Source organism: Falsiroseomonas tokyonensis, assembly GCF_019024325.1.
Classification (GTDB): Bacteria; Pseudomonadota; Alphaproteobacteria; order Acetobacterales; family Acetobacteraceae; genus Falsiroseomonas; species Falsiroseomonas tokyonensis.
Genome location: NZ_JAFNJS010000005.1, coordinates 382,239 through 438,020 on the forward strand (window position 1 = coordinate 382,239; position 55,782 = coordinate 438,020).

The window sequence follows — 55,782 nt, forward strand, 5'->3', positions numbered from 1 at the left end:
CGACCATCCAGGACCCGATGTATGGCTATCAGGCCATCAATGTCGAAACCCAGTCCCGCGACGCGCATAGCCTGCTGAACTGGACGCGGCGCGTGCTGGCGGTGCGCCGCCGGTCCCGCGCCTTCGGCCGCGGCGCCATGCGGCTGCTCTACCCCGGCAATCGGAAGGTGCTGGCCTATCTGCGCGAGCATGAGGGCGATGTGGTGCTCTGCGTCTTCAACCTGTCACGGGCGGCCCAGGCCGTGGAGCTGGACCTGTCTTCCATGGCCGGGCGCGTGCCGGTGGAGATGCTGGGCGGCACCACCTTCCCGCCGATCGGCGGCACAACCTATCCGCTGACCCTGCCGCCCTATGGCTTCTTCTGGTTCCTGCTGGCCGAGGGCGCCCAGCTGCCGCCCTGGCACAGCCCGGCGCCGGAACCGCTGCCGGAACTGCGCACGCTGGTGGCGCCATCCGATATGAAGGCCGGCGGCGCGCAATCCCTGATCGAGGAGGCGCGGCGGGTGCTGGAACGGGAGGTGCTGCCCGAATGGCTGCGCCGCCGCCGCTGGTTCGGCGCCAAGGACCAGGTGATGACGGTCCCGCCGAAATTTGCCTATGCGGTGCCCTTCCACACCGCGCCGCTGATGATCCTGGCGGAAATCGAGTCCGAGGACGGCAGCCGCTGGTCCCTGCCGCTGGCGCGCATCGGCGTGGAGGAGGAGAGCCTGCCCGCCGGCCAGCTCGCCTTGGCGCGGCTGCGCCAGGGGCCGCGCGTTGGCCTGCTGACCGATGCCATGGCGGTGGACGGTTTCGTGCGCGCCATGCTGGCCGCCTGCCGGGCGGGCACCACCCTGCAGACGCCGCAAGGCACGCTGCGCTTCACGGCGACGGAGGCGCTGCGCGAGATGGCGCTGCCGGAGGTGCCGGAGGTGCGGCGCCTCGGCGTGGAGCAGTCCAACTCCACCGTCATCATCGGCGAGGCGGTGGTGCTGAAGCTGTTCCGCCGCGTGCTGCCGGGCCGGCATCCGGAGGCCGAGATGGCGCGCCATCTCACCGCCTCCGGCTATCCCGGCACGCCGGCGCTGCTGGGGGAGGTGGTGCGCATCGGGCCGGACGGCCAGCCGCATACGCTGATGGTGCTGCAGGCCTTCAGCCGCAACCAGGGCGATGCCTGGGGCTGGACGCTGGATTGGCTCGCCCGGACGGTGGATGACGCCGCCCTGACCGAGGCCGAGCCCGAGGAGCCTTTGGCCGGCTACCTGCCCCTGGCGGAGGCCATCGGGCGGCGGCTGGCGCAGCTGCACCTGGTGCTCGCCCGGCCCTCGGAGGATCCCGACTTCGCGCCGGAGCCCGCCGATGCGGCGATGACGGCGGCCTGGGTGGCGCAGACGGAGGAGATGCTCACCCGCAGCCTGGACCAGCTCGGCCGCACCGCGGTGGAGGGTGAGGCGGCTCCGCTGGCCGCCTGGCTCCTGCAGCGCAGGGACGCGCTGCTGGCGCAGATCCGCAGGAGTCCGCCGGCGGCGGAGGCGCTGTCCGCCACCCGGATCCATGGCGATTTCCACCTCGGCCAGGTGCTGGTGGCGCCGGGCGATGCCGTGATCCTGGACTTCGAGGGCGAGCCGGCGCGGCCGCTGGATGCCAGGCGCGCGAAATCCAGCGCGCTGCGCGACGTGGCCGGCCTGCTGCGCAGCCTGGACTATGCCGCCGCGGTGGCCGCCGCGACGGAGGAATCCGGCACCGCGACCGCCGCCCCCACGCCGCGCCGCGCCGCGCTGATCACGCGCTGGCGGCAGGCGGCGGAGGCGGCCTTCCTGGCCTCCTACAACGCGACCTGGGAAGCCGAGGCTGGGCCGGTGGCGCCGGGCGCGGCGGCGGCGCTCGACCTCTTCCTGGTGGAGAAGGCCGCCTATGAGGTGGGTTATGAGCTGGCCAATCGCCCCGCCTGGCTGCCGGTGCCGCTGCGCGGGCTGGTGACCATCGCCGCGCGGCTGCTGGAGGAGGCGCCGCCCGAGTAGGCGGGAGGCCCGGCTTTTGCTTATCCTCGGCGCATGAGCGCCATCGCCTTTGTCCTGAACGGGCGGCAGGTCAGCCTGCCGCCCGGCACCTCTCCGACCCTGACCCTGCTCGACTGGCTGCGCGGCCCGGCGGTGCTGCCCGGCACCAAGGAAGGCTGCGCGGAGGGCGATTGCGGCGCCTGCACCGTGGTGCTGGAGGGTACGGAGGGCGCCCGCACGCCGATCAATGCCTGCCTGGCGCTGCTTGGCCAGATGCACGGCCAGGCGATCCGCACGGTGGAGGGGCTGCGCGGCGCCGATGGCGGACCGCACCCGATCCAGCGCGCCATGGCCGAAAGCGACGGCACCCAATGCGGCTTCTGCACGCCCGGCATCGTCATGACCGCCTGGGCGCATGCGCGGGAGGGCGGGGAGGTGCATGAGGCACTCGCCGGCAACCTGTGCCGCTGCACCGGCTACCGCCCCATCCTCGAGGTCTTTGCCGGGCTTGCGGATGACTGCGGAGCCGCGCCCGACCTGCCCGCGCCGGAGGCCGTGCGTTTCGAGGCGCCGGGCCAGGTCTTCCACCGGCCGGTGACGCTGGAGGCGCTGCTGGCGCTGCGCGCGGCGCATCCCGAGGCCTGGCTGCTGGCCGGCGGCACCGATCTCGGCCTGCGCGTCTCCGACCATCGGGAACGGCCGGCGGAGGTGATCTGCCTGCTGGGCGTGCCGGAGCTGCACGCGCTGCGGGCGACTCCGGATGCCATCGAGACCGGCGCCGCCGTCTCCTATGCCCGCCTGCTGGCGCTGTTCCGGCAGGAGCCTGGCTTCGCGCCCTTCGCCACGCTGCTGGCCCGGCTGGGGTCGCGGCAGATCCGGGGCCTCGGCACGCTGGGGGGCAATCTGGGCACGGCCTCGCCGATCGGTGATGCGCTGCCGCCGCTGCTGGCGCTGGGGGCGCAGGTGACGCTGGCCTCTGTCCGGGGCAGGCGCGTGCTGGCGGTGGAGGATTTCCTTAAGGGCTACCGGGTGAACGACCTGGCGGCGGATGAGGTGGTGGTCTCCGTCACCCTGCCGCGCCCGGCACCGGGCGAGTTGTTTGTCTGCGAGAAGGTCAGCAAGCGGCACGACCAGGATATCGCAACCGTCGGTGCCGCCTTCAGGCTGCGGCTGGAGGGGGAAAGGGTGGCCGAGGCCGTCCTCGCCTTCGGCGGCGTCGGTCCGATGGCGGCGCGCGCCAGGCGGGCGGAGGCGGCGCTGCGCGGGCGCCGGCTGGATGCGGCGGCCCTGGCGGCGGCGGCCGAGGCGCTGGCCGAGGACATCGCGCCGCAATCCGACTGGCGCGGCAGCGCGGCCTACCGGCTGATGGTCGCGCAAGGGCTCTTGCGGCGGCTGCAGCTGCGGGCCGCGCAGCCGGATCTCGCCCTCGACGTCGCGGACTACGCGCCATGAAGGGCATGGGCGCGGCACTGCGGCATGACAGCGCGCTGAAGCACACCACGGGCGAGGCGCGCTTCGCCGATGACGCGGCGGAGGCCGCCGGCACGCTGCATGCCGCGCTGGTGCTGTCGGCCGTTGCGCATGGCACGGTGGTTTCGCTCGACACCGCCGCCGCCCTGGCGATGCCCGGCGTCGTCGCCGTGCTCGGCCCGCGCGACATTTCCGGCGAGAACGACATCGCCGCCTCCGGCCATGGCGAGCCGCTCTTTGCCGACCCCCTCGTGGAATTCGCTGGCCAGCCGCTGGCCATGGTGGTGGCCACCACGCGCGACGTGGCACTGCGCGCGGCCGCGGCGGTGCGCGCCGAGATCGCGCCGCTGGAGCCAGTACTGAGCATCGAGGCTGCGCTGGAGCGCGAAAACTATGTGGTGCCGCCGCAACTGCTGGCGCGCGGCGATGCGGCCCGCGCCATCGCCGCGGCGCCGCGCCGGATGGAAGCGGAATTCCGAGCCGGCGGGCAGGAGCATTTCTACCTCGAAGGCCAGATCGCCATCGCCACACCTGGTGAGGATGGCGAGATCGCCGTGCTCTCCTCCACCCAGCATCCCTCCGAAGTGCAGCATGTGGTGGCGCGCGTGCTCGGCGGCGCCTGCAACGGCGTCACCGTCACCTGCCGCCGCATGGGCGGCGGTTTTGGTGGCAAGGAGAGCAATGCGAGCTGGGTCGCCGCCGCCGCCGCGCTGGCCGCGCGGCATACCGGCCGGCCCGTGAAGCTGCGGCTGTCGCGGCGGGCCGACATGCTCGCCACCGGCAAGCGCCACCCCTTCCTCTATCGCTGGACCGCGGGTTTTGATGACCAGGGCCGCGTGCTGGGGCTGGAGGCGCTGCTGGCGGCGGATGGCGGCTGGTCCGTCGACATGTCGCCCGGCGTCGTCTTCCGCGCCGTCACCCATGCGCTGAACTGCTGCGACGTGGCCGACGTGGCGCTGACCGCCTGCGCAGTGAAGACCAATACCGTCTCCCACACCGCCTTCCGCGGCTTCGGCGGGCCGCAGGGCGCGCTGCTGATGGAGGATGTGGTGCACCGCATCGCCGCCGCCTGCGGCCTGCCGCCGGAGGAGGTGCGCGCGCGCAATTTCCTCGGCGCGCCGGGCAAGGGGGAGGAGACGCCCTATGGCCAGGCGGTGGAGGGCGACCTCATCGCCCGCGTTTGGGCGGAGGCAAAGCGCGACAGCGACTGGGACCGCCGGCGCGGGGAGATCGCGGCCTTCAACGCCACGCATCCCACGCTGCGGCGCGGGCTGGGCTCCATGGTGCTGGCCTTCGGCATCTCCTTCGGCGTGATGCATCTGAACCAGGCGGGCGCGCTGGTGCATGTCTACTCCGATGGCTCGATCCGGCTGAACCATGGCGGCACGGAGATGGGGCAGGGGCTCTTCGTGAAGGTGGCGCAGGTGGTCTGCGACGTCTTCGGCACCGACCTCGACCGCATCGCCATCACCGCGACCAGCACCGCGGAGGTGCCGAATACCGCCCCCACCGCCGCCAGCACCGGCAGCGACCTGAATGGCTGGGCCGCGCACAATGCCGCGCAGACGATCAAGGGCCGCATGGCGGAGGTGGCGGCCAGGCGCTTCGGCATTCCGGTGGAGGCGGTGATCTTCGCCGACAACCGCGTCTGGGCCGAGCAGGTCGGCGGCAACCGCTTCCTGGAATTCGGCGAGCTCGCAAAGCTCTGCTTCCTGGAAAGGGTCTCGCTATCCTCCACCGGCTTCTACCGCACACCGGACATCCACTGGGACCGCGCGACCATGCGCGGCAAGCCCTTCTTCTACTTCTCCTACGGTGCCGCGGTCTCCGAGGTCATCGTCGATACGCTGACCGGCGAGCACCGCTGCCTGCGCACCGACATCGTCCAGGATTGCGGCCGCAGCCTGAATCCGGCCGTGGATCGCGGCCAGATCGAGGGCGCCTTCGTGCAGGGCCTGGGCTGGCTGACCTGCGAGGAGCTGTGGTGGGACCAGGCCGGCCGGCTGCGCACAGTGGGCCCATCCACCTACAAGATCCCCGGCTCCCGCGACGTGCCGCCGGTGTTCAACGTGCGGCTGCTGGAAGGCGCGCCGGCGCGCAGCGAGACCATCTTCCGCTCCAAGGCGGTGGGCGAGCCGCCCCTGCTGCTGGCGATCAGCGTGGCCAACGCGCTGAAGGATGCGATCGGCGTGGAGGGGCTGGACCTGCCGGCGACGCCGGAGCGGCTGCTGATGGCGCTGGCGGCGCGGCGTTGATCAGGGGCGGGTGATCGGCGGGGTATCGCCCTGCTGCTGCTGCTGGATGTCCTGCAGCTTGTCCATCAGCTCCTGCACCGTCTCGAGGTACTCCTCGATGAAATCCTGCTGCTGGTCCGTGGCGCCACCGGACGAGCCGGCCGCACCGACGCCCTGATCCTCGGGCTTGGACCCTCCGCCACCCTGGAAGCCCGAAATGCCGAAGCCGCCTTGCACCTGGGCAAGCGCCTGGTCATCCAGCGTCGCCGGCCCCTGGCCGGAGTCGGAAGCCTCGCCTTCGGGCTGGCTGGGCATTGGCGGTCTCCTTCTCATGCGGTTGGTTTATTGCCTACAGCCCGCAGGCGGGCCGAGGCAATTCACGATGCGGCCGCAGGTGACGCATGGGGGCCGCCGGGAGTATGCTGGACCTCCGCAAGCAGGAGGATGCCCATGGCACCCCATGGCAGGCAGGCGGCCATTCGCGCCTTCTTCGACGAGCCGACCAACACCGTCTCCTACCTGGTCTGGGACCCCGCCACGCATCGCGGCGCGGTGGTGGACCCGGTGCTGGACTGGGACAATCGCAGCGGGGAGGCCGATACAAGCTCTGCCCAGGCGCTGCTCGACGCCGCCAAGGCCGAGGGCGTGACGCTGGACTGGGTGCTGGAAACCCATGTCCATGCAGACCACCTGACCGCCGCCCCCTGGATCAAGCAGCACAGCGGCGCGCGCATCGGCATCGGCGCCGGGGTGAAGCGCGTGCAGACCATCTTCCGGCCGGTCTTCGGGCTGGAGGACATGGCGCCCGAGGGCGGCGACTTCGACCACCTGTTCGAGGATGGCGAGCGTTTTCGCATTGGCGAGCTTGAGGTCGAGGTGCTGCACGTGCCGGGGCACACGCCGGCCTGTGCGGCCTACAAGATCGGTGACGACGTCTTCGTCGGCGACACGCTGTTCATGCATGACTACGGCACGGCGCGCGCCGATTTCCCGGGCGGCGATGCCCGCACGCTGTATCACTCCATCAAGCGCCTGCTGGCCCTGCCGCCGGAGACGCGGCTTTGGATGTGCCACGACTACAAGGCGCCGGGGCGGGACCGCTTCGCCTGGCAGTCCACCGTGGCGGAGCAGCGCGCCCACAACCCGCATGTGAAGGACGGCCAGACGGAGGAGGATTTCGTCGCCTTCCGCACCGCGCGTGACGCCAAGCTGGCCGCGCCGACGCTGCTGCTGCCCTCCATCCAGGTGAATATCCGCGCCGGCCGCTTCCCGGCAGCGGAGGCGAATGGGGTGCGTTACCTCAAGATCCCGGTGAAGCCGAAGACCGCGGAGGCCGCCGCCGGCTTGTCCTGACGGCGGCCGGCCCGCATCCTGCCGCGGAAACGGGGAGGGTTTGGGATGCAACTCGGCATGGTCGGGCTGGGCCGCATGGGCGGCAACCTGGTGCGTCGCCTGATGCGCGCCGGCATTTCCTGCACCGTCTGGGACCGCGACCCGGCCGTGGTGGCGACCCTCGCCGCCGAAGGGGCGGAGGGGGCCGACAGCCTGGCCGACCTGGTGCGCCGCCTGCCGGCGCCGCGCGCCGTCTGGGTGATGCTGCCCGCCGGCGCGGCGACGGAGGAGGCGCTGGCCCAGCTCGCCCAGCTGCTGTCGCCAGGCGATGTCGCCATCGATGGCGGCAACGGCATGTGGAAGGACGCCATCCGCCGCGCGGCGCTGCTGCGGGAGCGGGGGATCGAGATGCTGGATATCGGCACCTCCGGCGGCGTCTGGGGTCTGGCACGGGGCTATTGCCTGATGATCGGCGGCCCGGCCGGGCCGGTCGAACGGCTGGACCCGATTTTTCGGGCCCTCGCCCCCGGCGAGGCCGCCGCATCGCCCACGCCGGGCCGCAGCGCAGCGGCCGATCCCCGCCCCCCCCAGGGCTATGTCCATTGCGGCGCCAATGGCGCCGGGCATTTCACAAAGATGGTCCACAACGCCGTCGAATACGGGATGATGCAGGCGATGGCGGAGGGGCTGGAACTGCTCCGCCAGCAGGGCAGCGATTCCGTGGCGCCGGAGCTGCGCCTCGACCTCGATGTGCCCGATATCACCGAGGCCTGGCGCCGCGGCTCCGTCGTCGCCTCCTGGCTGCTGGACCTCACGGCGCAGGCGCTGGCGGCGGATGGGGAGCTTTCGACCTATTCCGGCAGGGTCGGCGATAGCGGGGAGGGGCGCTGGGCGGTGCAGGCGGCGATCGAAAGCGCGGTGCCGGCGCCGGTGCTCTCCGCCGCGCTCTATTCGCGCTTCCGGTCGCGGCAGGAGGCGCCCTTCGCGGACCGCTCGCTCTCCGCCATGCGCAACGCCTTCGGCGGGCATCTGGAGCCGAAATGACGGCGCTGGTCCTGGTGATGGGCGTCTCGGGCGCCGGGAAATCCACCGTCGGGCCGCTGATCGCCGCCGGGCTGGGCCTGCGCTTCGACGATGCGGACAGTTTCCATCCAGCCGCGAACGTCGCGAAGATGAGCCGCGGCGAGGCGCTGGATGATGCCGACCGGGCGCCCTGGCTGGATGCCATCGGCGCGCATCTGGCGGCGCATCGCGGCATCGGCTGCGTCGTCACCTGCTCCGCCCTGAAGCGCGCCTATCGCGACCGGCTGCGCGCGGCGGCGCCGGATCTGCGGCTGGTCTATCTGCAGGGCGACATGGCGCTGGTCGCGGCGCGGCAGGCGGCGCGGGAAGGGCACTTCATGCCGGCCAGCCTGGTGGCCAGCCAATTCGCCACGCTGGAACCGCCGGCGCCGGAGGAAGGCGCCATCCTCCTGGATGTGGCGGCGACGCCGGAGGCGCTGGCGGAGGCTGCCATTGCCGGCGTCCGGCGATAGGCCCGGCGCATCGCCGCCAGCCGGATGCGTCGCAGTCTTCGGGAAAACCGAACTTCCGGTAGGCGTGCGGGCGGGCTAACCTGGGATTAAGTGCAGATTCTGCCTGTCCAGGCGCCTGGGCGGCTTTGCCATGTCATGTTTGACCGGTAAGGGCGCAGCAGGGCAGCATGAAGGTCGGCGATCCATGTCGAATGCGAAGCGAGATCATGTTGCTCTGGGTGACTCATGCAGCAACGGGTCGACCGGGCGGCAAGCAGAGGATGCGGCCGCTCGACATGGTTCCGTGGGCCGCTTGCCTCTCCGCCACGGTACGCGGGACGAAGACGGGTTGAACCGACGAGGCCACGTCCTGCAAATGGTGCCGATAACATCTTGAATTCCACATTCTTTGCGGTGCCGTGTGGCGCAATACTGCAGCGAGGGACCATGCAGAAGATCATTGTCATTAACCTCGATTCGGATCGTGCGCGTTTTGAACGAATTTCCGACTCGCTTGCCGAACAAGGTATGACGCCCCACCGCCTTCCGGCTTTGCGTGGAACTTCCCTGCCGAAACTGATCCGCGGTTTCATTCCCGGCGCCGCGAATGCGGAGCACGGGACCCTGGGCTGCTTCCTGAGCCATGTTCGCAGTTGGGAAACCATTGTCGAGAATGGCTGGGATGGCGCCATCATCCTGGAAGACGATGCACGTATCGCACGACCGCTGGAGGATGTCGGCAAGGTGCTCTCGGAGGCCGGGGCGGACCTTGTTTTCCTGAATGATCGCATGTCGGTCCTGCGGCGCGCGGATGCGAACAGCGACGAAATGAACCAGGTGATATCGATCGAGGACTCCATCCTGGAGCGCGGTCCTTCCCAGTCAACGGGATGCGGAGGCGATGGCTATTGGCTCAGCCGGGCCGGAGCCGAAAGCCTGCTGGCCATTGTCGCGCAGCATGGCGTTCAGGGCGATGTGGATTGGCTGATACTATTTGCCGCGGTGGGTAAGGAAGGCCTTGCACGGCTGAAGCGCAATTATTTCTTCTTCCGGAAACTTACGGGAATTTCAAACTACTATGATCTGGCGGTTCCGGTCCTGAAGGGAGCGGTCCTGAAGGTCGCAGCCATTCTGCATCCTGGCGGGTCCAGTTCTCGGAAGGAGGAGAACGCGCTCAACAAGGTCGTGGGAGAATGAGGCAGGTCCGGCGCTGCATCGCGCCGTTCAATACGGAGCCCGCCTTCGGCCGCAACCGGCATGGTCGGATTGGCACGGCGCACAAGACACGACCTCCAGATCATTCGCAAGCATCAAGGAAGCATCACTGACATGGCGGCTAGACCAATCTCGATCTATTGGTGGAAATCTCCGGATTTCGTCAATATCGGCGACGAAATAAACCTGCAGGTTTGCGCCTACGTTTCGGGCCGCACGGTCGAGCATGCTGAGCTGGCAGAATGCGACCTGCTTTCGATTGGCAGCGTTGTACACTTCCCTGTCAATCTCAAGACATTTACAACGCGCCAGACACCGATCCACGTCTGGGGCTCCGGATCGCTTGAGCCAAAGCCGGTTCCCCCTGGCACGCCGTTGGTGTACCACGCGCTTCGTGGGCCACTTACGCGATGCCTAACCAGCGCGTCGAACGACCTGCCGCTAGGCGACCCAGGTCTGCTTGCCCCGCGCATCTGGAAAGGCGCGTCGCAGAAAGCGCATCGCTGGGGTGTCATCCCGCATCATTCGCAGCGCAGCGCCGCCTGGGTGAAGCATGTGCTGGCGAACACGCCCCGCTCGGTCATGATCGATGTCTGCAACCCGGATTTCGCCGCCACTTTCAAACTTCTGTCGAGTTGTGATTTTATCGTTTCGACGAGCCTTCATGGACTGATTTTTGCGGATGCCTGGGGTATCCCGAGCATCTGGCCGGAATCCGCTGAGGTGCATCGTGGTAAATCCTGGAAGTATTTTGACTACTTCGCATCCGTGGGGCGGTCGCAATTCCGTGCGGTAACACTTCCGCCGTCAGGAAATCTTGCGGACCTTCCGCAGGGGCTGTTGCGCACCGAACATCTGGCCGGAATTCCCATGATCGGCGACAGGCTGGAGGCATCCTTCCCCCGCGACGTCTTCTGACGGCCAGGCAGCAGGCCGGCGAGGTGCGGCCCTTGCCTATGTCAGCAACGCGGCGAAGGTCTCAGGTGACTGATTGCGGCGACCGGTCTCAAGGTCCTCGATAAGTGCACACAGCCTTCGCATCATCGGCACGGGCACGCCCTTTTCCGCGGCCAAGCCAGGCACCAGGCCGATCTGCGCATCCGCCTCCGTCTTGCGCTTGCGGACCGCCAGGTCGCGCCAGATGCCGGAATGGGTTTTTGCGCCCACCGCATTGAAGTCGCGCAGCCAATCGACCACCGCCGCGCCTTCCGCATCCGGCACGCCGGGCGCGAAGGCCATGGGCCGGAACTCGCCGAAGCCGCGGGGGGTGACGCCATGGGCGAGGGCGGTGGCGACCACCTCCCGTCCCAGCGCCAGCCAGACGGGCAGGCGGGCGGGGTCGGCGAAATTGGCGCTCATGCTGTCGTTGTTCAGCGCCGTGGCAAACAGCATCGCGCCATAGGCCATCTTGCCCCAGAGGTAAGACCAGATGTCGTCGGTGAGGATCGCATCCGGCTCGAATTTCTGGGCCAGCGCGAACATGGCCTCCGTGCGCGGCCGCGTGATGCCGTCGAGCTCGCCGATCACCACCGCGCTGCGATTGCCGAACAGGATCTCGCCGGGGCCGTGCCAGTCGGCGCCGAAATTGACGAAGCAGCCCATCACACGATCGGCGCCGAGGGCGCGGGAGAGGGCGATCTCGTTCAGCCCGTTCTGGGCGGAGAAGACAAAGCCATCGGGCGCCAGATGCGGCGCCAGCATCGGGATCGCCGCCGCGGTGGCCTGTGCCTTCACGGCGAGGACAATTCGGGAATAGGTGCCGGTGAGCTCCGCCGGTGTCACCGCGGGAATCACCTGGGTGAACTCGGCGACGGGGCCGGTGATGCGGAGGCCTGTCGTGCGGCAAGCCTCGACATGCTCGGCGACGGTATCGACCAGCAGCACCTCATGCCCCGCTTGCGCCCAGAAGGCGCCGAGCGTGCCGCCGATGGCGCCGGCGCCCCAGATGACTATCGGGTCTGCCATGGTCCCTCCAGCGCCTCGCGGGTCTCGGCCACGCCGATGTCCCAAATGGATTGCATTGTCGCGTCGTCGATCTGCCAGGGGCCGCCAAAGGCGCCATCGCCCAGTATTTCGCGTGTTTGCGCGGGTCCGCTGGCCTTCATCCGCGCCAGGTCCGGCACGGGCTTGCGGCCCTCCGGCGCCGGCGCGTGGGGCAGGCGGGTCCAGGGATAATTCTCGAACCAGTTGCCGTGACTGGCGGAGGCATCCGCCGCCATGGCCGCGGCCCAGACGCGCGGCGTGTTGTACCAGTTGTGGAATTTCAGGCTGAGGCCGGGGGTTTCCGCCATCATCTCCTGCAGCAGCGCGGCGACGGGCGCATTGCCGCCATGGCCGTTCACCACCATCACGCGGCGGAATCCAACGCGCGTGACGCTGGCAACGAGGTCGCGCATCACCGCCAGCAGCGTCTCGACGCGCAGAGAGATGCTGCCGGGAAATGCGGCGAAGTAGGGGGCAAGGCCGAAGGGCATCACCGGAAAGACCGGCACGCCGAGCGGCCCCGCCGCTTCCCGCGCTACGCGTTCGGCCAGGATGGCATCGGTGGCGAGGGACAGCTGCGCATGCTGTTCGGTGCTGCCCAATGGCAACACGCAGCGGTCATCGAGGCGCAGCCGCGCCTCGATATCCCGCCAGTTGTGGTCTGCGACGATCATCAGCGCGTCGGCACGATGTCCATCGCCAGCGTGTCCTCGTCGGTGCGGGCGCGCACCAGGTTTACCCTGTCCCGCCGCATCGCCCAGGCGGAGCCTACCGAGGCCAGCGGCATGCCGACGCGGTCCTGCGTGAAGAGCGTGGCGATCTGCTGCAGCAGTTCCTCCCGCTTCTTGTCGTCCAGCTCGATGGAGGCGGCCTGGATCAGCCGGTCCATCTCCGGGTTGGAATAGCCGTGCCAGTTGAAGGCGCCGAGGCGCAGCGCCGGGTTGTTGGTGTGAGCATTGGACGAATAGTAGTAGTTCGCCTCGCCCGTCAGCGTGCCCCAGCCGGCCATGATGTTCGACAGCTCGCCGCGCGCACGTGCCGGGAAGATGACCGCCGCAGGCTGGCCGGCCGCCTGCACCTCGATGCCGATGCGGGCGAACATTTGTGCGAGGGCGGTGCCGACGCCATTGTCGCCCGGCAGGCGGTTGTTGGTGAAATTCAGCACCATCCGGAAACCGTTGGGATAGCCGGCCTCGGCCAGCAGCGTGCGGGCGCGGGCCAGGTTCGGCGTCGGGATGGGGATATTCGGGTTGAAGCCGAAGATGCCGGGCGTGACCATCTGCCCCTGCGGGCTGCCCAGCCCTTCCATCGCGATCTCGGCCAGCGCGCGGCGATCGATGGCCAGGTCCATCGCCTCCCGCACCCGGATGTCGCGATAGGGATTGGCCGCGAGACGGGAGCCATCCTTGGCCGTCACCTGCGGCGTAGTCTCGCGAAAATCGAGCTGCAGGTTGAAGACATAGACGGTATCCGCCTTCACCACGCGCAGCGCGCGGTCGCGCTCCAGCGTCGAGACATCGGCCGCCGGCACGCGGACGATCATATCCACCTGTCCCGTGCGCAGCTGGGCCACGCGGGCGGCGTCGTTCGGAATCTCGCGGCGCACATGCCGCGCCCAGGGCTGGCGGCCGCCCCAGTAGCTGTCGTTGCGCTCCACCACGAATTGCTCGCGCGGAGTCCAGGAGACGAAGCGATAGGGGCCGGTGCCGATGGCGGCGCGGCCGCTGTTGAAGGCCTCGTTGCTCGTCTCCGGCGTCAGGCTGGCGGTGGCGCGGGCGCTGGTGATGAAGACGCGGATGAAGTCATTGGGCAGCGTCGGCGCCGGGCCATCCGTGATTACGTGCAGCGTATGCGCATCGACGATCCGCAGGTCCTTCACGCTGCGGACGTAGATGCGCGTGGGGTTGGGGCCGGACAGCACCTGCATGCGGCGGATGGACGCGACCACATCCTCCGCCGTCATCGGGCTGCCGTCATGGAAGGTGACGCCCTGGCGCAGCTTGAATTCCCAGGTGGTGGCATCGATCGGCCGCCAGCTTTCGGCGATGCCGGGTTCCAGCTGCAGGTTTTCGCCGGAGACGACCAGCGTGTCGAAGACATGCTTCAGCGCCTCGGCATGGGTGCCGGTGGCGGTGTAATGGGGGTCCACCCCCTCCGGCCCCGCCCTCACCCCGAGGTTCAGGGTCTGCGCGCCGGCGGCGCCCGTCATCAGCAGGCCGGTGGTGGCCGCCAGGGCCAGGCGGCGGAAGGTCTGGGTCATTCTTTTCGTCCCCGAAGAAGCGTCCTGTGGGGCCGATGGTAGGAACGGCTTGCCTCCGCTGTCCATGGCCCGATACTGGGGCGGAATGCTCGGCTTCATCATCCAGCGACTCCTGCAATCCGTCGGCGTCATGCTGGCGATGTCGGCGCTCGTCTTCATCGGCGTATACGCCATCGGCAATCCGATCGACGTGCTGATCGCCCCGGACGCCACCCAGGACATTAGGGCGGAGGTGATCCGCCGCTACGGCTTGGACCTGCCGCTGTGGCAACAGTACTTCGCCTTCCTCGGCCGGCTGCTGACGGGGGATTTCGGGCGGTCGCTGGTCTTCGACATTCCGGTGCTGGAACTGGTGATGCAGCGGCTTCCGGCGACGCTGGAACTCGCCTTGGCCGCCGTGCTGATCGGCGCCTTCATCGGCATTCCGCTGGGCATCTATGCCGGGTATCGGCCGCATGCAGTCTCCTCCCGCGCCATCATGGCGGTCTCCGTGCTCGGATTTTCCGTGCCCACCTTCTGGGTCGGGCTGCTGCTGATCCTGACTTTTGCCGTGAATCTCGGCTGGCTGCCGGCGGGGGATCGCGGGCCCACGGTAGAGGTCTTCGGCATCGGCTGGTCCTTCCTGACGCTGGAGGGGCTGAGCTACCTGGCGCTGCCGGCGCTGAACCTGTCGCTGTTCAAGCTGGCCATGATGATCCGCCTGGCCCGCGCCGGGACGCGGGAGATCATGCTGACCGACACGGTGAAATTCGCCCGCGCCGCCGGGCTCTCGGAACTCACCATCCTGCGGCGGCACGTGCTGCGGCTGATCTCGATTCCGCTGGTGACGGTCTTCGGGCTGGAATTCGCCTCCACCCTCGCCTTCGCGGTGGTGACGGAGACGATCTTCTCCTGGCCCGGCGTGGGCAAGCTGATCATTGATTCCATCACCTCGCTCGACCGGCCGGTGATGGTCGCCTACCTGGTCCTGGTCGCCTTCTTCTTCGTGGTGATCAACCTGATCGTGGACCTGTCCTACGCGCTGCTCGATCCACGGCTGCGGCGAGGGCGCGCGGCATGAAGGCCTTTTGGCGCGAGTATCGCGAGAACTGGGTGGCGGTCGTCGCGCTCGTCGTCGTCGTGCTGGTGGTGCTGGCCGCGCTGACGGCGCCGATCTTTGCGCCGCAGGATCCCTATGACTTGGCCGGGCTCGACCTGATGGATGCACGGCGGCCGCCGGGCTTCGTCGGGTCTGGTGAATACGTCCACTGGCTCGGCACGGATGCGCAGGGGCGGGACCTGCTCTCCGCTATCCTCTACGGGCTGCGCATCTCGCTGCAGATGGGGCTTGTGGCCGGCGCTGTGGCGATGACGCTCGGCGCGGCGCTCGGCATCCTCTCCGCGCATCTCGGCGGCTGGGTGGAGGCGCTGGTGATGCGGGTGGTGGACCTGCAGCTCTCCTTCCCCGCTATCCTGCTGGCGCTGGTGCTGGTGGCGGTGCTGGGGCAGGGGAAGTCGCAGCTGATCATCGCGCTGGTGGCCGCGCAATATGCCTACTTCGCCCGCACCGCCTATGGCGCCGCGACGGCCGAGCGGCAGAAGGACTATGTCGAGGCCGCCTCCGCCACGCCGCTGCCGAGCTGGCGCGTGGTGCTGCGCCATATCCTGCCGAATTGCTTGCCGCCGCTGATCGTCGTCGGCACCGTGCAGGTGGCGAATGCCATCGCGCTGGAGGCGACGCTGTCCTTCCTCGGCCTCGGCCTGCCGCCCACCGAGCCCTCGCTCGGCATGCTGATCGCCAATGGCTTTCCCTATATGATGAATGGGCGGGCCTGGATTTCGGTCTATCCGGGCATCGCGCTGATCCTGCTGATCGTCGCCATCAACATTGTCGGCGACCAGATCCGCGACCAATTCAACCCGAGGCTAAGAAGATGAGCCCTCAGGCGCCGGGCGGCCGCTCCGCGGCCTCGGCTGCGCGCCTGCGCGCTGTTGCGCACATGGCAAGGCAGGTTTGTGCGCGCCGGCCGCCTCGCGGCCGGAAGGCAGTTCTTTCCGCATGAGCGATGCGACTCTTCTGCAGGTCCGCGACCTGCGCACGCATTTCTTCACCCGCGCCGGCGTGGTGCGCGCGGTGGAGGGCGTGTCCTTCAGCCTGCAGCGCGGCGAGATCCTGGGGCTGGTTGGCGAAAGCGGCTCGGGCAAATCCGTCACGGGCTTTTCGCTGATTGGCCTGGTCGATCCGCCCGGCCGCATCGTCTCCGGCTCCATCCGCTTCGATGGGCAGGAGCTGGTCGGGCTGAAGCAGCCGGAGATGCGCCGGCTGCGCGGCAAGCGCATCGCCATGGTCTTCCAGGACCCGGCGGCGACGTTGAACCCGGTGCTGACCATCGGCCAGCAGATGGCGCTTGCCGTGCGCGCGCATGGCACCACCAGCGAGGCGGCGGCGCGGGACCTTGCGGTGCGCACGCTGACGCGCGTCGGCATCCCGGATGCGGCGGCGCGGCTGGATGCCTATCCGCATGAATTCTCCGGCGGCATGCGCCAGCGCGTGGCGATCGCGACCGCGCTGCTGCATGGGCCGGACCTCATCATCGCGGATGAGCCGACCACGGCGCTGGATGTCTCGATCCAGGCGCAGATCCTGGCGGAAATGCAGAAGCTGGCGAAGGAAACGGGCACGGCGCTGGTCTGGATTTCGCACGACCTGGCCACGGTCTCCTCCCTCGCCGACCGGCTGCTGGTCATGTACGCCGGCCGCATCGTGGAATCGGGGCGTGTGGGGCAGGTGCTGCGCGACCCGCGCCACCACTACACCCGCGGCCTGCTGGACAGCCTGCCGGCCACCGCGCTGCCGGGCGAGAAGCTGAACCAGATCCCGGGCACCACACCCTCGCTGCTGTCCCTGCCACCCGGCTGCCCCTTCGCGCCGCGCTGTCCGCGCGCCGATGCGGTGTGTGCGACGGACCCGCCGGATGTGGTCGTGGCCGACCGGCTGTTCCGCTGCCACCATCCGCTGGGTTTGGCGGCATGAACCAGATTCTAGTCGCCGAGGGCGTGACGAAACGCTTCGACCCGCGGCTGTCACTGGGGGACCGCATCGCCGGCGCGCTGGGTGCGCAGGTGGAGCGGCGCGCGGTGCAGGCCGTGTCGGACGTGTCGCTCTCGGTCACCGCCGGCGAGACGCTCGGCCTGGTTGGCGAAAGCGGCTGCGGCAAGTCCACACTCGGAAGAATGCTCGCCGGAATCCTGGCGCCGAGCGAGGGCCGCGTTCTCGTCTCGGGCGCCGCGCCCATGGCCGGCCGGCACAAATCCACCACGCGCATCCAGACCGTCTTCCAGGACCCCTTCGCCTCGTTGAACCCGCGCATGCGCATCGGCGATACCATCGCGGAGGGCCCTGTCACCCATGGCCTGACGACGCGGGCGGAGGCGCCGCGGATGGTGGCACAGTGGCTTGCCCGCGTCGGCCTCGACCCCGCCTTCGCCACGCGCTTTCCGCATCAGTTCTCCGGCGGCCAGCGGCAACGCGTCGCCATCGCGCGGGCGCTGGCGATGCAGCCCGAGGTGCTGGTCTGTGACGAGCCGGTGGCCTCGTTGGATGTCTCGATCCAGGCGCAGATCCTGAACCTGTTCCTGGACCTGCGGCGGGACCTCGGCCTGACCTGCATCTTCATCTCGCACGACCTTTCGGTGGTGCGGCATGTCAGCGACCGCGTCGCCATCATGTATCTCGGCCGCATCGTCGAGAGCGGGCTTTCGCGAAGCGTCTACGCCGCGCCGCGGCACCCCTATACGCAGGGGCTGCTGGACAGCGTGCCCAAGCTGCGGCTGGACGGCGAGGCGCCGGCGCAGTTCCGGCCGATCGCGGGCGAACTGCCATCGCCGCTGTCACCGCCCCCCGGCTGCGCCTTCCATCCGCGCTGCCCAAAGGCGACTGCGATCTGCCGCGCCGAGCGCCCGCTGCTGACGCCGCGGGAGGATGGCGCGCTGGTCGCCTGCCATCACGCGTGACATCGGCGCCGCGTAACCTCCTCCACCGTCGCGGCGAAGCAACCTAGCCAACCCCTGCCGCACGGCGCCTCCACATGACCATCCGACCTCTCGCTGCCAGCGACCTGGCGCCGCTGCGCGCCGTCATCGACGCCACTGGGCTTTTTCCCGGCGATCTCCTGGACGAGATGGCGGCGCCGCATCTGCGTAGTGAGGGTCCGCCCGAACTCTGGCTCACAACCGCCGAGGTCACGGCCATCGCCTATGCGGCCGCTGAGCGCATGACGGAGGGCACCTGGAACCTGCTGCTGATCGCGGTGCATCCCGACCGCCAGCGCCAGGGAACAGGTGCTGGCCTCGTCTCGGCCGTCGAGGCGCGGCTGCGGGAGGCAGGTGCCCGCCTGCTGCTGGTCGAGACCTCGGGCCTCGACGAGTTCGAGCCGACGCGCGCCTTCTACCGCGCGCTGGGCTTCATGGAGGAAGGCCGGATCCGCGACTACTACAAGGCGGGCGAGGACAAGATCATCTTCGCCAAGCCGCTGTTGCAGGCTGCGGGCTGAACAGCGGCAGCGCCAGAACGCGAAGGCGCGCGCGGATATGGCCGCCCATCGCCCGCGCGTGTTTCGGGCGCCGCAAATGATGACGAGGCGGCGCAACCCCGGGCAGTGAAGCGCCGCCCCCACGCCACCGATCTGCAACGCGACGCTGCGACAAACGGCCCGTCGCCACGGCAACCGGAGGATAACGACATGATCCGCAAGCTCACCCTCGCCTTCGCCGCCCCGCTGCTCGGCCTGTCCCTGGCCGCCCCGGCGCATGCCGTGCTCAGCGCCAATGGCATCAGCCACCAGGGCGTCACGCTGAACGGCCTCAGCTACAATGGGCAGCTCAGCATTGGCCTCACCTTCAACGGCCTCACCTTCAACGGCCGCACATTCAATCGCGGGGCTTTCAACGGCCAGGTCAGCAACGGCGCGGAAGCCGAGGCGCCGACGCAGGCCATCCAGGGGATCATCCTGCCCTCCGGCACCGTCCTGCGGCTTCGCTGAGGGGCTGACGCCATGCGCCGCCTGCTCCTGCTCATGCTGCTGCTGGCAGGCTCGGCGGCGGCGCAACAGCCCCCGCGGCTGATCGGCCTGCGGGCGGAGGGCGGTGATTTCCGCGCCGACCTCTCCGACCGCACGGCGCTGCGCGGCGCTGACCTTGTTGGCGCCGTGCTGCAATTCGATGGCCTGGAGCTGCGCCTCGACGCCGCCCGCCGCGACGAGGCGGTGCCGATGGCCGGTGGGGGAACGGCCGGCGATGTCTGGCTGTTCCAGGCCTCCGCCCGCAGCGCCGCCGCCGCGGAGTGGCAGGCGTTTTGCGACGCCGATCCGCAGGGCGAGCGCCTGCTGATGCCCTATTCCGGGCCGGACGCAGCGCTGCGCCTGACCTGCTCCTCCGGCGCCATCGGCAAGTGCATCCGCTTCGGCTACCGCCCCTGGGCCAGCCTGCCGGACGGGCGCAGCCTGGCGCCCTTCCACGCCGCCTGCGTCCATATGATGCGCGGTGCCTATGGCGATGCCGAGCATGCCTGGACGCGGGACGGCATGCGCATCGACCTTTATGACCGCGTCGGCATCCAGTCCCCGACCAACGAGGAGGATCAGGACTTCGAGGCCGGCTGGACGCCACAGGGCGCCGTCTGCGTCGCGCATATGCGCGTGCCGGAGCATGGCGATCTCGCCTCCCTCCTCGCCGCCGCGCCGCGCCTGGCCGGCCGGACCAGCCCGGAGGCCTGCACCGAGGCGCGCGCCGAGGCCGAGGGCGCGCTGCTGTTCAACCGGTCGCGGCGCGCGGGCCCCGACTGAACGGGCCGGGGCGCCGCGTCAGAAATTCACCCGATCCCCGCCCTTCAGCGACAGGATCTCCCGCGCCTCATCCGGCGTCGCGACGGACAGCCCCAACCCCTCGATGATCTGCCGCGCGCTGCGCACCTGTTCTGCATTGCTCGCCGCGAGCCGCCCCGGCCCGCCCCAGAGACTGTCCTCCAGCCCCACGCGGATATTGCCGCCCATCGCCGCCGCCATGGCCGCGATCGGCAGCTGGTTCCGTCCCGCGCCGAGGACTGACCATTTGTAGCTGTCGCCGAACAGCCGGTCCGCCGTGCGCTTCATATGCATGACGTCCTCGGGATGCGCGCCGATGCCGCCCTGCAGGCCGAAGACTGTCTGGATGAACAGCGGCGCGCGCACGAGCCCGGCGTCCAGAAAGTACTTCAGGTTGTAGAGGTGTGAGGTGTCGTAGCACTCGAATTCGAAGCGCGTGTTGTTCTCGGAACAGGTGCGGAGGATGTATTCGATGTCCCCGAATGTGTTGCGGAAGAGGATGTCCTTGTTCTCGAGGTAGGGCTTTTCCCAGTCGTGTTGGAACGTCTTGAAGCGGTTCAGCATGCCGAACAGGCCGAAGTTCATCGAGCCCATGTTGAGCGAGGCCACCTCCGGCGCGAAGCTCGCCGCCGGCTTCACCCGCTGCTCGATGGTCATGGTCGGCGCGCCGCCGGTGGTGATGTTCACCACGCAGTCGCTGCGCTGCTTGATGACGCGCAGGAAGGGGGCGAAGGCCTCCGGCGACTGGTCCGGGCGGCCGTCCTGCGGATTGCGGGCATGCAGGTGGACGATGGCGGCGCCGGCCTCCGCCGCGCCGATCGCCGCATCGGCGATCTGCTCCGCCGTGATCGGCAGGTGCGGGGACATGCTGGGCGTGTGGATCGCGCCCGTCACCGCGCAGGTGATGATGACTTTCCGGCTCATGCCTTCTCGGCCTCCTTCTTGTGGGCGGCCAGTGCGGCCAGCCTTGCGTCGCGCCGGGCGCTGCGCTTCGCGATCTCCGCCCGGTCGGGCGTTTCGCCCCATTGCGCCATGATCGCGCCGATGCCCGCCGCGCCAAAGACCTCGGGCGAGGGCGGCGCGGCGGCGATGCGGCCGTAGAAGGGGCCGTAGCGCGCGCAGTAGTCGGGGATGCCGCCCGGCGCATTCAGCTCGATGGTCGCGAAGGGGCCGAGGAAGGACCAGCGCAGGCCGAGGCCCTCGGCCACCGTGGTGTCGAGGTCCTGCGGCGAGACATAGCCCTCCTGCACCAGCCGGAAGGCCTCGGCCAGCAGGGCGCCCTGCAGGCGGTTCAGGATGAAACCCTCCACCTCCCGCTTCACCGTGACCGGCGCCTGGCCGATGCCGGCAAAGATCTCCCGCGCGCGCGCAAGGGTCTCGGGCGCGGTCCAGGGCGCGCCGCACAGCTCCACCACCGGCACCAGGTGCGGCGGGTTGACGGGATGCGCCACCAGGCAGCGGGCGCGGCCGGCCAGGCCCTCGGTGAAGACCGAGGCCGGGATGGCGCTGGTGGAGGAGGCGAGGAGGCAGCCGGGTGCGGCCAGCGCATCCAGCTCCGCAAAGATGGCGCGCTTGGTGGCGGCATCCTCCGGCCCGTTCTCCTGCACGAATTCCGCGCCGGCCAGCGCCGCCGCCAGGCTCGGCGCCAGGCTGATGCGCGCGGCGGCAGCGGCCGGATCGGCGCAGAGCCCGTGCCGCGCCAGCTCCGCCAGCCCCTGCGCGCAGAGGCCGGGCGCGGCCTGCAAGGCCGCGGGGGAGGGGTCGTGCAGCGCGGCCTGCCAGCCGGCCCGGGCGAAGATCATGGCCCAGGCCCGGCCGATCAGCCCCGCCCCCACGATCGCAACCTTGCGCGCTTCCGCCATCTCGTTCCCCCCCCAGGGGCCGGTCCCTTGGGGGCACGATAGAAGCCGTGCGACGGCGCGCAATCCCGATCCGGCGCGGGGCCGACTACTTCGCGCGGTCGAGCGCCTGCCAGAGCCCGACGATCAGCTGGCGGGCATTGGCCTCGTCGGTCGGCAGCCGCAGGAGGCGGCCTTCGCGGTCCATCAGGTGGATCTCGGCCCCCTCCTCGGAGGTGAGCAGGGTCGCAGCCACGAAATCGGGGGCGCGGGGGGATCGGGCAGCGGTATGCGTCATCATCGGTTTGGCCCTCTTGCCTCGGTGCCGCAATTCTTGCGGCCTTGGGGTCCGATACGGGGGGCGTGCCGGACGCAGGGGCAGGATGGCATGGCCCGATTGCCCAGTTGTGAATCCGGGCAGGGGCGATTTCGCGCGGCGTCGCCCGGCCTCAGCCGGGCTGGCGCGGGCGCTTCGGCGGCGCCAGCAGGCCGCGCAGCCGGTTCAGCATGGCCAAGGCGGGCTCGCCCAGCTCCTCCTCCGGCCCCGCCACATCCGCCACCGAGGCCAGGGCGCGGCGACGGTCGGCGGGGTCGGGCAGCAGGGAGACCAGCGTCTCGAAGGCCTGCTGCGGCGCCATCTCCACCACCACCGTCTGCTCCCGGATCAGCGCCTGGCGGGCGGAGGCGGTGAGCTGCGCGAAGGGTTCCTCCGTCGTCAGCAGCGCATTGGAGCGTGCCAGCCGGCTACGACGGACGCCACCGCGGGCCTTGGCCATCAGGATCATCATCCGCACCACGGCCTCGGCATAGCCACCCTCGGCGATGCGATCGAGCGCCGCGCGCACATCGGGCGTTTCGGCCGCCAGTTCCGGCGCGGCATCCACCGTCGGCACCTCGGAGGCCACGTTGAGCGCGGAGAGCGTGCCATAGACGGCGTGGAAGGCGGTTTCCTGCAGCGAATCGCGCCAGTCGCGCCAGGCATCGATGCTGCGCTCCACACTGTCGGCCCAGGCGCGTTCCATGGCGACGAAGGGATTATCCGGCGCCACCGGCTGGCGGTTGGCGCGCACCATATCGGCCATGGCGCCCAGCGGGCGCATCAGCGGGTTGGCGTCGCTGACGAGGTAGCGGCGCGCCCGCATCGGGTTCATCTGGCGGCGCAGCTCGGCCGATTCCTCGGTGGCGAACTGCCGCACGATGGGGCTGGCGAACAGGTCGTAGATCATCTGGTTCAGCGCGGAGATGCGCGCCACCGCGGGGAAGGCCTCGTTCTCCGCATCGCCGGAGACGGCGCGGATATCGGCCACCGTCTTCTCCACCAGCTCCACCTGGTAGCCGGTGTTCAGCCCGCTGCCGGCGGTGCCGGTGATGCGGAGTTCATACAGGCCGGGCGCCACGCTCTCGATCAGCTCGAGCGTATTGGCGATTTCCGTGTGTTCCTTGTTGGCCACCTTGCCGGAGACGAAGATGCCCAGATGGCCGATCTCGTCATGCACCAGGTAGATGATGGTCTGGCCGAGGGTCTTGATCTCCTGTTCGTCGCGATAGACGTCGGCGATCCAGCGCAGCGCCTGGCCGGGCGGGGTGATGTTGTCGCCGGCCGAGGCGAAGACCACGATCGGCGACTTCACCGAGCGCATGTTGAAGGATGCGCCCTTGCCGGCGCTGATTTCGCCGCGGGCGAATTTGTCGCCGATGAACAGGTTCTCGACGATCCAGCGGATCTCGTCCCGCGTCATCAGGAAGTAGCCACCCCACCAGCGCTCGAACTCCAGGAAGCGCTCGGCCTCGGTGTCCACCTTCTCGTACAGGTTGTAGTATTTGCGGAACTTGGTGTTGCCGGGCGACAGGCTCTCGAAGTTGGCGACCAGGTTGGCGCCGTCGAAGGTGCCGTTACCGAGGTCGGCCAGAAGTGCCGCGGGCCAGGACCCGCCGGCGAGGCCGCCGGTATAGCGCATCGGGTTGCGGCCCTTCTCGCCGGCCCAGTAGGAGAGGGGCGCGCCGTTCAGCACCAGCGGGCCGGTCAGCTCTGGCTCCGAGGCGCCGAGCATCATTACCGCCCAGCCGCCCTGGCAATTGCCGATGACCACGGGGCGCTGCGCCTCCGGGTGCAGCTCATGGATCTTGCGCAGGAAGATCGCCTCGGCCTCGGTGATGTCCAGGATGGTCTGGCCCGGCTCGGGGTCGCGGAAGAAGATGACGAAATAGACCGGATGGCCGCGGCGCAGCGCGACGCCCACCTGGCTGTCCGACTTGAAGCCGCCGATGCCGGCGCCATGGCCGGCGCGGGGGTCGATGATGACGAAGGGTCGCATGGCCGGGTCGGGCTCCCGCACCCCCTCCGGCGGCTTGATGCGGACCAGCGCGTAGTTGCAGCGGCGGGGCAGGGTGCGGCCATCCACCACCATGTCCCATTCGAAGACCAGCACCGGCGGGCAGCCGGCCTTCTCATGCTCGGCGAAGGCATTGCCGGCCTGGCGCATCGTGTCCCAGAACAGGACGGACCGCTGCGAGGCATCCACCGCATAGGCCATGGCATCGGCCATCAGCGCGAAGGGTGAGCGGGCGAACAGGGCCGACCCGGTGGGGCCGGCACCGTCCATGATGCGGGGCGGGGCGAGCGCCGGGGCCATGGCGGCCAACTGCTTGCGCGCGACCTCGCCCATGGCCTGGGCCTGTTCCATGAAACGGCTCATGGTCTCGGCACTGCGGGCCATCAGCTCGCGCCCGGGGGGCGGGGTTTGGGCGTTCATCCGGTGCATCCTTGGCTCGCCACGACTGCGGTGCAGCATAGCTGGGATCTCGGGACGGGGCACGCCAGGAAAGTTTCGCCCCTATTCCAGCCGCGCCCCCGCCGGCACCGCCATGCCCCGCCGCACCGCGGGCCGTTCCCCCATCCGGCTGAACCAGGCGGCCAGATGCGGGGTGGGTTCCAGCGTCCGGTCCGCCCAGCCATGCTTCGCCACCCAGGGATAGGCGGCGATATCGGCGATGCTGCAGCTGGCGCCGGCCAGGTAGGGCACCTCGGCCAGGCGGCCATCCAGTAGGCGATAGACCCGGTCGACCAGCGCGGTGGTATGCGACCTCGCGGCCTCCGGTTTTTGCGGCGCCAACTCGGTCCAGTGATGCGCCTGGCCGGTGAAAGGGCCGAGGGAGGTCAGGGCGACCATCAGCCAGGACAGCGTGGTGGCCCGATCCTCCCCCAGCAGCATCCCGTGGCGTTCCGCCAGGTGCAGCAGAATGGCGCCGCTTTCGAAGATCGGGCGCCCCTCCTCCACCAGGATCGGGATCTTGCCATAGGGGTTCAGCGCCAGGATCTCGGGCGCGAACTGTTCACGGGCGCGGATGTTCACGCCCGTGACCGCGTAATCCAGGCCGCATTCCTCCAGCATGATGGAGACGCGCTGGGAATTGGGCGTCGCCCATCCGTAGAAATGCCGCATCCCGCCGCCTCCCCATGCCGGAGCCCATTCACACCAGGATCAGGTCCGCCGTCGAGAGGGTGGTGACGCCGGACAGCGTCGCGACCCAGCTGGGATCGGCCTGGTCCCCCGTGCCATCGGCATCGAACCACAGCCGCCCAGTGCCGGTCTCGAACAGGAATTGCGGCCCGGCCGCATTCGCTACCGGGCTGGCGCCGACCACCAGCGAAGGCGTCGTCGCACTGCCCAGCCCGAAGGCCTCGCGTTCGATCGCGATGCGGTCCTCGCCCCGGACGAAGTCGAGGATGAAGTCGCCGGAGCCGGTGGCGCCGAGGCCGAAGCGGAACACATCGCCTCCCGCGCCGCCGGCCAGGATATCGGAGCCCTCGCCACCCACCAGCGTGTCGTTGCCCTCGCGGCCCTCCAGGTAGTCGCTGCCCTTGCCGCCCCAGAAGGCATTGGCGGCGGCGGAGCCGCGAATGTCGTCGCCGGCGTCGCTGCCCACCACATTCTCGATCAGGCGCAGGGTCAGGCCCTGGGCCAGGCCGCCATTGTACTGCTGCGCCACCATGTCCAGCCAGACCGGCTGGCCCGAGACGATGTTGAAGCGCAGCGTGTCCACGCCGGAGCTGCCGTCGAAATAGTCGGTGCCATTGGCGTCGAAGTCGGTGCGCACGAAGACATCGTCGCCGGCATCGCCATAGAGGCTGTCATTGCCGTCGCCATCGGTCAGCTCGTCATTGCCGCCGCCGCCGCGCAGCCTGTCATTGCCGGCATTGCCCTCCAGCACATCGGCCAGCGCCCCGCCGGTGATGCTGTCATGGCCGCGGCCGCCGTCGAAGAAAAGCCGCTCCATGCCGGTGAAGCGGGTGGTGGCATCGACCTGCACCAGGCCGGTGGAGAAGGTGAAGGCGACATTCACGAACTCCTCGGTCAGGTCGAGGAAGAGGCGGTCCTCCTCGGTGCCGCCATCTGCATAGTCGCCGCGGTTCATATGCAGCTCATCCGCCCCGGCGCCGCCCAGCAGCGTATCGGCCTCGCCATCCTTGATGCCGCCGGTGGCCCAGAGGATGTCGGCGCCATCGCCGCCCTCCAGCCGATCGGCGCCATACCAGCCGGTCAGCTCGTCATTGCCGCCCAGGCCGCGCAGCGTGTCATTGCCCGACATGCCGTTGAACCAGTCACCCAGCGCGCCGCCCACCAGGCTGTCGCGGCCGGAACCGGCGCGAATGTGCACGCGCTCGATGTTCTTGAGTGAGACGTCGCCATTCACCAGCATGGCATCCGCCGAGAGGGTGAAGCTCAGGTCGCGGCTGCTGGCGCTGCGGTTGATCCAGGCGTTGTCGATACCGTCGCCGCCATCGACCGTGTACTGGCCGCCGGCGCTGCCGCCGCCATTGTTCAGAAAGACCACGTCGTTGCCGGTGCCGAGTTGGATGCGGCTCAGCCCCGCCGCGCCATCGACGCTGACCTCGTCATCCCCGGCGCCGGCATCGATGACATTGTTGCCGCCGCCATCGATGATGCGGTCCATGCCGCTGCCGGCGCGGATGGTGTCGTTGCCATAGCCGGCGGTCATCACGTCGTCGCCAGTATTGCCGGTCAGCACATTGTTGCCGCCGGCGGCGTTGAAGACCACGCGCTTGGCCGTGCCGGCGGTCAGCACGTCATCGCCATAGGCCGTGTTGATCTCGACGATCTCGATATCGACCAGCGTGGTGCCGTCAGAGAGGGTGGCGGTCGCGGCGCCGGTGAAGCGGTAGTCGATCGCATCCGAATAGCTGAAGCGGTCGATCCGCGCGGTATCCATGCCGGCGCCGCCGCGCAGCGTGTCGATGCCGCCGTCGCCGACAATCATGATGTCGTCGCCATCACCGCCCTCCAGCTGGTCCTGGCCCTCGCCGCCCATCAGCAGGTCATGGCCAGCGCCGCCGCGCAGCGTATCGGCGCCGCCAAAGCCGTTCAGCACATCGTCGCCGGCCTCGCCGGCGAAGAGATTGGCCTGTTCGGTGCCGTCGACGGTATAGGCCTCGATGTTGAGGATGCGCGTGCCGTCGGCCAGGACGTTCACCACATTGGCGGCCTTGGCGACGAAGTTGCCGGACAGGCCGTGCATCACCAGCCGGTCCAGGCCCGTGCCGCCATCGATTGAATCGGCGCCCTCAATGCTCCAGCGCTCGATCACGTCATTGCCGCTGCCGCCATTCATCGTGTCGGCGCCGGTACCGCCGGACAGGCTGTCATCGCCGGCCTCGCCGAGCAGCGTGTCGTTGCCCTCGCCGCCGCGCAGCGTGTCGTGGCCGGTGCCGCCGTCCATCAGGTCGTGGCCGGCCTCGCCAAACATCTGGTCCTCGCCCGCCTGGCCATAGAGGCGGTCATTGCCGCTGCCGCCGAACAACTGGTCGCGGCCATTGCCGCCGCCGAGCTGGTCGTTGCCGGCATCGCCCAGCAGCGCGTCTTCGCCATTGCCGCCCTCCAGGCGGTCGTTGCCGTCCTCGCCGAAGAGGGTGTCGTTGCCCAGGCCGCCCAGGGCGGTGTCATTGCCGGCGCCGGTCACGAAGCGATCGTTCCAGGTGCCGCCGGTGAAGCGGTCGGCGAAGGCGCTGCCGGTCAGGGCGTAGTGTTCCACGCCGATGACCTGCGCCCCCAGCATGGTCACGAGATTGGCGGAATCGACCACCTGGAAGGTGATGCCGGCCTTGGCGGCGGCGAAGGTGACGGAGAGCGTGTCGAAACCCGCGCCGCCGGCGACGGTGTCGCCCTGCATCTCGGCCTGGCTGTCGTAGAAGATGTGGTCATCGCCGCCATAGCCGATGATCAGGTCGGCGCCGGTCTCGCCGAACAGATAGTCGGTGCCGTCAGTACCCTCGATGACATGGGGAGACGCGGCGAAGGACGCCATTCTGGGCGCGCGCATGGGAACCTCTTGGGGTGGATGGACAGCGGCTTGCCGTCCTTTCCCGTGGAGGCGCCCCTGCGATGGGCGCGCTTGCTAGGCCCGAAACATTGCGCCCCGATTGCGCGGCGCGCGGGCGATTGTTTCGCGTGTTGCGCGGCCGTTGCCTCAGGCCGGCCGCTTCTCCCGCGCATTTCGCAGCAGGGCGATGCTGCGATAGATGCCATGCACCATCTTCGAATAGGGCAGCACCACGAACAGCGCGAGTACCAGGCCGAAATGCAGCGCCAGCATGATGCCCATGGCCCCGGTATGCCGCACCACCAGCAGCAGCAGCCCGGTGGAGCCGATCAGGAACAGCAGGCCGAGCAGCGCGTACTCACCGCCCATCAGCTTTCGGGCCACCGGCGCCGGGTCCGTCACCGTCTTCACCCAGAGCAGCCCTGCCGTGCCGATGCAGAGCAGCACGCCGCCCCAGGTGCCGAACTGCACGGGCAGGGACAGGAAGGCATGCGGCGACCGCCAGCCGAAGATATGGTGGTAGATGGCGCCGGTGGTGGTGGCCGCGAAGCACAGCATGAAGCCGAAGAACATCGCCTGGTGCAGCCAGCGCCGGTGTTGCGCGAAACTGTCGTCCAGGTCGTTGCAGCCATGCCCGCCGCCGCCGAGGTTGCGCAGCGTCAGCACATCCACCGCCGCATCCACGGCAGGCGCCGGCTGGAAGCTGCCGCCCATGCCGCCCGTGCCGCGCCAGTAACGGATGGCGCCCAGGGTCATGGCGACCACCGCGAAGCCGAAGCTGCCGCCCGCCAGCAGGTTGATCAGCCAGAGCGGGATGATGCGGAAGAAGGCGCCGGTGCCGGTCTGGGCAGAGAACAGCACGGCGGGGTCGCGGATCAGCACCGTCAGCACCAGCGCCAGGGTGACGAAGAGGGTCGCCGCGCCGGCCACCAGCGTGCCGTTGCGATCGAACAGCTTGCCCATGCCCGCGGGCCAGGCGAATTCGGCGTAGCTCTCCTGCCGGATGGTCGCGAAGGTCGCCGGGATATTGATGCCGAAGGCATGCGGCGGCGCGTATTGGCAGGCGTGGAAGCAGCCCTTGCAGTTGTGGCAGAGGTTGGCGAGGTGGGTCAGGTCCGCCTTCTCAAACTCTCGCCGCGCGGCCATGGCGGGGAAGACGGCGCAATAGCCCTCGCAATAGCGGCAGGCATTGCAGACCGCCATCTGGCGGCGGGCGTCCTGGTAGGCGTCGGATTCGATCTCGGTCGCTTCCTGCAGCAGCAGGTCGAGCTTGCTCATTTCAGTTGCGGACATGGCGCGCCGCTCCTTCACCGGCGAGCCGCCCGAAGACGGTGCCGAGGGTCATGCCGAAGCCGGCGAGATAGCCCTGGCCCAGGATATTTCCGGACATGATTTCCCCGCTCGCAAACATATTGGCGGAGGGTTTGCCATCCGCCATCAGCACGCGCGCCTTGTCGTTCACCTTCACGCCGAGGAAGGTGAAGGTGATCCCCGGTCGCAGCGGATAGGCGTAGTAGGGCGGCGTATCGATGCGCCGCGCCCAATGGCTTTTCGGCGGCACCAGGCCTTCGGTGCTGCAATCGTCGGGCACCATCGGCTTGAAGGTGCCGGGGCGGACGGCGGCGTTGAAGTCGGCCACGACCTTTTCCAGCTTGTCGGCATCGAAGCCCGCCATCTGCGCGATCTCGCGGATCGAATCCGCCTTGTAGGGCGGATAGACGCTGGGCAGAAAATTCAGCACGGCCTTGCTGTCCGTGACCGCCAGGGCAATCTGGCCGGGCTGCTGCGCGATCAGCCTTCCCCAGATGGCATAGCGCTTCGGCCAGACATCCTCGCCCTCGTCATAGAAGCGCTCGACGTCGCGGTTCACCACCAGGCTGAAGGGCACGCAGTCCAGCCGCATGGCCAGGCCGCCATCCTCCATCGGCGCGCGGGCATCGTTCGCCACGGCGTGGAACTGGGTGGGGTCGCCCACCTGCTGCACGCCCTGGGCCAGCAGATCCTTCAGGATGGTGCCCTGGGCATAGGGCGTGCCGCGGATCTGGAAATTGTCGGCAGCGTCGCCCCAGTATTCGCGCAGCCAGTTGCGGTTCGCCTGGAAGCCACCGCTGGCGGCCACCAGCGCCTTGAAGCGGATGCGCTGCGGGAAGCCGCAGTGGGAGATGATGGCCTCCGTCGCGTGGCCTTCTTCCACCTGGATGTGCTGCACCTCGGTATCCGTCAGCAGCACGATGCCGAGCTTCGCGGCCTCCCGGTACAGCGCATTCACCAGGGCCTTGCCGCCGCCGAGGAAGAAGGCGTTGGTGCGCGACAGCGACAGCGTGCCGGACAGCGACGGCTGGAAGACCACGCCGCAGCTCGCCAGGAAATCCGGCGCGTGCTGCGACGCCCGAATGCACATCCGGGCGAGATCCTCGTTCGTCTTGCCGCCGGTCACGCGGTTCAGGTCGTCCCAGTATTCCTCCTCCAGGTAGCTGTCGGTCAGCACCTGGGTGGGGCCGGGATGCAGGGCGCGCAGGTTGCGGGTGTGGCGCGAATTGCCGCCGCGCAGCGGGGGTGGGGAGGCCTCGCAGAGGATCACGGAGGCGCCGGCCCGGCGCGCGGTGATGGCGGCGCAGAGCGCGGCATTGCCGCCCCCCACCACCAGCACGTCATAGAGACGGGCGAAATCCGGCACTTCTTCGAGATCTCCTGGGCGTCTGGCACTGTTGTATCCACTGGTATCCCGTCATGTCCAGATGGATGTTCCATTCCCGCCGCGGCCTGCGCTACATGGCTGCCATGGACCAGCCGCCCCCCGCCCGCGACCTCGGCCAGGAAGCCTATGGCCGCATCCGCGCCGCCATCCGGGAGGGTGCGCTGGCGCCCGGGCTGCGGCTGACGGAGACGGACCTCGCCGCCCGCTTCGGCGTCTCCCGCACCCCCGTGCGGCAGGCCATCGCCCGGCTTGAGTCCGAGGGCCTGCTGACCCACGAACCCCGCCGCGGCCTGACCGTGACACGCCCGGACCACCAGCAGGTGGTCGAGCTGTACGTGATGCGCGAAGTGCTGGAAGGCGCCGCCGCGCGCCTCGCCGCGCAGCACGCCAGCCCCACCGAGATCGGCGCCATGGCCGAACTCATCGAGGGCGAGCCCGCTTTGTTCGCCGATGCCCGCGCCTTGGCCGAGACCAACCAGCGCCTGCATGGCCTGCTCTATCTCGCTGCGCACAACCGCTACCTGCTGCGCAGCCTGGAGCAGATCTCCGCCACCATGGCGCTGCTGCCCAGTCTGCTGACGGTGGCCGGCCGCGCGGAGCAGGCGCATGCGGAGCACCGCGCCATCCTTGCCGCGCTGCGGGCCCGCGACGGCGACGCGGCGGAGGCGGCGAGCCGCGCCCATGCCCAGGCGGCGCAGCGGCATCGCCTGGCCTGGCTGGTGCGGACGGTGGGCGTGCCCTTCGCGGCGCCGGGCGCGGACTGACCGGAACTCCGCGGCGGCAGCGGGGTTGGATCCGGCAACAACCGGAGAGAACCCATGAGCCGCGGCTTTCCTTCCATGACGGCGCTGCTGGGCGTGCTGGCCGTCCTCGGCTACCAGAATCGCGACAAGCTGTCCGAGATGCTGAACGGCGCCGGCCGCGGCGGGGCGACGCCGCCCGGTCCTGGCGGCGCGGCACAGGGCGGCCTGTCCGGCATGCTCGGCGGGCTCCTGGGTGGGGGCGCGGCGGGCGGTGGGCTCAGCGGAGGGCTGCGGGAACTAGTGGAGCGCTTCCGCGCTTCGGGCGAGGGCGAGACGGCCGATTCCTGGGTGCGCCAGGGCCCGAACCGCGAGATGGCGCCGGACCGGCTGGAAAGCGCCATCGGCCCGGAGACGCTGGACGAGTTGGTGCGCCACACCGGCCTTTCCCGCCAGGAACTGCTGGCGCGGCTGCAGCGGGACCTGCCGCGGGCGGTGGATGACTGCACCGCCGGTGGCTGCCTGCCGGACGAGGAGCCGGCGCGCCGAGCCTAGACCGTCTCGGAGAACTGCAAGGCGGCGAGGCGGGCATAAAGCCCGCCCTCCCGCACCAGCGCGTCATGCGTGCCCATGGCGACGATGCGCCCGCCTTCCATCACCACGATGCGGTCCGCCTTGCGCACCGTGGCCAGGCGATGCGCCACCACCAGCGTGGTGCGGCCCTGGGACAGTGCTTCCAGCGCCCGTTGCACCGATTGCTCGGATTCGGCGTCCAGCGCGCTGGTGGCCTCGTCCAGCAGCAGGATGGGCGGGTCGCGCAGGATGGCGCGGGCGATGGCGATGCGCTGGCGCTGGCCGCCGGACAGCGTGACGCCGCGGGCGCCGAGATGCGTGGCATAGCCCTGCGGCAGCTTGCGGATGAAGTCATCCGCCGCGGCGGCGACGGCTGCTGCCTCCACCTCCGCATCCGTCGCATCCAGCCGGCCGTAGCGGACATTTTCCGCAACGCTGGTGGAGAAGATCGCCGGGTCCTGCGGCACCAGGCCTAGGCGGCCGCGCAGTTCCGCCGGGTCCAGCGTCGCGGCATCCACGCCATCCACCAGCACGCGCCCCGATTGCGGATCGTAGAAGCGCAGCAGCAGCTGGAAGACGGTCGTCTTCCCGGCGCCGGAGGGGCCGACCAGGGCCACCGTCTCCCCGGGCTCCACCACCAGCGAGAAGTCGTCGAGCGCCGACTGGCCGGGCCGCGTCGGATAGGCGAAGCGCACGGATTCGAAGGCGACGCGCCCCTGCGCCGGCTGCGGCAGTGCCTGCGGCTGGGCGGGCACCGCGATGTCCGACCGGGCGGAGAGCAGTTCCAGAAGCCGGTCGGCCGCCGCCGCGGCGCGCTGGATTTCGCCCCAGAGCTCGCTCATCGTGGCACCCGAACTGGCCAGCAGCACGGCGTAGAAGACGAAGGCGGAGAGCTCGCCCCCCGTCATCCGCCCCGCCACCACGTCATGCCCGCCGACCCAGAGGCTGAAGGTGATGGCCCCGAAGCCACACAGGATCACCACCAGGATCAGCGCGGTGCGAGAGGCGATGCGCCGCAGCGCGGCGGCGACGCTGCGCTCCACCTCGGCCGAGAAGCGCTTGCGGTCCTCCGGCTCATGGGTGAAGGCCTGGACGATGCGCAGGCCGTTCAGCGCCTCCTCCGCCGTCGCGGCCAGGTCCGCCACGCGTTCCTGCGCCACCTTGGACAGGCGGCGTTCCCGCCGGCCGAAGACCACCAGCGGCACGATCACCAGCGGCAGCACCGCCAGCACGATGCCAGCCAGCTTGGCGCTGGTGGCCAGCAGCATGGCCAGGGCGCCGAGGCCGGTCAGCATGTTGCGCAGGCCCATGGAGATGGCGGAGCCGATCAGCGCCTGCAGCAGCGCCACATCCGCCGTCATGCGGGACAGGATGTCGCCGGTGCGCGCCGTCTCGAAGAAGCTGGGCGACAGCGACAGAACATGGTCGAAGACCCGCCGCCGCAGATCCGCCGCCACGCGTTCGCCGAGCCAGGAGACCAGATAGTAGCGGGCGGAGGTGGCGAGGGCGAGCAGCGCCACCACGCTGCCCATGAAGATCGCCGCCTGGTCCAGCGCCGCCGCGCCACCCACGAACCCTTGGTCGATCAGCTGCCGCAGCCCCTGGCCGAGGGCAAGCGTCAGCCCCGCCGCGGCGACCAGCGCGAAGCCGGCTGCCAGCGCCCGCGGCAGATAGGGCCGCAGATGCGGCAGCAGCAGTGTCAGCGAAGTGACGCGGGCGGCGGAAGCGCGGGGTTCGGGGGCGGTGCTCACCCGCGCTAGATGCGCCCCGCGCCCCCGTTTCGCAACCGGTGCGCCGGCTACTCCATGAAGCCGGGCTCGAGGAAGCGCGGGATCAGCAGCGCCATGTCGGGCCAGAGGATCAGCAGCACCAGCACCATGAACATCGGCACCAGCATGATCATCACATCCTTCAGCACGTCGATCAGCCGGAGATTGGCGATCGAACAGCAGATCAGCAGGCACAGCCCATAGGGCGGCGTCACCAGGCCGAAGGCCAGCGACACGATGCTGATCATGGCGAAATGGACGGGATGGATGCCCGCCGCCGCGGCGATCGGCTGCAGGATGGTCCCGACGATGATGATGGCCGGGATCGCATCCAGGAAGCAGCCCACCACCAGGAAGACGGCGGCGATGAAGAAGCCCGCCGCGATCGGCCCCATCTCCCAGGAGGAGACATTGGCCAGCAGCGCCTGCGGGATCTGGTAGAAGGCCATCAGCCAGCCGAAGACGCTGGCGGTGCCCACGGCGAACAGCGTGATGGCGGCGAAGCGCCCGGTTTCGCTGAAGGCGCGGTACAGGCCGCGCATATCCAGCTTGCGGTAGACCAGCAGCGACAGCGCCAGCGCATACAGCACCGCGATGCAGGCGGCCTCCGTCGGCGTGAACCAGCCGAAGATCTTGCCGCCGATGATGATGAAGGGCGTCATCAGCGCCGGGATCGAGATGAACAGCGCATGCGCCAACTCGCCCCAGCTCGCCTTGGGGTAGGTCGGGTAGTTGCGGATCTTCGAATAGACGTGGACCGTGCCCATCTGCGACAGCGCCAGGAACAGCCCGGGCAGGATGCCGGCCAGGAAGAGCGCGCCGATCGAGGTGGTCAGCACGCCGCCCCAGACGATCATCAGGATCGAGGGCGGGATCACCACCGCCAGCACGGCGGAGACGGCGGTGATGGCGACCGAGAAGCTCGGCGAATAGCCTTCCTTGATCTGCGCCTCGATGAAGACGCGGCCCTGGCTTGCGGCGTCCGCCGTGGAACTGCCGGAGATGCCGGCGAAGAAGACGGAGAGCACCACGTTGATCTGCGCCAGCCCGCCCGGCAGGTGCCCCACCATGGACCGGGACAGCGTGACCAGCCGGTCCGTGATGCCGCCCGCCGTCATCAGGTTCGCCGCCAGCAGAAAGAAGGGCACCGCCAGCAGGATGAAGGAGTTGTAGGAGTTGAAGGTCTCCTGCACCAAGATCATCGGCCAGAGGCGGTCTTCCAGGATGAAGGCCGGCAGGCAGGCGATGCCGAGCGACACCGCCACCGGCACGCGCAGCGCCAGCAGGGTGAAGAAGATGCCGAACATGATCCACGCGGCATCGCCGGTGGCCAGCACATTGCCGCCCATCAGGAATCAGCCCTTTCGCCATGCCGCAGGATCTGCAGGTCGTCCCAGATGCGCTCGCCGGCGAAGATCACCCAGGTGACGCCGGCGATGGGCCAGGCGATGTGGATGGTCCAGAGCGGCAGTTCGGCCAGCTCGCTGATCCGGAACCAGGCGGTATCGGTGAATTCCCAGCCATAGACGATGAAGACATAGGCGAAGCCGAGCACGAAGAGCGAGGAGAGGATGTCCATCCCCGCCTTGGCGCGGCCGCGCAGGTTGTTGAACAGGTCCACGTTGAAGTGGGTGCCTTCCCGGATGCCCAGCATGGCGCCGATCATGATCATCCAGACCAGCAGGAAGCGGGCCAGCTCCTCGGTCCAGATGTAGCGCGGGATCCAGTCCACAAAGCGGGCGAAGATCTGCATGGTGACGGGCAGGATGATGCCGACCACCGTGATGACCAGCAGGATGTCGAGCAGCCGCGCATACAGCGCGGTGATGCGGCGGAACAGGCCGCGCGCGCCTTCTGGCGGCATGCGGGTGGGAATCCTTGCCTGGATGTGGGTAGGATGGGCAGGGCGCGCCGGGCGCCCTGCCCCGGAGGATCAGGAGGTCAGTGCATTGATGGAGGAGAAGATGCGATCGGCATCGATCTCCTTGGCATAGGCCTCCATCACCGGCTGCACGGCGGCGTTCATCTGCGCGCGCTCGGTGAAGGCGATCTTCTTCAGGCGGCCGGCCGCTTCCAGCGCCGTGATCTTCTGCGCATCCTCGCTGCTTTCGGCATTGCGGCCGAAGACCCCGGCCTCACGCCCCGCGCGGCGCACCGCTTCCTGCAGCTCCCGCGGCAGGCGGGACAGGGTCTGCGCGGAGAAGCACAGCGGCCGCACGGTGATGGCGTGCTGCGTCATGATCAGGTTCGGCCCGACCTCGTAGAAGCGCATCTGCTCCACGCCCGCGGCCTCGTTCTCGCCGGCCTCGATCACGTTGTTCTGGATCGCGTTGTAGACCTCGTTATAGGCGATCACCTGCGGCGCCATGCCGATGGCCTGGAAGGTGCGGGACCAGATCGGCGCACCCTGCACGCGCACGCGCAGGCCGCGCAGCTGCGCCATGTTGGTGGCCGGGCGGTTGGAGAAGATGTTGCGCGTGCCGCCGCCGGCATAGCCGATCAGGGCCACGCGGGCACGGCGCTCCACCTCGTCCGCGACCGGCTTCAGCATGTCGCCGTCCAGAACCTTGTTCCAATGCGCCAGGTCGCGGAACAGGAAGGGCGCGTCGATGAAGGGCGCGGCGCGGCTGAAGGTGGACATATGCGCCGGGCTGACGATGCCGAAATCCACGGCGCGGCCGGCGGACATGTACTCGAAATACTGCTTCTCCAGCCCCAGCGAGCTGTTGAGGTGCCAGACGAAGTTCACCGGGCGGCCGTAATATTCCACCACCTTCTCGGCGAAGTGCTTCATGGCGCGGGTGAAGACGTGTTCCTCGTTGAACTGGCTGGCGCCGTTCAGCGTGATGGGCGCCTGCGCGCGCACGACATGCGGCGTGGCGAGAAGACCGGTTGCGGCGGCGATGCCGCCGAGAAGGGCGCGACGTTCCATGGACCAACTCCCCTGTGTTGCCGGGTCAGCTCGCCCGGTTCAGCGCCGCAGTTTAGACCGGTCCTGCCGGGCTTGGAAACCGCCCAGTTACCGCTCCGCGGGCACCCATTTCAGGATATGGCGTGCCACCAGGCAGGTCGTTCCGGACTGGTTCAGCACCTCGCAGGCCGCAATGCTCCGGCCTTTCGCGGCATCCAGCGCCTCCACCCGGTAGCGGGCCTCCAGCCGGTCGCCGATGAAGACCGGTGCCAGGAAGCGCACATTGTCATAGCCGAGCGAGACGGGCAGGCCGGTGCAGCCCGCCGCGATGGCGCGATGCGCGATCTCGGACGCGGTGGCGGACAGCACGCCCAGCACCAGCGCGCCATGCGCGATGCGCTGGCCGAAGGGTGTGGTTGCGGCATAGGCGGCATCGACATGCAGCGGATCGTTGTCGCCAGTGATCTCGGCCGTCAGCAGCAGGTCGCGCTCCGTCACCTGCTTGGTGGCGAAGGCCGTTGCGCCCACCGCGATGCCGAAGATCACAGCCCCGCCAGCCGCGGCGATTGCGACCTTGCGGGCCGGGCCGCGATATGCGCGGCCAGGCCGATCTGCGCCTCGCCGAAAAGCCGCGCCTCCATCTCCCGCAGATCGGGCGCGATGGCGGGCCGGAAGCCCATGCGGCCGCACACCTCCTCCACCGTCAGGCCCGGCGCGATCTCGATCAGCTCGGGGCCCAAGTCGCCGAGGCGGAAGACAGCGGCCTCCGTCACATAAAGCACCGGCTGGCCGCGCTGGCGGGCGAAGGCGCCGGAGAAGGTGATCTGCTCCACCTGCTGCACCGCCTTCGGCTTGCCGCCGGCGGTCAGCGTGCCGCCGAAGATCACGCGCCGGGCATTCTGGCTGATATTGATGAAGCCGCCGGGGCCGACCAGCTTGCCGCCGAAGCGGGAGACATTGACGTTCCCCGCCGCATCGAATTCGGCGAAGGACAGGAAGGCGAGGTCGAGCCCGCCGCCATCGTAGAAGTCGAACTGGTAGGGCTGGTCCACCGTCGCGTCAGGGTTCGTGGCGGCGCCAGCATCCCCGCCCGAAGCTGGCGCACCACCGATATTGCCCTGCTCGTTGGTCAGGCAGATCGCATCGAGGCAGCCTTCCTCCGCCGCCACATTGGCGATGCCGGTGAAGATGCCGGAGCCGAGGTTGCAGATGGCGCGGGGGAACAATTCCAGCGCCGCGCGCCGCGCCACGATCTTGCGCGCATCCAGCTTCAGGCGGGGAATATCGTCCAGCGGGATCCGCGCCTCGCCGGAATAGCCGAGGGAATGGGGGGTGAGGTAGGTCTGCTCCTGGTCGGGCTCCACCACCACCAGGTCCACCAGGATGCCGGGGATCTTCACCATCTTCGGGTTCAGGCTGCCGCGCGGCGCCATGCGTTTGACCTGCACCACCACGATGCCGCCGCAGCGCTTCGTGGCCTGCGCCTCCGACAGCATCTCCAGCGTCACCGCCTCCTGCTCCATGGAGACATTGCCGTCCTCATCGGCCGTGGTGCCGCGCAGGAAGGCGATGTCGATGTGATAGGGCTTGTAGAACAGCATCTCCTCGCCGCGGATCGTCACCAGCTCCACCAGGTCTTCCTTCGCGGAAGGGGATTGGCGGCCGCCCTGCAGGCGCGGGTCGACGAAGCTGTGCAGGCCGGTCTTGGTGAAAAGGCCCATGCGGCCGGCCGCCATCTCTCGCATCAACTGGCTGAGCGAGCCCTGCGGCAGGGACCAGGCCTCTATCTCATCGGCCAGCGCCATGGCGCCGATTGGCGGGCTGTTCACATAGCTGCCGGCGATATTGCGCTTCAGAAGGCCCCTCTGCGCCAGGTGGCCAAGCCCGCGCGACCCGCCATCGCCCACGCCCACCGGATGCAGGGCGGTGAGGCCGCGCGGCGTTCCAGTTTCGGAAAACCGCGCGCCGAGCGCGGCCAGCAGCGCATCCGGCACGGCATGCCCCCCGCCGGAGCCGCCGATCAGCAGCGTATCGCCATCCCGCAGCAGCGAAGCCGCCTGCGGCGCACTGACCTTGCGCATCGCGCCCGTTTCCCCAACCAATGTTTCCGCCATCATAAACCTGTGGCGCAGGGGAGGAAGAGGGATGCAGGACGGCCAGGTGACGCTGGAAGTGGCCGAGGGCGTGGCGGTGCTGACGCTGGACCGGCCCGCCAAGCACAATGCCATCACCAATGCGATGGCCGCGCAGCTGGCCGATCATGCGCACGCCATCAACGCGGATGATTCAGTGCGCGCTGTCCTGCTGCGCGGTGCGGGCGCGAAGGCTTTCTGCGCCGGCATGGATCTGCGCGCCATCGAGGCTTTTCGCACCGCCTGGGATTTTCGGCATCGGCCGGACTATCCGGGGGCCGTGCGTGCCATCCGCAAGCCGGTGGTCGCCGCCATCAAGGGCTGGGCGCTGGGCGGCGGCTTCGAGCTGGCCCTCGCCGCCGATATCCGCATCGCGGCGGCGTCGAGCCGCATCGGCTTTCCGGAGGTCACGCGCGGCTGGGTCGGCGGCGGCGGTGCCTCCCAGATGCTGCCGCGCGTCGCGGGCTTCGGCCAGGCGATGCGGCTGCTGCTGACCGGCGAGCAGATTGAGGCGGAGGAGGCGCTGCGCCTGCGCCTGGTGGAACAGCTGGTGCCGGATGAGGCGCTGGAGGAGACGGCGCGGGCGATGTGCGCGCGCCTCGCCGCGCTAAGCCCCGTTGCGGTGCAGGCTGTGAAGGCGGCGGTGCGCCAGTCGCTGGAGGCGCCCCTGACGGCGGGCCTGGCCTATGAGAACGAGATGAACGTGCTGTGCCTGGCGGCGCTGCGGGAAAGGGACAGGGCATGATCGGCATCGGCGTCATCGGCCTGGGCATGGCGACCCAGCCGCATATGCTGGCGATCCGCGACCTGGAGGCTGCCGGTGCGGCGCGGCTGGTCGGCGGGTTCTCGCCCAGCGCCGAGCGCCGCGATGGCTTTGCACTGCGCTGGAAGGTACCGGTCTTCGAAAGCCTACAGGCGCTGCTGGCCGCGCCCCGGCTGGATCTGGTGCTGGTGCTGACCCCGCCGGGCCAGCACCTGCCGGTGGCCCGCGCGGCGGCCGCAGCGGGAAGACATATGCTGGTGGAAAAGCCGCTGGAGCGCACGGCGGCGGAGGCCGAGGCGCTGGTGCAGGTGGCGCGGGATGCGGGCGTGACGCTCGGCGTCGTCTTCCAGCACCGCTTCCGCCCGGCGGCGCTGCGGCTGAAGCAGGCGGTGGCGGGCGGCGAACTCGGCACGCTGCTGTCCTGCTCCGCCTCCATCCGCTGGTGGCGCGATGCGGCCTATTTCGCGCAGCCCGGGCGCGGCATGAAGGCGCGGGACGGCGGCGGCGTGCTGCTGACCCAGGCGATCCATACGCTGGACCTTCTGCTGCATCTCGCGGGGCCTCTGGCCCGCCTCGGCGCGCTGGCGAAGACCAGCGGGCTGCGCGCCATCGATACGGAAGACATGGCCGCTGCCGCGCTGCACTTCGCCAATGGGGCGATCGGGGCGCTGGATGCCACGACGGTGGCAGAGCCCGGCTATCCCGAGCGCATCGAGATCGCGGGCACCGGCGGCAGCGCATCCCTGGTGGCGGAACGGCTGGAGCTGCATGTGAAGGGCCGCCCCGTCGAGATCGTGGAAGGCGCCATGGCCGGCGGCGGCGGTGCGGACCCGATGGCCTTCGACCACGGCCCGCATCGCGCCATGCTGGCCGAGATGTGTGACGCCATCACCGATCGCCGCGCGCCGATGAACGATGGCGCCACCGGGCTGCCCGTGCTGCGCGCCATCGAGGCGATCCTGCGCAGCGCCGAGCTAGGCGCCTTCGTCGACCTTTGAGGTGTGCACCATGAGGTCGTTCTCGCCCTTCTGAACAACCTCGCCACGCTGATTGGTCAGGTCGAAGGACATGGTGACGATCCCGCGCGCCGGATTCCTGGTCAGCCGCTTCGACAGCACGGTGATCCGTGCGGCGATCCGGTCGCCCACCAGGATCGGCCCGGCAAAGGACCAGCGCCAGGACAGTGAGACGATCGCCGCAAATTTCGTCGGCGCGCGGTTCTTCAGCCCGTCGCAGAGCGCCAATCCCAGCAGCCCATGCGCGACGCGGCCAGGATAGCCCAGGTCGCGCGCATAATCGTCATCCATGTGGATGTCGTAGAAATCGCCGGTCAGCCCGGCGAAGGCCACGATATGCGCCTCCGTCACCGTAATGCCGCCGGTCTCGATGACCAGGCCGGGCTCCACCTGCTCGTAGCGCAGCAGCGCGGGATCGATTCTCATAGCTGATGCATATGCAGGCCGCCGTCGATGTGGAAGGCATCGCCGGTGGAGAAGGGAATGGCGCCGGTGACGAGGGCGGCGATGGCGCGGCCGACATCCTCCGGCTCGCCCCAGCGGCGGATGGGCGAGAGCCCCTCCGCGATGCGCTTGTCGTATTTGGCCGTCACGGCCGCCGTCATATCGGTGCGGATCACGCCGGGGCGGATATCGTAGACCGGCACGCCTTCCTCCGCCATGCGGATGGCGAAGCAGCGCGCCACCATGCTGACGGCAATCTTGCTGGCGCTGTATTCGGTGCGGTCCGCGCTGGCCATCGCTGCATTGGCGGAGGAGATGAAGACCAGCGCGCGATTGCCACGCTGTGGCGCGCCGTCGGCCACCATGCGTCGCGCCACATGCTGGGAGACGAAGAAGGGCGCGCGGGTGTTGATGTCGAGGCAGCGGTCCCAGGATTCGGGGGACACCTCCAGCAGGTCTCCGCGCTGCATCGCGCCGACGCCGGCATTGTTCACCAGCACCTCCACCCCGCCCCAGTGGCCCCAGGCCCAGCCGACCATGGCCGCCACCGCATCGAGGTCCGAGACGTCGCGGAGATGCCAGGCGAAGCGGCCACCGGCTTCCTGCACGGCAGCGCCGGTTTCCGCGAATCCGTCCTCGCCGAGGTCGCAGCCGAGCACGTCATAGCCCGCGGCGGCCAGCGCCACGCAGCTCGCGCGGCCGATGCCGCGGCGGGCGCCGGTCACCAATGCGACGGGGCGCGTCACGAAAGAATCTCGCGTGCCATGATGACCCTCTGGATCTGGTTGGTGCCTTCGTAGATCTGCGTGATCTTGGCGTCGCGATACAGCCGCTCCACCGTCACGCCGCGGATATAGCCGGTGCCGCCATGGATCTGCACCGCATCGGCCGTGCGTGCCACAGCCGCATCGCTGGCAAAGCACTTCGCGAAACTGGCTTCCAGCGTCACGCGGCGGCCCTCATCCATGCCCTGCGCGGCGTCGCGCACCAGCAGCCGGGCCGCATGCGCATCCTTCGCCATGTCGGCGATCAGGAAGCGGATCGCCTGCTGCTCGGCGATCGGCTTGCCGAACTGCACGCGCTGCTTGGCGTAGTCGATGCTCTCCTCCAGTGCGCGTTGCAGGATGCCGAGCGCCAGGGCGGCGATGCCGATGCGGCCCTTGTCGAGCACCGACATCATCATGTGGAAGCCGCGCCCCTCCGGCCCCAGCAGCGCCTCCCGCGGCAGCCGCACATCCGTGAAGCGCAGCCCGCCGACCGGGGAGGCGCGCTGGCCCATCTTGTGCTCCGCCCGCAGCCGCTCGACGCCCGGTGCCGCGAGATCCACCAGGAAGATCGACATGCCGCGATGCCCGGCTGCGGGATCGGTCCGCGCCAGCACCGCGGCGAATTCCGCCCGCGGCGCCATGTGGATCCACATCTTTTCGCCATTCAGCCGCCAGTCCGTGCCGTCGTGGCGCGCGGTGGTCTTGAGGTTGGCCAGATCCGATCCAGCCTCGGCCTCGGTCAGCGCATAGGCGCAGCTGGTCTCGTAGCGCAGCAGCGGCGTCAGGTACTGCGCCTGCTGCGCCGGCGTGCCGTGCTCGGAGAGTAGCGTGCCCAGCAGCTCCACCAGCCCCACCTGGTCCGCTACGCTGGCATAGCCGCGGGACAGCTCCTCCATGACGATGGAATAGGCCTGCACCCCGGCCTCCGCACCACCCAACCGCTCGGGCACGGTGATGCCGAGAAGGCCGAGCCCGCCCAGCGCACGGTAGATATCGCCCGGAAAGGCTTCGCTCTCATCCAGCTCCGCCGCGCGCGGCGCCACCTCGCTCTCCGCGAAGCGGCGCACGGTATCGCGCAGGGCTGCGAGTTCCCCCGGTAGGGCCAAGGCTGCGTTTCCCCCAAGTCTTGCGCGCATCCTGCCGCGTCAGGCGCCGCCCGGCCAGACTGCCCGGCGCACGCCGAGCGCGGTGACGACGCCATAGGCGGTGATGCCCAGTGCGACCCCCAGGAAATGCCCCTCGATGCCCATGCCGAGCGGCCCCGCCAGCAGCGCCCCGCCACCCACGGCGAGCGCCAGGCGGGACAGCGCGCCCGCCACCGGATAGCCCATGCGGCCCGCGCCCTGGCTGGCAAAGTACAGCGCCATCCCCAGCCCGAAGCCGCCGAAGGCGAGGCCGACATAGGCCAGCCCGCGCGCCGCGATGGCCACCACCGCCGCATCCGCCGTGAAAAGCGCAGCCACCTGCACCGGCCACAGCGCCACCACCAGCCCCGCCGCGCCGGTCAGCAGCAGCGCCATGGCGGCACCCGTCCAGGCCAGCGCCCGCGCCTCGGCCCAATCCCCGGCACCGGCGGCGCGCCCGACCAGCGCCGTCAGCGCGGAGCCAATCCCGAAGGCCAGCGGGATCATCAGGAATTCCAGCCGCGCCGAGATGCCATAGGCCGCGACGGCCACCGCGCCATAACCCGCCATCTGCGCCGTCACCAGGATGGTGGCCAGGTTCGCCACCACCGCCAGCCCGCTCGCCACCAGCCCCACCGAGAGGATCCGTCCGAATATCGCCGCGCGGGGGCGCAGATGCAGCGTCGGCACGAAGCCGGCGCCGCCACGCAGCACCACCAGGCCCATGGCGAGCGTCGCCATCCAGAAAACCAGCGCCATGGCGGCACCGATGCCGGGCAGGCCCATCCCCGCCGGTTCCGCCAGCGCCCAGCTCGTGGGCGGCAGGGCCAGCCAGGCGAGCACCAGCACCCGCGCCGCCAGCGCATGCCGCCCCCCGCCGCGCAGCACGGAGGCCAAGGTATTGGTCATCCAGATCGGCACCGCCGCGGCGCCGAACAGCCACATGGCATAGGGCGAAGCGGCCTCCGCCACCGCCGCGCCGCCGATGGCGCCGAAGATGGCGCGCGGGAAGATCGCCAGCGGCAGGGCGAACATCAGCCCGGCGGCGAGTGCGATCAGCGCCGCATGCAGCACCATGGCGGAGGCCTCGTCGCGACGACCGCCGCCCAGCGCGCGGGCGATGGCGGAGACCACGCCGCCGCCCATGGCGCCCGTCGACATCATCTGCATCAGCAACGCGAAGGGCAGCACCGTGGCCCAGCCGGCCAAGGCCGCGGTGCCCTGTCGCGCCGCCAGCCAGGTTTCGAAGAGCTGCCCAAATACCTGCAGGATGGCGACGAGTGCGGTCGGCGCCGCCAGCGCCCCGATGCGCCGCAGCCGGGCCAGGATCACAGGGCGATGGCCGCGGCGGGGCGGCGCGGGTCCGCGGCGGCGGAGAGCAGGCCGCGCGGATCCTTCCGCACCAGCTCGACGCAGCCGGCCAGCCAGGTGCGCTCCGGCCAGAGGCGGATGTCGTGGCCCATCGCCGCCAGCGCGTCCCGCGTCGCTTCGGGAATGCGCGATTCCACCGCCAGGCGTGCCGGGAAATGGTCGTGCGGGGCGCTGGTGCCGGGGAAGGCGTAGCTGGCGACCCGCGGCGCCTCCACCGCTGCCTGGGGCGACAGGCCATGGACGAACAGGTTCATCAGCACCTGCAGCAGGGCCTGCGGCTGCACGTCATTCCCCGGCGAGCCGAAGGGCATCACGCTGCCATCCGCGCCCAGGGCCAGCGCCGGCATCGGCGTCAGCCGCGGCCGCTTGCCCGGCGCGAGGCCGGCCGGATGCGACGGGTCCGTGCGGTTCTGTGAGCCGCGGTTGGAGGGCACGAAGCCGAGCCCCGGCACCACCGGGCTGGACCAGGAGGCATCCGAGGGCGCCGAGGAAAAGGTCCCGCCCCAGCGATCCACCACCGCGACATAGGAGGTGCCGGCCTCCACCGGCGGCTCCAATGCCGCCGAGGCTTTGGGCATCCCGCGCCCGGTGCCGATCAGCGGCGGCATCATGCCCGGATGCGCACATGCCGGATCAATGCTGGCGACGCGCGCCGCGACATGTTCGTCGGACAGCATCGCGGCCAGCGGCACATCGACGAATCCCGGGTCGCCCAGGTGATGCTCGCGATCGGCAAAGGCGATCTTCAGCACCTCCGCCAGCAGGTGCAGGTAGTCCACCGAGTTGTGCGGCAGCGCCGACAGCCCGGCGCGTTCCGCCATGCGCAGCGCCTGCAACAAGGTCGGCCCCTGGCACCAGGCGCCGCCCGTCAGAACCTGCTGGCCCCGCCACTGCACGCCCACCGGCGGCAGCACCGGGCAGCGGAAGCGGGCGAGGTCCTCGCGCGTCAGCCAGCCGCCTTCACCCTGGATGAAATCGACCATGCGGCGCGCGATATCGCCGTGATAGAAAGACTCCCGCGCCGCCTCCAGCCCCGCCACGCGATCCGCGCCGCGCGCGCGGGCCGCGCGTTCCTCATCCACCATGAAGCGCAGCGTGGCGGCGAGGTCCGCCTGGATGAAGATGTCGCCCTCCTCGGGCGCCTTGTCGTTCGGCAGGAAGATCGCGGCATTCTGCGGCCAGCGGCGATACTCCGCCGCATGGTTGCGAAGATTTTCGGCCAGCAGCGGATAGACGGCAAAACCCTCGGCGGCGAAGCGGATGGCGTGTTCGGCAACTTCGCCGAAGGTCATTGTGCCGTGGCGCTGCAGCGCCGTGATCCAGGCGCAGGGAGCGGCCGGCACCACCGTGCGCAGCACGCCCGCCGGCATCTTGCCGGCATGCTCGCGCTGGAAGAATTGCGCATCGGTCGCCGCCGGCCAGGGACCGACGCCGGCGATGGTCTCCACCTGGCCCGCCGCCGTGCGCAGGATGATCGGCGCGACGCCCGCCACACTCACCAGGTCGGGATGCAGCACGCCCAGCGCCAGCCCCGCCGCGCAGCCGGCATCCACCGCATTGCCGCCCGCCTGTAGCACCGCAAAACCCGCCGCACTCGCCAGGTAGTGCCCTGACGAAACCGCGTGGCGCGTGCCGCAGACCGTCTCCCGCGTCAGCATCACTCCACCTGCACCCCGGCCAGCCGCGCCACCTCCGTCCAGCGGGCAATCTCGGGGGCGATGATGGCGCGGAATTCGGCGGGCGTGCTGATGGTGGGCTTGATGCCGATGGCGGCGATGCGCTCGGCGAAGCCCGGCTGGGCCGCGATCTGCGCGATGGCCGAGGCCAATTCGCCGATGATGCCGGGCGGGGTGCCGGCCGGCACGACGAAGCCCAGCCAGCCGCTGGCCCGATAGCCGGTCAGCCCGACCTCGGCGAAGGTCGGCACATCCGGCAGCAGCGGGTCCCGCGTGGCGCCGGTGGTGGCCAGCGCCCGCGCCGCGCCGTCGCGCACCGGGGTCATCACCGAATTCACCGTGTTGAAGGTCATGTCCACCTGGCCGCCCAGCATATCCGTCACCGCCTGGGGGCTGCCGCGATAGGGCACGTGCAGGATGTCCACGCCGGCCATCTGCTTGAAGAACTCGGCCGCCATATGGGTGGAGGTGCCGGTGCCGGCGGAGGAATAGCTGAGCTGCCCCGGCCGCGCCTTGGCCGCCGCGATCACCTCCGCCACGCTGCGGAAGGGCGAGGCCGTGCGCACCACCAGCGCCGCGTCATTGGCGCCGACCAGCGCCACCGGATCGAAGCCGCCGACGGGGTCATAGGGCAGGTTGGCGCGGATGGCGGGGTTGATGGCCAGCACCGAGGAATTGGCCATCAGGATGGTATAGCCATCGGCCGGCGAACGCGCCGCGGCTTCGGTGCCGATCATGCCGCTGGCGCCGGCGCGGTTCTCGATCACCACCGGCTGGCCCAGCAGCTCCGTCAGCTTCTGGCCATAGGCGCGGGCCAGCAGGTCGGTGCCGGCGCCGGGCGGGTAGGGCACGATGATCCTGATCGCCCGGCTGGGCCAGGCGGGCGTCTGCGCGAAAGCGAAGCCTGGGGCGAGGACGGCCAGGGCGAGCAGGCTGCGGCGGGGAAGCTGGGGCATCCGGGGGTCCCTCATCCTTGTGCCGGACCATGCTGGCACCCCGATGCTGCGCCGCGAAGGGGGGTGGCGATGCCGATGCGCAGCGCCCCCGATGCCGATGCCGTCAGCTGGGCTCCACCCCCGCCGCGCGCACCACCGGCGCCCAGCGCGTGGCTTCGGCGGCGACGAAGGCGCCGATGCGCTCCGGGCTGAGATCACCGAGCGAGACCACGCCGACACTCTCCAGCCGCGCCTTGATCGCGGCGTCCGCCAGGCCTGCCTGCAATTCGGTGTTCAGCCGCGCCGCGATGGCCGGGTCCAGCCCGGCGGGGGCGGCCATGACGAACCAGTTGGTGGAGACCGATCCCGGGAACCCCGCCTGCACCAGCGTCGGCACCGCCGGCAGGGCGGAGACACGTTCGGGCGAGGAAACGGCCAGCGCCTTCAGCGTGCCCGCCCGGATCGCCGCCGCATTGGCGCCGGAAGTATCCCAGAGCGAGGTGGTATTGCCGCCGAGCACATTCTGCTGCGCCTCAGCCGCGCCGCGGAAGGGCACGTGCAGCATCCGCACCCCGGCCTCCATCCCCCACATCACCCCGGTCAGATGCCCGACGGAGCCGACGCCGGAGGAGCCGAAGGAGACGGCCTCCGGCGCGCGGGCGGCCATGGCCTTGTAGTCGGCCAGCGTCGCCATCGGGCTGTCGCCCTTCACCGCGCAGACGATGGGCGCGCCGCCGAGCATGCTGATCCAGGAAAAGGCACGGTTCGGGTCATAGGCCAGGCTGCGGAACAGGGAGGGCGCGACGGCCAGCGGCCCGGTATTGGAAACCAGCAGCGTATGGCCATCCGCCACCGCCCGCGCCGCCTCCGCCGTCGCCACCGTGCCGCCGGCGCCGGGCTTGTTCTCCACCACGAAGGGCCGGCCGAAGGCGCGTTCCAGCCGGTCCGTCAGGGGGCGGATGATCAGGTCGCTGGTGCCGCCGGGGGCATAGGGGTTGAGGATGCGGACCGGGCGATTGGGCCATGGCGCCTGCGCCAGGGCGGGCGCGGCGAGGGGGGCCATCAGGGCGGTGGCGAGGATCTGGCGGCGGGTCGTCATCCTGTCTCTCCGGCGTTGCATCTCCGGTTCGATGCAATCGCCGTGCCGACATTTATTCCAGCGGCGCGGCCGGGATGCGCACCGCCTCCACCCGGAATCCCGCGCGGCGCAGCAGCGCCGGCACGCCGGAAGGTCCTGCGGCATGGGCCGCGCCGATGGCGATCACCAGGCTTTCGCGCGGCAGGCGCTGCGCAAGGCGCCGCGCCATGACGGCATTGCGGCCGTCCAGCATCTGCCGGGCGAAGGCCTGGGCGAGGCCGGGCTCAGCAGCCATGGGCGCCAGCAGCTGCGCGCGCAGCCGGTCGAAATCGCCGGCCAGCAGCGCCTGGGCCATCCGCACCTCCAGCACCGGATCGCCCTGCCGCATCTGCCGCGCCATCAGCGAGACCAGGCGCAGCACCGCATCGCCGCCCATGCCGCGCACCGCCAGCAGCATTTCGCGCCGCGTCTCCAGCCCCTGGATGGGGAGGCCGCGGCGCCGGGCCAGTTCTCGCAGCGCCGGGTCACCGCCGGCGGCGGGCGCGCCCTCGGGCGTGGCCGGTGGCGCGGGCAGGCCGGGGCAGGGGGCGGCGGGGGGTTGGGTGGCGGCGAGCAGGGCCAGGAACAGGCCGAGCGGGCTCAAGGGCTCCGGGACCAGCCGGGTGCAGGCGATGGCGGCTTCCAGCAGCCGGCGCTCGGCGGGCGGGAAGGGGTCCAGCACGGCGAAGCCGGGCGGGGCGCGCAGCAGGTCGCCCACATCCTCCGCATCCTCGACCGATTCCAGCAGCAGGGCGGCGCGGCCTTCGAAGGCTTCGGGCGCCGGCGGCAGCAGGCCGGGCTCCGGCTGGTGCGAGGAGGGGATGAGCAGGGAGGCTGGGGCCTCCCGCCCGGCGGGGGTGACGCGGAAGGCGGGCAGCGTTTCCGCCAGCACCGGCCCAGGCAGCAGCAGCGCCAGCAGCAGCAACCAGCGCATGCTCAAGGCGCGGCGTAGAGCGCGGCGATCTCGCCCGCGAAACCGGTCAGCGCGCGGTCGCGCTTCGGGCGCGGCGCGCCGGGCGGGGCCAGGCCCACCAGCGCCTCCGCCATCCGCACCGCGGCCGCCGTGCCGTCCACCAGCGGCACCGGCACGCGATCGGCGATGACGGGGGCGAGGCCCGCCAGCGGCCCGCCAGCCAGGATCACCGCCTCCGCCCCATCCTGTTCCACCGATTGCCGGCAGAGATCCACAAGCAGCTCCGCGCGCTGTTCCGCCACCAGGCCGGGGTCGCCGGCGAAGGCGGGGCCCATGCGGAAGCCGGCGCAGCGCGCGGCAAGGCCGTGATGCGCCAGGCAATCCTCGAACATCGGGCGCAGCGCCGCGGTGAAGGACACCACGCCGAAGCGCCGGCCGAGCATGGAGGCCGCATGGAAGGCGGCCTCGCTGATGCCGAGCACCGGCACGTCCAAAAGCTCCTTCGCCGCATCGAGGCCCGGATCGCCGAAACAGGCGATCACCGCCGCATCATACTGGCCGCGCCGTGCGGCCAGCGCCGCCAGCGTGGCGGGGCCTGCCACCAGCCAATCCGCGCGGCTGACGATCAGCGGCAGGCCGAAGGGGGCGGAGACCGTCTGCACCGCCGTCCCCGGCGAAGCCGCGGCCTTGGCTGCCAGGTCGATGCGGGCGGTAACGCTCTCCGTCGTATTGCTGTTGACCACCAGCAGTCTCACGGCGGCATCTCCTGCGTCAGCCAATGCCGCGCGATGTCACAGCGCCGCGCTACCCAGATATCCTCCCGCCCCGCCACATGCCGCAGCACCGCCGCCAGCCCCGGCATGCGCGCCGGCCTTCCGATGATGCGGAGGTGCAGCCCGATGGACAGCATGCGCGGCCCGCCTTCCGCCAGCAGCCAGTCGATGGCGGCGATGCAGTATCGGGAGAAGTCCTCGTGGTGGACAAAGCCGCCGCCGGGGGCGAAGCGCATGTCATTGGTGTCGAAGGCATAGGGCAGGCGCACATGCGTCGCGCTGTGCAGCCGCGGCAGGTCCTCGTCGTAATTGTCGCTGTCGTAGAGGAAGCCGCCTTCCTCCAGCAGCAGCCGCCGCGTGTTGACGGAAGACGCGCTGCGCGTGTGCCAGCCGACGGGCCTTTCGCCGGTGGCCTCGCGGATGGCGCCGACCGTCGCGGCGATCACCGCGCGTTCGGTGTCCTCCGCCATGCCGGCATGGCTTTCCCAGCGCCAGCCATGCGCCGAGACCTCGTGCCCCCGCGCATGCGGCGCCGCGGCCAGGATCGGCGTGGCGGCAATGGCGCGCCCGCAGCTCGAAAACGTGGCCTTCACCCCATGTGCATCGAAGGAATCCAGGATCCGCCACAGCCCGATGCGGCTGCCGTACCCAAAATGGCTTTCCATGCAGGGGTCGGGGTGGCCCACCACCTCCTCCCGCGCCTCATAGGTGGCCTCGTTGCGGGCATCGCCGGAGGTCAGCGACATCTCCGCCCCTTCCTCCACATTCACCACGAAGGACAGCGCGAGCTTCGCCCCGCCCGGCCAGCGGGCGGAGGAGGCCGCGCCGGCGCGGCCGGCGAGGTCCCGCGATGCGGGCGGCATGCCCCCAGGCAGGCCGGCAGGCAGCACGCTCATGCCCCGCGATACAGTGAGAAGCCCCAGGGGGTGAATTTGATCGGCAGGTGGTAGTGCAGCGTCGCGTCAAAAACCCGGAAGCGGAAGGGCACCAGCTCCAGGAAGGGCGGCGGCGGGCTGGCGGATTCGGCGAAGAAGGCGCCGATATGGAACAGCACCTCATGCACGCCTTCCTGCACGCCCTGGCCTTGCGTGACCGGGTGGTGCAGCGCGCCATCGGCGCCAAGCCGGCCCTCCGCCACCGCAAGCCTCTCGCCATCCTCCAGGATCCGATGGATCTCCACCTTCATGCCCAGCCCCGGCCGGCCGCTGGCCACATCCACCGCATGCACTGAAATCCCACCCGGCATCACGCGATTCCCCCCGGGGCCAGGGTAAACAGCCCCCCCCATGCCGGGCCAGGGCTTTCCGGAATGCCCGCCGCTCCAAGCCCGCCCCAGACGCCGAGCGCCGTCGCATCCAGCAGCGGGATGCCCGTCTCGGCCTCCAGCGCCGCGGCCAGCGGGGCGGCGGCGCAATTGGTGTTCCAGAGGATGATGGCCTGCACCCCCGGCCGCGCGACCTGTCGCGCCAGCCCGGCCACCGCGTCATAGCCCACGGAGGCGAAGGCGAGATTGTCCAGGATGCCGAGGCTGGCCTCCGCCACCATCTCCACCCCTTCCGCCGCCAGGCCGCGCGCGGCGCGGTGGTTGTACTCCGCCGCATGCGGCCCGATCAGCGCGACGCGGCGCGCCCCCAGCAGGGCCAGGGCCTCCAGCAAGGCGAGGCCGCTGGTGGCGCAGGGCAGGCCGGTTTCCGCGCGCACCCGCTGCACCAGGGCGCGGTCGTGCTGCAGCCCGATGACGGCGCCCTTGCTGGCGGACCAGATGATGGCATCGGGCTTCGCATCGGCCAGCAATTCGGCCGCCTGCATCATCGCCTCCCAGTCATAGCCATCCGGGAAGGGGTCAACCGAGCCGCGCTTCGCGACGCGGGTGAAGATCGGCAGCACGCCCGGCATGCCGTGCAGCAACGCCCTTGTGGTGCGCTCCACCACCGTATTGGCGGAGGGCAGGATGGTGGCCAGCAGGCGCGGGGCCTCGGGCATCAAGGTCATCGGATCCATGCGCGCAGCCTGCACTGGGCGCCCGCGGCACGGCAATTGCCTCGATACCGGTCCGATCGGAGATCCTGCCCATGCGCCGCCGCCATCTGCCCGTTCTCGCGGCATTCGCCGCCCTTGCCACCGGCACCGGGCTGCGCGCCCAACCCGCCTGGCCGGCGCGGCCGATCCGCATCATCGTCACCTTTCCGCCCGGCGGATCCTCCGACATCGTGGCGCGCGTGCTGGCGGAGGTGCTGTCCCAGCGCCTGCCGCAGCGTGTGCTGGTGGAGAACCGGCCCGGCGCCGGCGGCACGCTGGGCGCGGCCTATGTCGCGACGCAGCCGGCAGATGGCTACACGCTGCTGCTGTCCAATACCGCGCCCATCGTCACCTCGCCCCCGATCTACGCCAATGTGCCCTACGACCCCGTCACGGGCTTCACCCACATCGCCTACCTCGGCGCGACGCCGCTGGTGATCATGGTGAACCCGCGGCTGGTGCCGGCCACCGACCTCGCGGGCCTGGTCGCCTGGATCAAGGCGCAGGCCACGCCGCCGGGCTTCGGCAGCTCCGGCGCCGGCTCCGTCGCGCATATCTTCGGCGAAGCCTTCACCCAGCGCACCGGGGCGCAGCTGACGCATGTGCCCTATCGGGGCAGCGCGCCGATGCAGGCGGATCTGCTGGGCGGGGCCATTCCGCTGGCCTTCGACACGCTGCCGCAGAATGTCGAGAACATCCGCGCCGGCCGGCTGCGCGCCATCGCCATCACCGCTCCCGCGCGGCAGGAGATGGCGCCGGAGGTGCCGACCACGGCGGAGGGCGGATTCCCCGGCCTGGTCGCCGAGAACTGGCTGGGCCTGGCCGGCCCGCCCGGCCTGCCCGCGCCCGTCGTCGCCACGCTGCACCGGGAAGTGGCGGCGGCGCTGGAAAACCCGCTGATGAAAAGCCGCATCCTGGAACACGGCATCGCGGTGCGGCCGATGACCCAGCCGGAATTCACCACCTATGTGGCGGAGGAGGTGCGCGTGGTCGGCGGCGCGGTGAAGGCGCTGGGCCTGACCGCGCAATGAGCAGCCTGCCCCGCGTGGTCGCCGTGCTCTTCGGGCGGCCGGGGAGGGACCCGCTGGAGATCGGCGCCTTCAACGCGGCGGGCCTGCAGGGCCTGGCGCGCGCCGCCGACCTGCCCGCGCGGATCGAAACGGTGTGGGAGCCGAACCCGGCCCGCCGCACCGCCACCATCGAGGCCGCGGCGGCAAGGGCGGAGCTGGTGGTGGCGCATGGCGGGCAGGGGGAGCAGGCGGTGGCCGAGGTGGCGCCCGCCTTCCCCGATGTCGCCTTCGCCGTCACCCAGGGCCGCATCACCGGCCCCAACATTGCGGGCTTCGAGGTGCTGCAGGAGCAATCCGCCTTACTGGCCGGCGCGCTGGCCGGCTGGTGGATCGCGCCCGGCGACACCGCCGCGCATCTGTCCGGAGAGCCGGTGCCGCCCGGGCTGCGCGGCCGCGCCGGCTTCGCCGCGGGCCTCGCCCATGCCAACCCCTCCGCACGCCTGCTGAGCGGCTTCTGCGGCAATCAGCACGACCCGGACCTGGCAGCGCGCTGGATCGCGGCCCAGGCGGCGGCGGGGGCCCGCGTGAACTTCGCCATGCTGGATGGCGGCCGCGCGGGGGCGATCGCGGCCTGCAAGGCGGCGGGGATGCGCGCCATCGGCAATGTGCGCGACTGGACGGCGGAGGATGCGGTCTTCCTCGCCTCTGCCATCGCCGACAATGGCGTGGCGATGCAGGCCGCCATCACCGCCTTCCTGTCCGGCGATTTCGCCGATCGCCGCATCGGGCTGGAGGCGCCGGAGGCAGTGCGCCTGGCGCTGGCCGCCGATGTGCCGCCGGCACTCGCCGCGCGGCTGGATCAGCTGCGCGAGGCGATCCTGCAGGGCGCGCTTACGGTGCCGGAGGCGTGGGCGGGGGCGGAGTGGGCGCCATAGGCTCCGGGCGCTTGCGCAGCTCCGCCAGGATATCGGCCAGCAGCACATCGGTGGAGCTCGGGCCCTTCACCGCCTCCTGCCGGATGCGCAGGCGGGTCAGCACCTTCAGCAGCCAGAAGATCGCCAGCGCGACGATGATGAACTTGATGATGGCGTTTATGAAGCGGCCGATGGCGAGCACCGCCGCGCCACCCTCCCGCGTCGCCTCCAGCGTCGCGCGGCGTTCGCCGCTGAGCACGACGAAGACATTCGAGAAGTCGATGCCGCCGACCAGCAGGCCGATGATCGGGTTGATGAGGTCCTCGACCAGGCTCCCGACGATCGCCGTGAAGGCGGCGCCGATGACGATGCCGACGGCCAGGTCCACCACGCTGCCGCGCATGATGAAGGCCTTGAACTCGCGCAACCAGGCGGGTTCGTGGATCGGGATCGGTGGCATCATGGCGGGCTCCTTGCTGGCCCGCCAGGGTGCGGCGCCAGGTGGCGCCGCGCCAAGCCCAAAACTGCGTGTGCGGTGTTTGGTCCGTGCCGCTCCGCGGCAGTTGGGCCTTACCGCTCCGCGGTGGTCAGTCCGCGCCGCACCAGCCGGCGATCAGCGCCGCCACCACGGCGACCCCGCGGCGGTAATCCGCCACATCCACCCATTCGTCCCGCCCGCCATTCTGCGTCAGGTCGCCGCAGAGGGGGCCGAGGCCGACGCAGGGAATGCCCGACTGCACCATCGGGTTGCGGATATCGGAGGAGGTATGCAGCGGGTTGATCTCCGGCATGGTGCCGGTGCCGCGGCGCACCGCCTCGCAGGTCTCGATCCAGAGCGGGTGGTCCATCGGCACCTCGGCGCCGGTAACGCCGGAGAGGAAGGTGGTCTCCAGCACCAGCTCCGCATCGGCGGCCTGGGCGGCGGCCAGCGCGGCCTCCACCTCGGCCCGCACATCGGCCAGCTTCTCCCCGGGCGGGAAGGACAGGGCGCAGGACAGCTGCACGGCGGGCGGCACCCGCGCGGCGCGGCCATCGCCCAGCGTCTTGAAGTCACCGACCAGCAGGTTGGTGCTGCGGCCGATTGCCGCATCCAGCGCCGGGTGATGCACGCGCGCGCCGCGCTTCGCATCCAGCGCCTTCAGCGCGGCCAGCACGGCCATCGCCTTGTCGATCGGGTTGATCGCGGTATGGGCGAAGGCGGCGTGGCCCGGTTCCTGCGTCGCCGGCAGGCGGCCCTTCACCACGATGCGGAAGACCAGCTGGCCGGAAGCGAGCGCCTTCACCTCCCGCATGCCGATGCCGGATTCGGCCGGGTGCAGATACACCGCCGCATCCGCCGTGATGCCACCATGCAGCAGCGCATGCACGCCGCGCGCATGCCGCTTGGACGGGGTGGAGGTGAGGATCACATCGCCCTTCGGCACGACGCCCGCCGCCCGCACGGCGCGCAGCGCCTCCACCATCGTGGCGACGCCAGCCAGGTCATCGGCCACGCCCCAGCCATGGATGCGGCCATTGTCGATCTCGCCGGCCATCGGGTCGTGCAGCCAGCCATGCTGCGGGTTGAAGGGCTCGCCATCCGGATGGGCGAAGAAGATCACGCTGCGGCCGCCGCCGCTGCCGGGGAAGCGCGCGACGACGGCGGCGCGTTCCTCCGCGGCCATCGCGGCCTCGCTGGCGAATTCCTCGCGCAGCACGATGCTGGCGGGCTGGTAGCGCCGCGTCTCCACGATGCAGCCGAGATCTTCCAGCGCCGCGGCGACGCGCGCCTGCACCGCTTCCTCACCGCCCGATTGCAGACGGATCAGGTCGCGCAGGAAGCCGACCGCGGCCTCGCCCCCCGCTTCCGCTGCCTGGTCCACGCGTGCCGCGATGCCGTCCATTTTCGCTTCGTCCTTCTGCGCCGGCGCCAACTTAGCGGCTGCGGCGCGCACGGCAACCGGGTGCGAACAGGGTTCGCGCGTATACGGTAAGCCACTGGCGTTTCAGGGGTTGCCGCGGTGCACAGCTTGCGTCCATGCTTCGTTGGAACCGAAGAACAAGGGGGCTCAGGCATGGACGGGATGATCGGCCGGCGCGGTGCGCTCACGGGCCTTGCGGGCATTCTGGCGGC

General features: G+C 70.1%; 54 protein-coding genes (2 of these 54 running past the window's edge). 22 read left to right on the top strand and 32 right to left on the bottom strand.

All coding sequences use genetic code 11. The features are described from left to right. The 3 genes in view from treS to xdhB are tightly spaced (at most 33 nt apart) and all read left to right on the top strand, a layout consistent with a single transcriptional unit that may run on beyond the window. Positions 1–2,000 carry the 3' portion of a maltose alpha-D-glucosyltransferase gene (treS, locus tag J3S20_RS18630; RefSeq protein ID WP_408872051.1) on the top strand. 1,189 nt of this gene lie to the left of the window's left edge, so the window shows 2,000 of its 3,189 coding nt (coding positions 1,190–3,189); its start codon lies off the left edge, out of view; it ends in the stop codon at positions 1,998–2,000. A 33-nt stretch (positions 2,001–2,033) separates the two neighbouring features. After that, positions 2,034–3,431: an FAD binding domain-containing protein gene (locus J3S20_RS18635; protein WP_216838003.1), complete on the top strand. Its 1,398-nt coding sequence runs from the start codon at positions 2,034–2,036 to the stop codon at positions 3,429–3,431. Continuing rightward, entirely contained in the window at positions 3,428–5,704 is a 2,277-nt protein-coding gene (gene xdhB, locus J3S20_RS18640) for a xanthine dehydrogenase molybdopterin binding subunit (protein ID WP_216838004.1), read from the top strand. The genes J3S20_RS18635 and xdhB overlap by 4 nt, the downstream gene beginning before the upstream one ends. On the opposite strand, the gene J3S20_RS18645 is transcribed toward xdhB, so the two are convergent. Then, on the bottom strand, positions 5,705–5,998 hold the full coding sequence (locus J3S20_RS18645; RefSeq protein WP_216838005.1) for a hypothetical protein: 294 nt from the start codon (positions 5,996–5,998) through the stop codon (positions 5,705–5,707). A gap of 135 nt (positions 5,999–6,133) precedes the next feature. On the opposite strand from J3S20_RS18645, the gene J3S20_RS18650 reads away from it, so the two are divergent. The 5 genes from J3S20_RS18650 to J3S20_RS18670 all read left to right on the top strand — a co-directional run bounded on the left by J3S20_RS18650 (position 6,134) and on the right by J3S20_RS18670 (position 10,662). After that, a complete protein-coding gene (locus tag J3S20_RS18650; protein WP_216838006.1) occupies positions 6,134–7,036 on the top strand; it encodes an MBL fold metallo-hydrolase in 903 nt (300 codons plus the stop codon). Positions 7,037–7,081: 45 nt separating this feature from the next. Next, positions 7,082–8,059 carry a phosphogluconate dehydrogenase (NAD(+)-dependent, decarboxylating) gene (gnd, locus tag J3S20_RS18655; protein ID WP_216838007.1) on the top strand — a complete coding sequence of 326 codons (978 nt, stop codon included), beginning with the start codon at positions 7,082–7,084 and terminating at the stop codon, positions 8,057–8,059. Then, entirely contained in the window at positions 8,056–8,550 is a 495-nt protein-coding gene (locus J3S20_RS18660; RefSeq protein ID WP_216838008.1) for a gluconokinase, read from the top strand. Before gnd ends, J3S20_RS18660 begins: the two co-directional genes overlap by 4 nt. 426 nt (positions 8,551–8,976) lie before the next feature. Continuing rightward, positions 8,977–9,726, top strand: a complete 750-nt coding sequence (locus J3S20_RS18665) for a glycosyltransferase family 25 protein (protein WP_216838009.1) — start codon at positions 8,977–8,979, stop codon at positions 9,724–9,726. 60 nt (positions 9,727–9,786) lie between these two features. Next, positions 9,787–10,662, top strand: a complete 876-nt coding sequence (locus J3S20_RS18670; protein ID WP_216838010.1) for a polysaccharide pyruvyl transferase family protein — start codon at positions 9,787–9,789, stop codon at positions 10,660–10,662. A gap of 36 nt (positions 10,663–10,698) precedes the next feature. Here the strand turns inward: J3S20_RS18670 and J3S20_RS18675 are convergent, their stop codons facing one another. Genes J3S20_RS18675 through J3S20_RS18685 form a run of 3 tightly spaced genes read right to left on the bottom strand, consistent with a single transcriptional unit; the run spans position 10,699 to position 13,987 of the window. After that, the gene (locus J3S20_RS18675) at positions 10,699–11,709 is read right to left on the bottom strand and encodes a ketopantoate reductase family protein (protein ID WP_216838011.1); all 1,011 of its coding nucleotides are present in this window, start codon (positions 11,707–11,709) and stop codon (positions 10,699–10,701) included. Continuing rightward, on the bottom strand, positions 11,694–12,401 hold the full coding sequence (locus J3S20_RS18680; protein WP_216838012.1) for a creatininase family protein: 708 nt from the start codon (positions 12,399–12,401) through the stop codon (positions 11,694–11,696). Before J3S20_RS18680 ends, J3S20_RS18675 begins: the two co-directional genes overlap by 16 nt. Continuing rightward, positions 12,401–13,987: an ABC transporter substrate-binding protein gene (locus tag J3S20_RS18685; RefSeq protein ID WP_216838013.1), complete on the bottom strand. Its 1,587-nt coding sequence runs from the start codon at positions 13,985–13,987 to the stop codon at positions 12,401–12,403. The genes J3S20_RS18680 and J3S20_RS18685 overlap by 1 nt, the downstream gene beginning before the upstream one ends. A 64-nt stretch (positions 13,988–14,051) precedes the next feature. On the opposite strand from J3S20_RS18685, the gene J3S20_RS18690 reads away from it, so the two are divergent. The 7 genes from J3S20_RS18690 to J3S20_RS18720 all read left to right on the top strand — a co-directional run bounded on the left by J3S20_RS18690 (position 14,052) and on the right by J3S20_RS18720 (position 19,809). Beyond that, on the top strand, positions 14,052–15,047 hold the full coding sequence (locus tag J3S20_RS18690; RefSeq protein WP_343215248.1) for an ABC transporter permease: 996 nt from the start codon (positions 14,052–14,054) through the stop codon (positions 15,045–15,047). Beyond that, complete coding sequence (locus J3S20_RS18695) at positions 15,044–15,904, top strand: ABC transporter permease (RefSeq protein ID WP_216838014.1); 861 nt, start codon at positions 15,044–15,046, stop codon at positions 15,902–15,904. The genes J3S20_RS18690 and J3S20_RS18695 overlap by 4 nt, the downstream gene beginning before the upstream one ends. A 121-nt stretch (positions 15,905–16,025) precedes the next feature. Next, complete coding sequence (locus tag J3S20_RS18700; protein WP_216838015.1) at positions 16,026–17,000, top strand: ABC transporter ATP-binding protein; 975 nt, start codon at positions 16,026–16,028, stop codon at positions 16,998–17,000. Further along, complete coding sequence (locus tag J3S20_RS18705) at positions 16,997–17,980, top strand: ABC transporter ATP-binding protein (protein ID WP_216838016.1); 984 nt, start codon at positions 16,997–16,999, stop codon at positions 17,978–17,980. The genes J3S20_RS18700 and J3S20_RS18705 overlap by 4 nt, the downstream gene beginning before the upstream one ends. Positions 17,981–18,054: 74 nt before the next feature. Further along, a complete protein-coding gene (locus tag J3S20_RS18710) occupies positions 18,055–18,519 on the top strand; it encodes a GNAT family N-acetyltransferase (RefSeq protein WP_216838017.1) in 465 nt (154 codons plus the stop codon). 189 nt (positions 18,520–18,708) lie between these two features. After that, on the top strand, positions 18,709–19,008 hold the full coding sequence (locus J3S20_RS18715) for a hypothetical protein (protein WP_216838018.1): 300 nt from the start codon (positions 18,709–18,711) through the stop codon (positions 19,006–19,008). 12 nt (positions 19,009–19,020) lie between these two features. After that, positions 19,021–19,809 (top strand): ADYC domain-containing protein, encoded by a 789-nt coding sequence (locus J3S20_RS18720; protein ID WP_216838019.1) that lies wholly within the window; start codon positions 19,021–19,023, stop codon positions 19,807–19,809. 18 nt (positions 19,810–19,827) lie between these two features. Here the strand turns inward: J3S20_RS18720 and J3S20_RS18725 are convergent, their stop codons facing one another. From J3S20_RS18725 to tcuA, 8 genes are all read right to left on the bottom strand, one after another. Continuing rightward, positions 19,828–20,751 carry a BKACE family enzyme gene (locus J3S20_RS18725; RefSeq protein ID WP_216838020.1) on the bottom strand — a complete coding sequence of 308 codons (924 nt, stop codon included), beginning with the start codon at positions 20,749–20,751 and terminating at the stop codon, positions 19,828–19,830. After that, the gene (locus J3S20_RS18730) at positions 20,748–21,689 is read right to left on the bottom strand and encodes a 3-hydroxyacyl-CoA dehydrogenase (protein WP_216838021.1); all 942 of its coding nucleotides are present in this window, start codon (positions 21,687–21,689) and stop codon (positions 20,748–20,750) included. Before J3S20_RS18730 ends, J3S20_RS18725 begins: the two co-directional genes overlap by 4 nt. A gap of 85 nt (positions 21,690–21,774) precedes the next feature. After that, positions 21,775–21,966 carry a hypothetical protein gene (locus J3S20_RS18735; RefSeq protein WP_216838022.1) on the bottom strand — a complete coding sequence of 64 codons (192 nt, stop codon included), beginning with the start codon at positions 21,964–21,966 and terminating at the stop codon, positions 21,775–21,777. 148 nt (positions 21,967–22,114) lie between these two features. Further along, complete coding sequence (locus J3S20_RS18740; protein ID WP_216838023.1) at positions 22,115–24,418, bottom strand: DUF3141 domain-containing protein; 2,304 nt, start codon at positions 24,416–24,418, stop codon at positions 22,115–22,117. An 81-nt stretch (positions 24,419–24,499) separates the two neighbouring features. Continuing rightward, entirely contained in the window at positions 24,500–25,108 is a 609-nt protein-coding gene (locus J3S20_RS18745; RefSeq protein ID WP_216838024.1) for a glutathione S-transferase family protein, read from the bottom strand. A 28-nt stretch (positions 25,109–25,136) separates the two neighbouring features. Beyond that, positions 25,137–28,004, bottom strand: a complete 2,868-nt coding sequence (locus tag J3S20_RS18750) for a calcium-binding protein (protein WP_216838025.1) — start codon at positions 28,002–28,004, stop codon at positions 25,137–25,139. Between the two features lie 147 nt (positions 28,005–28,151). Next, on the bottom strand, positions 28,152–29,297 hold the full coding sequence (tcuB, locus tag J3S20_RS18755) for a tricarballylate utilization 4Fe-4S protein TcuB (protein ID WP_216838026.1): 1,146 nt from the start codon (positions 29,295–29,297) through the stop codon (positions 28,152–28,154). Next, on the bottom strand, positions 29,284–30,681 hold the full coding sequence (tcuA, locus tag J3S20_RS18760; RefSeq protein WP_216838027.1) for an FAD-dependent tricarballylate dehydrogenase TcuA: 1,398 nt from the start codon (positions 30,679–30,681) through the stop codon (positions 29,284–29,286). Before tcuA ends, tcuB begins: the two co-directional genes overlap by 14 nt. 65 nt (positions 30,682–30,746) lie before the next feature. Between tcuA and J3S20_RS18765 the strand changes: the two genes are divergently transcribed. Beyond that, positions 30,747–31,466, top strand: coding sequence for a GntR family transcriptional regulator (locus tag J3S20_RS18765; RefSeq protein WP_216838028.1), 720 nt, complete (start codon positions 30,747–30,749; stop codon positions 31,464–31,466). Positions 31,467–31,520: 54 nt separating this feature from the next. Beyond that, positions 31,521–31,997 carry a YidB family protein gene (locus tag J3S20_RS18770; RefSeq protein WP_216838029.1) on the top strand — a complete coding sequence of 159 codons (477 nt, stop codon included), beginning with the start codon at positions 31,521–31,523 and terminating at the stop codon, positions 31,995–31,997. Here J3S20_RS18770 and J3S20_RS18775 read toward each other — a convergent pair. From J3S20_RS18775 to J3S20_RS18800, 6 genes are all read right to left on the bottom strand, one after another. Next, positions 31,994–33,766, bottom strand: a complete 1,773-nt coding sequence (locus tag J3S20_RS18775; RefSeq protein WP_216838030.1) for an ABC transporter transmembrane domain-containing protein — start codon at positions 33,764–33,766, stop codon at positions 31,994–31,996. The genes J3S20_RS18770 and J3S20_RS18775 overlap by 4 nt on opposite strands. 47 nt (positions 33,767–33,813) lie before the next feature. Next, complete coding sequence (locus J3S20_RS18780; protein WP_216838031.1) at positions 33,814–35,133, bottom strand: TRAP transporter large permease; 1,320 nt, start codon at positions 35,131–35,133, stop codon at positions 33,814–33,816. Beyond that, on the bottom strand, positions 35,133–35,648 hold the full coding sequence (locus tag J3S20_RS18785) for a TRAP transporter small permease (protein WP_216838032.1): 516 nt from the start codon (positions 35,646–35,648) through the stop codon (positions 35,133–35,135). Before J3S20_RS18785 ends, J3S20_RS18780 begins: the two co-directional genes overlap by 1 nt. A gap of 69 nt (positions 35,649–35,717) precedes the next feature. Then, positions 35,718–36,716 (bottom strand): TRAP transporter substrate-binding protein, encoded by a 999-nt coding sequence (locus tag J3S20_RS18790; RefSeq protein WP_216838033.1) that lies wholly within the window; start codon positions 36,714–36,716, stop codon positions 35,718–35,720. A gap of 87 nt (positions 36,717–36,803) precedes the next feature. Beyond that, complete coding sequence (locus tag J3S20_RS18795; protein WP_216838034.1) at positions 36,804–37,241, bottom strand: MaoC family dehydratase; 438 nt, start codon at positions 37,239–37,241, stop codon at positions 36,804–36,806. Then, positions 37,238–38,776, bottom strand: coding sequence for an acyl CoA:acetate/3-ketoacid CoA transferase (locus J3S20_RS18800; protein WP_216838035.1), 1,539 nt, complete (start codon positions 38,774–38,776; stop codon positions 37,238–37,240). The genes J3S20_RS18795 and J3S20_RS18800 overlap by 4 nt, the downstream gene beginning before the upstream one ends. Positions 38,777–38,840: 64 nt before the next feature. Here J3S20_RS18800 and J3S20_RS18805 point away from each other — a divergent pair, with 64 nt between their 5' ends. Together J3S20_RS18805 and J3S20_RS18810 are read left to right on the top strand one after the other, a co-directional pair. Beyond that, on the top strand, positions 38,841–39,572 hold the full coding sequence (locus tag J3S20_RS18805; RefSeq protein ID WP_216838036.1) for an enoyl-CoA hydratase/isomerase family protein: 732 nt from the start codon (positions 38,841–38,843) through the stop codon (positions 39,570–39,572). Continuing rightward, complete coding sequence (locus J3S20_RS18810) at positions 39,569–40,588, top strand: Gfo/Idh/MocA family protein (protein WP_216838037.1); 1,020 nt, start codon at positions 39,569–39,571, stop codon at positions 40,586–40,588. The genes J3S20_RS18805 and J3S20_RS18810 overlap by 4 nt, the downstream gene beginning before the upstream one ends. Here J3S20_RS18810 and J3S20_RS18815 read toward each other — a convergent pair. The 12 genes from J3S20_RS18815 to J3S20_RS18870 form a co-directional block, all read right to left on the bottom strand. Beyond that, positions 40,565–41,032 (bottom strand): MaoC family dehydratase, encoded by a 468-nt coding sequence (locus J3S20_RS18815; RefSeq protein ID WP_216838038.1) that lies wholly within the window; start codon positions 41,030–41,032, stop codon positions 40,565–40,567. The two genes, J3S20_RS18810 and J3S20_RS18815, sit on opposite strands and share 24 nt — an antisense overlap. Then, a complete protein-coding gene (locus tag J3S20_RS18820; RefSeq protein WP_216838039.1) occupies positions 41,029–41,796 on the bottom strand; it encodes a 3-ketoacyl-ACP reductase in 768 nt (255 codons plus the stop codon). The genes J3S20_RS18815 and J3S20_RS18820 overlap by 4 nt, the downstream gene beginning before the upstream one ends. Next, positions 41,793–42,923: an acyl-CoA dehydrogenase family protein gene (locus tag J3S20_RS18825; protein WP_246602981.1), complete on the bottom strand. Its 1,131-nt coding sequence runs from the start codon at positions 42,921–42,923 to the stop codon at positions 41,793–41,795. The genes J3S20_RS18820 and J3S20_RS18825 overlap by 4 nt, the downstream gene beginning before the upstream one ends. A gap of 39 nt (positions 42,924–42,962) precedes the next feature. After that, the gene (locus J3S20_RS18830) at positions 42,963–44,273 is read right to left on the bottom strand and encodes an MATE family efflux transporter (protein WP_216838041.1); all 1,311 of its coding nucleotides are present in this window, start codon (positions 44,271–44,273) and stop codon (positions 42,963–42,965) included. Next, entirely contained in the window at positions 44,270–45,970 is a 1,701-nt protein-coding gene (locus tag J3S20_RS18835) for a gamma-glutamyltransferase family protein (RefSeq protein ID WP_216838042.1), read from the bottom strand. The genes J3S20_RS18830 and J3S20_RS18835 overlap by 4 nt, the downstream gene beginning before the upstream one ends. Next, positions 45,970–46,944: a Bug family tripartite tricarboxylate transporter substrate binding protein gene (locus J3S20_RS18840; protein ID WP_216838043.1), complete on the bottom strand. Its 975-nt coding sequence runs from the start codon at positions 46,942–46,944 to the stop codon at positions 45,970–45,972. The genes J3S20_RS18835 and J3S20_RS18840 overlap by 1 nt, the downstream gene beginning before the upstream one ends. Positions 46,945–47,047: 103 nt before the next feature. Further along, positions 47,048–48,022 (bottom strand): Bug family tripartite tricarboxylate transporter substrate binding protein, encoded by a 975-nt coding sequence (locus tag J3S20_RS18845; RefSeq protein ID WP_216838044.1) that lies wholly within the window; start codon positions 48,020–48,022, stop codon positions 47,048–47,050. Positions 48,023–48,074: 52 nt separating this feature from the next. After that, positions 48,075–48,974: a TraB/GumN family protein gene (locus J3S20_RS18850; protein ID WP_216838045.1), complete on the bottom strand. Its 900-nt coding sequence runs from the start codon at positions 48,972–48,974 to the stop codon at positions 48,075–48,077. A gap of 2 nt (positions 48,975–48,976) precedes the next feature. After that, positions 48,977–49,708: an aspartate/glutamate racemase family protein gene (locus J3S20_RS18855; RefSeq protein ID WP_216838046.1), complete on the bottom strand. Its 732-nt coding sequence runs from the start codon at positions 49,706–49,708 to the stop codon at positions 48,977–48,979. After that, entirely contained in the window at positions 49,705–50,622 is a 918-nt protein-coding gene (locus tag J3S20_RS18860; RefSeq protein WP_216838047.1) for a polysaccharide deacetylase family protein, read from the bottom strand. Before J3S20_RS18860 ends, J3S20_RS18855 begins: the two co-directional genes overlap by 4 nt. Further along, a complete protein-coding gene (locus J3S20_RS18865; RefSeq protein ID WP_216838048.1) occupies positions 50,619–50,972 on the bottom strand; it encodes a hydroxyisourate hydrolase in 354 nt (117 codons plus the stop codon). Before J3S20_RS18865 ends, J3S20_RS18860 begins: the two co-directional genes overlap by 4 nt. Next, entirely contained in the window at positions 50,972–51,718 is a 747-nt protein-coding gene (locus J3S20_RS18870) for a maleate cis-trans isomerase family protein (protein ID WP_216838049.1), read from the bottom strand. Before J3S20_RS18870 ends, J3S20_RS18865 begins: the two co-directional genes overlap by 1 nt. Positions 51,719–51,798: 80 nt before the next feature. Between J3S20_RS18870 and J3S20_RS18875 the strand changes: the two genes are divergently transcribed. Both J3S20_RS18875 and J3S20_RS18880 read left to right on the top strand, forming a co-directional pair. Next, the gene (locus J3S20_RS18875; protein ID WP_216838050.1) at positions 51,799–52,776 is read left to right on the top strand and encodes a Bug family tripartite tricarboxylate transporter substrate binding protein; all 978 of its coding nucleotides are present in this window, start codon (positions 51,799–51,801) and stop codon (positions 52,774–52,776) included. Beyond that, positions 52,773–53,690, top strand: coding sequence for a BMP family ABC transporter substrate-binding protein (locus J3S20_RS18880; RefSeq protein ID WP_216838051.1), 918 nt, complete (start codon positions 52,773–52,775; stop codon positions 53,688–53,690). Before J3S20_RS18875 ends, J3S20_RS18880 begins: the two co-directional genes overlap by 4 nt. Here J3S20_RS18880 and mscL read toward each other — a convergent pair. Both mscL and J3S20_RS18890 read right to left on the bottom strand, forming a co-directional pair. Then, complete coding sequence (mscL, locus tag J3S20_RS18885; protein WP_216838052.1) at positions 53,647–54,132, bottom strand: large conductance mechanosensitive channel protein MscL; 486 nt, start codon at positions 54,130–54,132, stop codon at positions 53,647–53,649. The two genes, J3S20_RS18880 and mscL, sit on opposite strands and share 44 nt — an antisense overlap. Before the next feature lie 124 nt (positions 54,133–54,256). After that, on the bottom strand, positions 54,257–55,552 hold the full coding sequence (locus tag J3S20_RS18890; RefSeq protein WP_216838053.1) for a M20 family metallopeptidase: 1,296 nt from the start codon (positions 55,550–55,552) through the stop codon (positions 54,257–54,259). Positions 55,553–55,723: 171 nt separating this feature from the next. On the opposite strand from J3S20_RS18890, the gene J3S20_RS18895 reads away from it, so the two are divergent. Next, positions 55,724–55,782: the 5' end (the start) of an ABC transporter substrate-binding protein gene (locus J3S20_RS18895; RefSeq protein WP_216838054.1), read on the top strand. 1,489 nt of this gene lie beyond the right edge of the window; only the first 59 of its 1,548 coding nucleotides appear in the window; its start codon is at positions 55,724–55,726; the stop codon falls past the right edge of the window.

Bases quoted from the DNA above. Each gene is read 5' to 3' on its own strand.
- J3S20_RS18810 (WP_216838037.1), top strand. From the start codon at position 39,569: ATGATCGGCATCGGCGTCATCGGCCTGGGCATGGCGACCCAGCCGCAT.
- J3S20_RS18890 (WP_216838053.1), bottom strand. From the start codon at position 55,552: ATGGACGGCATCGCGGCACGCGTGGACCAGGCAGCGGAAGCGGGGGGC.
- J3S20_RS18880 (WP_216838051.1), top strand. From the start codon at position 52,773: ATGAGCAGCCTGCCCCGCGTGGTCGCCGTGCTCTTCGGGCGGCCGGGG.
- J3S20_RS18740 (WP_216838023.1), bottom strand. From the start codon at position 24,418: ATGAACGCCCAAACCCCGCCCCCCGGGCGCGAGCTGATGGCCCGCAGT.
- J3S20_RS18685 (WP_216838013.1), bottom strand. From the start codon at position 13,987: ATGACCCAGACCTTCCGCCGCCTGGCCCTGGCGGCCACCACCGGCCTG.
- J3S20_RS18705 (WP_216838016.1), top strand. From the start codon at position 16,997: ATGAACCAGATTCTAGTCGCCGAGGGCGTGACGAAACGCTTCGACCCG.
- J3S20_RS18680 (WP_216838012.1), bottom strand. From the start codon at position 12,401: ATGATCGTCGCAGACCACAACTGGCGGGATATCGAGGCGCGGCTGCGC.
- J3S20_RS18745 (WP_216838024.1), bottom strand. From the start codon at position 25,108: ATGCGGCATTTCTACGGATGGGCGACGCCCAATTCCCAGCGCGTCTCC.
- J3S20_RS18710 (WP_216838017.1), top strand. From the start codon at position 18,055: ATGACCATCCGACCTCTCGCTGCCAGCGACCTGGCGCCGCTGCGCGCC.
- J3S20_RS18840 (WP_216838043.1), bottom strand. From the start codon at position 46,944: ATGCCCCAGCTTCCCCGCCGCAGCCTGCTCGCCCTGGCCGTCCTCGCC.
- J3S20_RS18735 (WP_216838022.1), bottom strand. From the start codon at position 21,966: ATGATGACGCATACCGCTGCCCGATCCCCCCGCGCCCCCGATTTCGTG.
- gnd (WP_216838007.1), top strand. From the start codon at position 7,082: ATGCAACTCGGCATGGTCGGGCTGGGCCGCATGGGCGGCAACCTGGTG.
- J3S20_RS18695 (WP_216838014.1), top strand. From the start codon at position 15,044: ATGAAGGCCTTTTGGCGCGAGTATCGCGAGAACTGGGTGGCGGTCGTC.
- J3S20_RS18835 (WP_216838042.1), bottom strand. From the start codon at position 45,970: ATGCTGACGCGGGAGACGGTCTGCGGCACGCGCCACGCGGTTTCGTCA.
- J3S20_RS18770 (WP_216838029.1), top strand. From the start codon at position 31,521: ATGAGCCGCGGCTTTCCTTCCATGACGGCGCTGCTGGGCGTGCTGGCC.
- tcuB (WP_216838026.1), bottom strand. From the start codon at position 29,297: ATGTCCGCAACTGAAATGAGCAAGCTCGACCTGCTGCTGCAGGAAGCG.
- J3S20_RS18850 (WP_216838045.1), bottom strand. From the start codon at position 48,974: ATGCGCTGGTTGCTGCTGCTGGCGCTGCTGCTGCCTGGGCCGGTGCTG.
- J3S20_RS18790 (WP_216838033.1), bottom strand. From the start codon at position 36,716: ATGGAACGTCGCGCCCTTCTCGGCGGCATCGCCGCCGCAACCGGTCTT.
- J3S20_RS18765 (WP_216838028.1), top strand. From the start codon at position 30,747: ATGTTCCATTCCCGCCGCGGCCTGCGCTACATGGCTGCCATGGACCAG.
- J3S20_RS18870 (WP_216838049.1), bottom strand. From the start codon at position 51,718: ATGACCTTGATGCCCGAGGCCCCGCGCCTGCTGGCCACCATCCTGCCC.
- J3S20_RS18665 (WP_216838009.1), top strand. From the start codon at position 8,977: ATGCAGAAGATCATTGTCATTAACCTCGATTCGGATCGTGCGCGTTTT.
- J3S20_RS18815 (WP_216838038.1), bottom strand. From the start codon at position 41,032: ATGAGAATCGATCCCGCGCTGCTGCGCTACGAGCAGGTGGAGCCCGGC.
- J3S20_RS18730 (WP_216838021.1), bottom strand. From the start codon at position 21,689: ATGGCGGAAGCGCGCAAGGTTGCGATCGTGGGGGCGGGGCTGATCGGC.
- xdhB (WP_216838004.1), top strand. From the start codon at position 3,428: ATGAAGGGCATGGGCGCGGCACTGCGGCATGACAGCGCGCTGAAGCAC.
- J3S20_RS18860 (WP_216838047.1), bottom strand. From the start codon at position 50,622: ATGAGCGTGCTGCCTGCCGGCCTGCCTGGGGGCATGCCGCCCGCATCG.
- J3S20_RS18645 (WP_216838005.1), bottom strand. From the start codon at position 5,998: ATGCCCAGCCAGCCCGAAGGCGAGGCTTCCGACTCCGGCCAGGGGCCG.
- J3S20_RS18690 (WP_343215248.1), top strand. From the start codon at position 14,052: ATGGCCCGATACTGGGGCGGAATGCTCGGCTTCATCATCCAGCGACTC.
- J3S20_RS18700 (WP_216838015.1), top strand. From the start codon at position 16,026: ATGAGCGATGCGACTCTTCTGCAGGTCCGCGACCTGCGCACGCATTTC.
- J3S20_RS18800 (WP_216838035.1), bottom strand. From the start codon at position 38,776: ATGCGCAAGGTCAGTGCGCCGCAGGCGGCTTCGCTGCTGCGGGATGGC.
- J3S20_RS18660 (WP_216838008.1), top strand. From the start codon at position 8,056: ATGACGGCGCTGGTCCTGGTGATGGGCGTCTCGGGCGCCGGGAAATCC.
- J3S20_RS18635 (WP_216838003.1), top strand. From the start codon at position 2,034: ATGAGCGCCATCGCCTTTGTCCTGAACGGGCGGCAGGTCAGCCTGCCG.
- J3S20_RS18780 (WP_216838031.1), bottom strand. From the start codon at position 35,133: ATGGGCGGCAATGTGCTGGCCACCGGCGATGCCGCGTGGATCATGTTC.
- J3S20_RS18670 (WP_216838010.1), top strand. From the start codon at position 9,787: ATGGTCGGATTGGCACGGCGCACAAGACACGACCTCCAGATCATTCGC.
- J3S20_RS18865 (WP_216838048.1), bottom strand. From the start codon at position 50,972: ATGCCGGGTGGGATTTCAGTGCATGCGGTGGATGTGGCCAGCGGCCGG.
- J3S20_RS18725 (WP_216838020.1), bottom strand. From the start codon at position 20,751: ATGAGCCGGAAAGTCATCATCACCTGCGCGGTGACGGGCGCGATCCAC.
- J3S20_RS18750 (WP_216838025.1), bottom strand. From the start codon at position 28,004: ATGCGCGCGCCCAGAATGGCGTCCTTCGCCGCGTCTCCCCATGTCATC.
- J3S20_RS18650 (WP_216838006.1), top strand. From the start codon at position 6,134: ATGGCACCCCATGGCAGGCAGGCGGCCATTCGCGCCTTCTTCGACGAG.
- J3S20_RS18805 (WP_216838036.1), top strand. From the start codon at position 38,841: ATGCAGGACGGCCAGGTGACGCTGGAAGTGGCCGAGGGCGTGGCGGTG.
- J3S20_RS18845 (WP_216838044.1), bottom strand. From the start codon at position 48,022: ATGACGACCCGCCGCCAGATCCTCGCCACCGCCCTGATGGCCCCCCTC.
- J3S20_RS18875 (WP_216838050.1), top strand. From the start codon at position 51,799: ATGCGCCGCCGCCATCTGCCCGTTCTCGCGGCATTCGCCGCCCTTGCC.
- J3S20_RS18715 (WP_216838018.1), top strand. From the start codon at position 18,709: ATGATCCGCAAGCTCACCCTCGCCTTCGCCGCCCCGCTGCTCGGCCTG.
- J3S20_RS18785 (WP_216838032.1), bottom strand. From the start codon at position 35,648: ATGCCGCCAGAAGGCGCGCGCGGCCTGTTCCGCCGCATCACCGCGCTG.
- mscL (WP_216838052.1), bottom strand. From the start codon at position 54,132: ATGATGCCACCGATCCCGATCCACGAACCCGCCTGGTTGCGCGAGTTC.
- J3S20_RS18720 (WP_216838019.1), top strand. From the start codon at position 19,021: ATGCGCCGCCTGCTCCTGCTCATGCTGCTGCTGGCAGGCTCGGCGGCG.
- J3S20_RS18675 (WP_216838011.1), bottom strand. From the start codon at position 11,709: ATGGCAGACCCGATAGTCATCTGGGGCGCCGGCGCCATCGGCGGCACG.